This window comes from Luteimonas sp. Soil_C_5 (assembly GCF_057656615.1).
On sequence record NZ_JBDGKA010000005.1, the window covers coordinates 55,779 to 111,274 of the forward strand.

57 protein-coding genes (2 of these 57 cut by a window edge) are annotated in these 55,496 nt (G+C 67.0%); 38 read left to right on the forward strand and 19 right to left on the reverse strand.

Annotated features, from left to right (window positions below):
- From AC3A5K_RS14575 to AC3A5K_RS14640, 14 genes are all read left to right on the forward strand, one after another.
- A protein-coding gene (locus AC3A5K_RS14575; RefSeq protein WP_487618274.1) for a hypothetical protein crosses the window boundary here: on the forward strand, positions 1-127 show its 3' end. The gene continues 545 nt to the left of window position 1, outside the view; 127 of the gene's 672 nt are visible here — the last part of the coding sequence; its start codon lies beyond the left edge, outside the window; the stop codon is at positions 125-127.
- A gap of 116 nt (positions 128-243) precedes the next feature.
- Positions 244-531, forward strand: coding sequence for a hypothetical protein (locus AC3A5K_RS14580; protein WP_487618275.1), 288 nt, complete (start codon positions 244-246; stop codon positions 529-531).
- Positions 532-633: 102 nt separating this feature from the next.
- Positions 634-936 carry a YciI family protein gene (locus AC3A5K_RS14585; protein ID WP_487618276.1) on the forward strand — a complete coding sequence of 101 codons (303 nt, stop codon included), beginning with the start codon at positions 634-636 and terminating at the stop codon, positions 934-936.
- An 88-nt stretch (positions 937-1,024) separates the two neighbouring features.
- Positions 1,025-1,312 (forward strand): hypothetical protein, encoded by a 288-nt coding sequence (locus AC3A5K_RS14590; protein WP_487618277.1) that lies wholly within the window; start codon positions 1,025-1,027, stop codon positions 1,310-1,312.
- Between the two features lie 207 nt (positions 1,313-1,519).
- Entirely contained in the window at positions 1,520-1,795 is a 276-nt protein-coding gene (locus AC3A5K_RS14595; protein WP_487618278.1) for a hypothetical protein, read from the forward strand.
- A 133-nt stretch (positions 1,796-1,928) separates the two neighbouring features.
- Positions 1,929-2,462, forward strand: coding sequence for a DUF3833 family protein (locus AC3A5K_RS14600; protein ID WP_487618279.1), 534 nt, complete (start codon positions 1,929-1,931; stop codon positions 2,460-2,462).
- A 344-nt stretch (positions 2,463-2,806) separates the two neighbouring features.
- Positions 2,807-3,094 (forward strand): hypothetical protein, encoded by a 288-nt coding sequence (locus AC3A5K_RS14605; protein WP_487618280.1) that lies wholly within the window; start codon positions 2,807-2,809, stop codon positions 3,092-3,094.
- A 194-nt stretch (positions 3,095-3,288) separates the two neighbouring features.
- Positions 3,289-3,567, forward strand: coding sequence for a hypothetical protein (locus AC3A5K_RS14610; protein WP_487618281.1), 279 nt, complete (start codon positions 3,289-3,291; stop codon positions 3,565-3,567).
- A gap of 176 nt (positions 3,568-3,743) precedes the next feature.
- On the forward strand, positions 3,744-4,130 hold the full coding sequence (locus AC3A5K_RS14615) for a hypothetical protein (RefSeq protein ID WP_394002681.1): 387 nt from the start codon (positions 3,744-3,746) through the stop codon (positions 4,128-4,130).
- A gap of 102 nt (positions 4,131-4,232) precedes the next feature.
- On the forward strand, positions 4,233-4,982 hold the full coding sequence (locus AC3A5K_RS14620; protein ID WP_487618282.1) for a hypothetical protein: 750 nt from the start codon (positions 4,233-4,235) through the stop codon (positions 4,980-4,982).
- A gap of 120 nt (positions 4,983-5,102) precedes the next feature.
- Positions 5,103-5,456: a hypothetical protein gene (locus AC3A5K_RS14625; RefSeq protein ID WP_487618283.1), complete on the forward strand. Its 354-nt coding sequence runs from the start codon at positions 5,103-5,105 to the stop codon at positions 5,454-5,456.
- Positions 5,449-6,054, forward strand: coding sequence for a hypothetical protein (locus AC3A5K_RS14630; protein ID WP_487618284.1), 606 nt, complete (start codon positions 5,449-5,451; stop codon positions 6,052-6,054). The genes AC3A5K_RS14625 and AC3A5K_RS14630 overlap by 8 nt, the downstream gene beginning before the upstream one ends.
- Positions 6,055-6,553: 499 nt before the next feature.
- Entirely contained in the window at positions 6,554-6,802 is a 249-nt protein-coding gene (locus tag AC3A5K_RS14635; protein ID WP_487618285.1) for a hypothetical protein, read from the forward strand.
- A 93-nt stretch (positions 6,803-6,895) separates the two neighbouring features.
- Positions 6,896-7,186 carry a hypothetical protein gene (locus AC3A5K_RS14640; RefSeq protein WP_487618286.1) on the forward strand — a complete coding sequence of 97 codons (291 nt, stop codon included), beginning with the start codon at positions 6,896-6,898 and terminating at the stop codon, positions 7,184-7,186.
- 264 nt (positions 7,187-7,450) lie between these two features.
- On the opposite strand, the gene AC3A5K_RS14645 is transcribed toward AC3A5K_RS14640, so the two are convergent.
- Entirely contained in the window at positions 7,451-8,536 is a 1,086-nt protein-coding gene (locus tag AC3A5K_RS14645; RefSeq protein WP_487618287.1) for a tetratricopeptide repeat protein, read from the reverse strand.
- A gap of 606 nt (positions 8,537-9,142) precedes the next feature.
- Between AC3A5K_RS14645 and AC3A5K_RS14650 the strand changes: the two genes are divergently transcribed.
- The 10 genes from AC3A5K_RS14650 (at position 9,143) to AC3A5K_RS14695 (ending at position 14,566) form a co-directional block, all read left to right on the forward strand.
- A complete protein-coding gene (locus AC3A5K_RS14650; protein WP_487618288.1) occupies positions 9,143-9,562 on the forward strand; it encodes a hypothetical protein in 420 nt (139 codons plus the stop codon).
- A 90-nt stretch (positions 9,563-9,652) separates the two neighbouring features.
- Positions 9,653-9,820 (forward strand): hypothetical protein, encoded by a 168-nt coding sequence (locus AC3A5K_RS14655; protein ID WP_487618289.1) that lies wholly within the window; start codon positions 9,653-9,655, stop codon positions 9,818-9,820.
- 147 nt (positions 9,821-9,967) lie between these two features.
- Positions 9,968-10,312 (forward strand): winged helix-turn-helix transcriptional regulator, encoded by a 345-nt coding sequence (locus AC3A5K_RS14660; RefSeq protein WP_487618290.1) that lies wholly within the window; start codon positions 9,968-9,970, stop codon positions 10,310-10,312.
- A 133-nt stretch (positions 10,313-10,445) separates the two neighbouring features.
- Positions 10,446-10,985 carry a DUF1697 domain-containing protein gene (locus tag AC3A5K_RS14665; RefSeq protein WP_487618291.1) on the forward strand — a complete coding sequence of 180 codons (540 nt, stop codon included), beginning with the start codon at positions 10,446-10,448 and terminating at the stop codon, positions 10,983-10,985.
- Positions 10,986-11,067: 82 nt separating this feature from the next.
- The gene (locus AC3A5K_RS14670; RefSeq protein ID WP_487618292.1) at positions 11,068-11,286 is read left to right on the forward strand and encodes a polyprenyl synthetase; all 219 of its coding nucleotides are present in this window, start codon (positions 11,068-11,070) and stop codon (positions 11,284-11,286) included.
- 29 nt (positions 11,287-11,315) lie between these two features.
- Entirely contained in the window at positions 11,316-11,696 is a 381-nt protein-coding gene (locus AC3A5K_RS14675) for a GFA family protein (RefSeq protein WP_487618293.1), read from the forward strand.
- Between the two features lie 165 nt (positions 11,697-11,861).
- Entirely contained in the window at positions 11,862-12,266 is a 405-nt protein-coding gene (locus tag AC3A5K_RS14680) for a hypothetical protein (RefSeq protein WP_487618294.1), read from the forward strand.
- Positions 12,267-12,346: 80 nt separating this feature from the next.
- Complete coding sequence (locus AC3A5K_RS14685) at positions 12,347-12,763, forward strand: DUF1801 domain-containing protein (RefSeq protein ID WP_487618295.1); 417 nt, start codon at positions 12,347-12,349, stop codon at positions 12,761-12,763.
- A gap of 97 nt (positions 12,764-12,860) precedes the next feature.
- Positions 12,861-13,973 carry a catalase family peroxidase gene (locus AC3A5K_RS14690; protein ID WP_487618296.1) on the forward strand — a complete coding sequence of 371 codons (1,113 nt, stop codon included), beginning with the start codon at positions 12,861-12,863 and terminating at the stop codon, positions 13,971-13,973.
- Complete coding sequence (locus AC3A5K_RS14695; protein ID WP_487618297.1) at positions 13,970-14,566, forward strand: cytochrome b; 597 nt, start codon at positions 13,970-13,972, stop codon at positions 14,564-14,566. The genes AC3A5K_RS14690 and AC3A5K_RS14695 overlap by 4 nt, the downstream gene beginning before the upstream one ends.
- A gap of 22 nt (positions 14,567-14,588) precedes the next feature.
- Here AC3A5K_RS14695 and AC3A5K_RS14700 read toward each other — a convergent pair whose 3' ends face one another.
- From AC3A5K_RS14700 to AC3A5K_RS14710, 3 genes are all read right to left on the reverse strand, one after another.
- Positions 14,589-15,098, reverse strand: coding sequence for a nuclear transport factor 2 family protein (locus AC3A5K_RS14700; RefSeq protein WP_487618298.1), 510 nt, complete (start codon positions 15,096-15,098; stop codon positions 14,589-14,591).
- 131 nt (positions 15,099-15,229) lie between these two features.
- A complete protein-coding gene (locus AC3A5K_RS14705; RefSeq protein WP_487618451.1) occupies positions 15,230-15,562 on the reverse strand; it encodes an Atu4866 domain-containing protein in 333 nt (110 codons plus the stop codon).
- Positions 15,563-15,633: 71 nt separating this feature from the next.
- Positions 15,634-16,368: an SDR family oxidoreductase gene (locus AC3A5K_RS14710; protein ID WP_487618299.1), complete on the reverse strand. Its 735-nt coding sequence runs from the start codon at positions 16,366-16,368 to the stop codon at positions 15,634-15,636.
- 159 nt (positions 16,369-16,527) lie between these two features.
- Between AC3A5K_RS14710 and AC3A5K_RS14715 the strand changes: the two genes are divergently transcribed.
- Entirely contained in the window at positions 16,528-17,430 is a 903-nt protein-coding gene (locus tag AC3A5K_RS14715) for an AraC family transcriptional regulator (protein WP_487618300.1), read from the forward strand.
- A 141-nt stretch (positions 17,431-17,571) separates the two neighbouring features.
- On the opposite strand, the gene AC3A5K_RS14720 is transcribed toward AC3A5K_RS14715, so the two are convergent.
- Positions 17,572-20,364: a TonB-dependent receptor gene (locus tag AC3A5K_RS14720; RefSeq protein ID WP_487618301.1), complete on the reverse strand. Its 2,793-nt coding sequence runs from the start codon at positions 20,362-20,364 to the stop codon at positions 17,572-17,574.
- Positions 20,365-20,901: 537 nt separating this feature from the next.
- On the opposite strand from AC3A5K_RS14720, the gene htpG reads away from it, so the two are divergent.
- From htpG to AC3A5K_RS14735, 3 genes are all read left to right on the forward strand, one after another.
- Positions 20,902-22,803 (forward strand): molecular chaperone HtpG, encoded by a 1,902-nt coding sequence (gene htpG, locus AC3A5K_RS14725; RefSeq protein ID WP_487618302.1) that lies wholly within the window; start codon positions 20,902-20,904, stop codon positions 22,801-22,803.
- 266 nt (positions 22,804-23,069) lie between these two features.
- The gene (locus AC3A5K_RS14730; protein WP_487618303.1) at positions 23,070-23,729 is read left to right on the forward strand and encodes a hypothetical protein; all 660 of its coding nucleotides are present in this window, start codon (positions 23,070-23,072) and stop codon (positions 23,727-23,729) included.
- Between the two features lie 24 nt (positions 23,730-23,753).
- Positions 23,754-25,136: a phospholipase effector Tle1 domain-containing protein gene (locus AC3A5K_RS14735; RefSeq protein ID WP_487618304.1), complete on the forward strand. Its 1,383-nt coding sequence runs from the start codon at positions 23,754-23,756 to the stop codon at positions 25,134-25,136.
- Positions 25,137-25,289: 153 nt separating this feature from the next.
- Here AC3A5K_RS14735 and AC3A5K_RS14740 read toward each other — a convergent pair whose 3' ends face one another.
- The 5 genes from AC3A5K_RS14740 to AC3A5K_RS14760 form a co-directional block, all read right to left on the reverse strand.
- Positions 25,290-26,747, reverse strand: coding sequence for an efflux transporter outer membrane subunit (locus AC3A5K_RS14740; RefSeq protein ID WP_487618305.1), 1,458 nt, complete (start codon positions 26,745-26,747; stop codon positions 25,290-25,292).
- Positions 26,747-27,496: an SDR family oxidoreductase gene (locus AC3A5K_RS14745; protein ID WP_487618306.1), complete on the reverse strand. Its 750-nt coding sequence runs from the start codon at positions 27,494-27,496 to the stop codon at positions 26,747-26,749. Before AC3A5K_RS14745 ends, AC3A5K_RS14740 begins: the two co-directional genes overlap by 1 nt.
- A gap of 94 nt (positions 27,497-27,590) precedes the next feature.
- Positions 27,591-30,770, reverse strand: coding sequence for an efflux RND transporter permease subunit (locus AC3A5K_RS14750; protein ID WP_487618307.1), 3,180 nt, complete (start codon positions 30,768-30,770; stop codon positions 27,591-27,593).
- 209 nt (positions 30,771-30,979) lie between these two features.
- Positions 30,980-32,164, reverse strand: a complete 1,185-nt coding sequence (locus AC3A5K_RS14755) for an efflux RND transporter periplasmic adaptor subunit (RefSeq protein ID WP_487618308.1) — start codon at positions 32,162-32,164, stop codon at positions 30,980-30,982.
- Positions 32,161-32,964, reverse strand: coding sequence for an SDR family oxidoreductase (locus AC3A5K_RS14760; RefSeq protein ID WP_487618309.1), 804 nt, complete (start codon positions 32,962-32,964; stop codon positions 32,161-32,163). The genes AC3A5K_RS14755 and AC3A5K_RS14760 overlap by 4 nt, the downstream gene beginning before the upstream one ends.
- Before the next feature lie 408 nt (positions 32,965-33,372).
- On the opposite strand from AC3A5K_RS14760, the gene AC3A5K_RS14765 reads away from it, so the two are divergent.
- Positions 33,373-34,428: a LysR family transcriptional regulator gene (locus tag AC3A5K_RS14765; RefSeq protein WP_487618310.1), complete on the forward strand. Its 1,056-nt coding sequence runs from the start codon at positions 33,373-33,375 to the stop codon at positions 34,426-34,428.
- Positions 34,429-35,086: 658 nt separating this feature from the next.
- Here the strand turns inward: AC3A5K_RS14765 and AC3A5K_RS14770 are convergent.
- Positions 35,087-36,055 (reverse strand): LysR family transcriptional regulator, encoded by a 969-nt coding sequence (locus tag AC3A5K_RS14770; RefSeq protein ID WP_487618311.1) that lies wholly within the window; start codon positions 36,053-36,055, stop codon positions 35,087-35,089.
- Positions 36,056-36,176: 121 nt separating this feature from the next.
- On the opposite strand from AC3A5K_RS14770, the gene aceB reads away from it, so the two are divergent.
- Positions 36,177-37,793 (forward strand): malate synthase A, encoded by a 1,617-nt coding sequence (aceB, locus tag AC3A5K_RS14775; protein ID WP_487618312.1) that lies wholly within the window; start codon positions 36,177-36,179, stop codon positions 37,791-37,793.
- A gap of 262 nt (positions 37,794-38,055) precedes the next feature.
- Positions 38,056-39,387: an isocitrate lyase gene (gene aceA / locus AC3A5K_RS14780; protein WP_487618313.1), complete on the forward strand. Its 1,332-nt coding sequence runs from the start codon at positions 38,056-38,058 to the stop codon at positions 39,385-39,387.
- Positions 39,388-39,663: 276 nt separating this feature from the next.
- Here the strand turns inward: aceA and AC3A5K_RS14785 are convergent, their stop codons facing one another.
- On the reverse strand, positions 39,664-41,757 hold the full coding sequence (locus tag AC3A5K_RS14785) for a S9 family peptidase (protein ID WP_487618314.1): 2,094 nt from the start codon (positions 41,755-41,757) through the stop codon (positions 39,664-39,666).
- A 703-nt stretch (positions 41,758-42,460) separates the two neighbouring features.
- Here AC3A5K_RS14785 and AC3A5K_RS14790 point away from each other — a divergent pair.
- The gene (locus AC3A5K_RS14790; protein WP_487618315.1) at positions 42,461-42,913 is read left to right on the forward strand and encodes a hypothetical protein; all 453 of its coding nucleotides are present in this window, start codon (positions 42,461-42,463) and stop codon (positions 42,911-42,913) included.
- A 96-nt stretch (positions 42,914-43,009) separates the two neighbouring features.
- Complete coding sequence (locus AC3A5K_RS14795) at positions 43,010-43,501, forward strand: hypothetical protein (protein WP_487618316.1); 492 nt, start codon at positions 43,010-43,012, stop codon at positions 43,499-43,501.
- 4 nt (positions 43,502-43,505) lie between these two features.
- Here AC3A5K_RS14795 and AC3A5K_RS14800 read toward each other — a convergent pair whose 3' ends face one another.
- Together AC3A5K_RS14800 and ubiK are read right to left on the reverse strand one after the other, a co-directional pair.
- Positions 43,506-45,020, reverse strand: coding sequence for a YifB family Mg chelatase-like AAA ATPase (locus tag AC3A5K_RS14800; RefSeq protein WP_487618317.1), 1,515 nt, complete (start codon positions 45,018-45,020; stop codon positions 43,506-43,508).
- A 10-nt stretch (positions 45,021-45,030) separates the two neighbouring features.
- On the reverse strand, positions 45,031-45,312 hold the full coding sequence (gene ubiK / locus AC3A5K_RS14805) for a ubiquinone biosynthesis accessory factor UbiK (RefSeq protein WP_487618318.1): 282 nt from the start codon (positions 45,310-45,312) through the stop codon (positions 45,031-45,033).
- A gap of 226 nt (positions 45,313-45,538) precedes the next feature.
- Here ubiK and AC3A5K_RS14810 point away from each other — a divergent pair, with 226 nt between their 5' ends.
- The gene (locus AC3A5K_RS14810; protein ID WP_394002549.1) at positions 45,539-45,877 is read left to right on the forward strand and encodes a P-II family nitrogen regulator; all 339 of its coding nucleotides are present in this window, start codon (positions 45,539-45,541) and stop codon (positions 45,875-45,877) included.
- The gene (locus tag AC3A5K_RS14815; protein WP_487618319.1) at positions 45,874-46,911 is read left to right on the forward strand and encodes a D-alanine--D-alanine ligase family protein; all 1,038 of its coding nucleotides are present in this window, start codon (positions 45,874-45,876) and stop codon (positions 46,909-46,911) included. Before AC3A5K_RS14810 ends, AC3A5K_RS14815 begins: the two co-directional genes overlap by 4 nt.
- Before the next feature lie 19 nt (positions 46,912-46,930).
- Here the strand turns inward: AC3A5K_RS14815 and speE are convergent, their stop codons facing one another.
- Positions 46,931-47,782: a polyamine aminopropyltransferase gene (gene speE / locus AC3A5K_RS14820; RefSeq protein WP_487618320.1), complete on the reverse strand. Its 852-nt coding sequence runs from the start codon at positions 47,780-47,782 to the stop codon at positions 46,931-46,933.
- Positions 47,783-47,939: 157 nt separating this feature from the next.
- On the opposite strand from speE, the gene AC3A5K_RS14825 reads away from it, so the two are divergent.
- Positions 47,940-49,817 carry a M48 family metallopeptidase gene (locus tag AC3A5K_RS14825; protein ID WP_487618321.1) on the forward strand — a complete coding sequence of 626 codons (1,878 nt, stop codon included), beginning with the start codon at positions 47,940-47,942 and terminating at the stop codon, positions 49,815-49,817.
- A gap of 82 nt (positions 49,818-49,899) precedes the next feature.
- Positions 49,900-51,789 (forward strand): arginine decarboxylase, encoded by a 1,890-nt coding sequence (speA, locus tag AC3A5K_RS14830; RefSeq protein WP_487618322.1) that lies wholly within the window; start codon positions 49,900-49,902, stop codon positions 51,787-51,789.
- Between the two features lie 12 nt (positions 51,790-51,801).
- Here speA and AC3A5K_RS14835 read toward each other — a convergent pair whose 3' ends face one another.
- A complete protein-coding gene (locus AC3A5K_RS14835) occupies positions 51,802-52,251 on the reverse strand; it encodes an EF-hand domain-containing protein (protein ID WP_487618323.1) in 450 nt (149 codons plus the stop codon).
- A 212-nt stretch (positions 52,252-52,463) separates the two neighbouring features.
- Here AC3A5K_RS14835 and AC3A5K_RS14840 point away from each other — a divergent pair, with 212 nt between their 5' ends.
- On the forward strand, positions 52,464-53,420 hold the full coding sequence (locus AC3A5K_RS14840; RefSeq protein ID WP_487618324.1) for an MBL fold metallo-hydrolase: 957 nt from the start codon (positions 52,464-52,466) through the stop codon (positions 53,418-53,420).
- A gap of 242 nt (positions 53,421-53,662) precedes the next feature.
- Here AC3A5K_RS14840 and AC3A5K_RS14845 read toward each other — a convergent pair whose 3' ends face one another.
- The 3 genes from AC3A5K_RS14845 to AC3A5K_RS14855 form a co-directional block, all read right to left on the reverse strand.
- On the reverse strand, positions 53,663-54,415 hold the full coding sequence (locus tag AC3A5K_RS14845; RefSeq protein ID WP_487618325.1) for an SDR family NAD(P)-dependent oxidoreductase: 753 nt from the start codon (positions 54,413-54,415) through the stop codon (positions 53,663-53,665).
- A 96-nt stretch (positions 54,416-54,511) separates the two neighbouring features.
- Positions 54,512-55,285: a UPF0149 family protein gene (locus tag AC3A5K_RS14850; protein ID WP_487618326.1), complete on the reverse strand. Its 774-nt coding sequence runs from the start codon at positions 55,283-55,285 to the stop codon at positions 54,512-54,514.
- 61 nt (positions 55,286-55,346) lie between these two features.
- Positions 55,347-55,496, reverse strand: partial view of a methyltransferase family protein gene (locus AC3A5K_RS14855; protein WP_487618327.1) — the final stretch only. It continues 414 nt past the right edge of the window; only the last 150 of its 564 coding nucleotides appear in the window; its start codon lies beyond the right edge, outside the window; the stop codon is at positions 55,347-55,349.

The following is a 55,496-nucleotide window of genomic DNA, read 5'->3' on the forward strand; positions in this document are numbered from 1 at the left end:
CGTCGCGCGAGGCCTTCTGGATGATGTTGGGCTTCAAGTGATGATGACCGGGCAGGGGCTAGCCGGGAAACGGACCACCGAGCTCGGAGACGCCTTCGTTGACTTCATCTCAGAGCCCCCCCTCTAACTATTCGTTCAAGCCGACGCAACAAATAACGGGGTCAGGTTCACTTAATTGTTATGGAAGCGTCGCGCTCTGCATCAATTGTGCAAGGCGCGGTGCTCGGTCATGTACAAGAACCAATGAAAGCAGGCGCCATACATCGATGTTTTGCAGTGCTGGCCGCGGTGACAATGGCAGGTGCGATTGCGTTCCTTGTCCCCTATTTCGCGGGCGCATCGACGTTCGAAGGGAGCGCCGGGTACCTGTCGGCACTGCTCTTTCTTCCTGCGCTGGTGGTGGTCGCGTTGGCAATGCGGGCTTGGGGTAAGCGACTTGTCCCGAACACGTCGACCTATCGCGCCACCCGGATTGCTTACGGTCTGCTGGCGATTCCGGCCGTGTTCTTCATCGGCACGCTGCTGTTCTGACGTAGCGCCTGAAACAGGTGTCCGAATGCTTGCGATCCGGGCAGGTGACGGCGCCAGGCTCATCTCCCGCAGCTACGCCGGTCTTCCGATAGGTGGATCCCGATGACCAAATACCTGATCTCCTTCCCTGCCGCCGCGATGGTGGTGCGCAACGACGCGCTGGAACGCGCCAGCCGCGATTCGCATGCCGTCATCGAAGCGGCGAAGGCGGCCGGCGTCTACGTGTTCGGCGGCGGCATCGATGCGGGCGCGCCGGTGGTGCGCGTGTCGGGCGATGGCACCGTTGCTGAAGGCGGCTATCCATCCGGTCCCGAACTCGATGGTGGCTTCGCGGTGCTCGAGCTTCCGTCACGCGAGGCAGCGGTGGCGTGGGCTGCGCGGCTTGCAACCGCCTGCCGGGAATAACGGGGTCAGGTTCACTTAGTTCCTGTGGAAGCGGCGCTCTGTGCGTCAACTGCAAAAGGCTCGGCCCTACGTTATCTACAAGTTTCCTATGAAAGCAGGCGTCATACATCGATGTTGTGCAGTGCTGGCCGCGGTGACAGTGGCAGGTGCGATCGCGTTCTTCGTTCCCTACATCGCGGGCGCATCGACGTTCGAAGGGAGCTCCGGCTACCTGTCGGCACTGCTGTTTCTCCCGGCGCTGGTGGTAGTGGCGCTGTCGATGCGGGCCTGGGGGAAGCGACTTGTCCCGAACACGTCGGCCTATCGCGCAACGCTGGTGACTTACGGTGTGCTGTCGATTCCGGCCGCCTTCGCCATCGGCACACTGCTCTTCTGACGCTGCCACTGCAGCAGTCGTCCGAACGCGCTCGATCCGTAGACGAGATTGACGTGCCGGAGAACGGAGCCGGATTCACTTCTTCTCGTCGTCGCGACGGAAGATGGACGCAGGCGCCAGTCGTCGACACCCGAATTGCAGCTCGTTGCGATTGCAGAAGACGCGTTCCCTTAGACTTGCGGTTCTGAAGCGAGTGGTCCGGATACCTTGAAACTGACGCCCACACCCATCACGGCGGCCCTTGCAGGCATCGTCGCAGGCACAGCGATGTCGGCGTTCTGGCTGCGACTGGCGGACGACACCATGCTGATGATCGTCGCCTTCCTGCTGGCCGTTGCCCTGCCGGCGCACGCGTTCGTTGTGGGCTTCGGGCCCAATCAGACGGTTGGCGGAGGCGCTGTCGACAAAGCCTTCATCACGCGCGGCGTGGTCTGGTTGCTCGCGGCGGCCCTAGCAATCGGGGTGATGCAGGCGATCCGATAACGGATCTCTTCGCCAGAAGCCTCGGTCAGTGCGGCGACTGATCAGTTGTACCCGGCTTCGATATGGATGCCGCCAGCCGCATCTGCCTGTGCGGGTCACGTCAGACGCAAGCAGTGTTCGCTTTGACTCCACAATGCGTGTCCGTTCCGAGCAGGCTTCAGGTGTGACGAGAACACTGAAATGGCTGTGCCTTGCGCTGTTCACTGCGGCGACCCTGGCGTGTCCGATGGCAGCAGCGCAGGCGCCCGTCGAGTTCACGCCAAGCGCTGGATTCGGTGGTGAAAGCGAAGGTCGCGGCACGCTGAAATTCGTCTTCCGCAAGCCGCGCGCATTTCATGTCACCAGCGACGGCGCCGAACAGAGCGACGGATCGTTTCGTCTGGATCAGACCATCACCTTCGCTGGCGAAGCGCCGCAGTCACGATTCTGGGTCATGACGCGCACCGCGGAAGACCACTACGCGGCAACGCTCAGCGACGCTGCAGGGCCGGTCAAGGCGACGGTCTCGGGACCCCGCTTGTCGCTGCGCTATAGGGTCAAAGGACCGGTGTTCATGCACCAGGAACTGGTGCTGTCTGCGGACGGGCGCACGATCGACAACATGGGCGTGGTCAGACTGTTCGGCATTCCGATCGGTCGTCTGCGGGAGACGATTACGCGCAGGTAACGGGGTCAGTCTGACCTGGGCCGCTTCTCGTGCGGGCCAGGAATCGAAGCGGCGCGAGGATGACGGTTCCACTGTCCTGTCATGCAACCGGACGGCGGTTTCTGTGCATTGAGCGCTTCGTTCGATCCGGGCAGAATTCTCAAACAGGCTTCACGAGGCAGACATCATGGAACGACATCAGCGCTCGAAAGAGATTACCCGCATATCCATTCGTAGCGTGCTTCCGGTGGCCGCGGCCCTGTGCTTCTTGCGAATAACGGGGTCAGGTTCACTTAGTTCCTGTGGAAGCGGCGCTCTGTGCGTCAACTGCAAAAGGCTCGGCTCTACGTCATCTACGAGTTCCTATGAAAGCAGGCGTCATACATCGATGTTGTGCAGTGCTGGCCGCGGTGACAGTGGCAGGTGCGATCGCGTTTTTCGTCCCCTACAGCGCGGGCGCATCGACCTTCGAGGGGAACGCCGGATACCTGTCGGCACTGCTCTTTCTCCCGGCGCTGGTGGTGGTCGCGTTGGCGATGCGGACCTGGCGTAAGCGACTTGTTCCGAACACGTCGGCCTATCGCGCAACCCTGGTGGCTTACGGCTTGCTCTCCATTCCAGCCGTCTTCGTCATCGGCACACTGCTTTTCTGACGCGGCCGCTACAGCACTCGACCCGTAGATGAGATTCGCGTGCCGGGACAGCAGTGCCGGATTCACTACTTCTCATCGTCGCGACGGAAGATGGACGCAGGCGCCAGACGTCGAGACCCGAATCGCACGCGATTGCGGATGCAGAAGATGCGTTCCCTTAGACTTGCGGTTCTGAAGCGAGTGGTCCGGATACCTTGAAACTGACGCCCACCCCCATCACGGCCGCCCTGGCGGGTATCGTCGCAGGCACCGCGATGTCGGCGTTCTGGCTGCGGCTGGCGGACGACACCATGCTGATGATCGTCGCCTTCCTCTTGGCCGTGGCGCTGCCGGCGCACGCGTTCGTTGTGGGCTTCGGCCCCAATCAGATGGCCACTGCAGGCACCCTCAATGCGGCGCTGCTCAAGCGCGGCGCGATCTGGCTGCTCTCTGCCGGTCTTGCGATCGGAGTGACGCAGGCGCTCCACACATAGGGGTATCGTGCCGTCTGCGCGCTCATGCGTTGGCGAATCACGCAACGGGACGACGCCGCGAGAGACATCTGATCCAGGTCGTCTCGCGGACTACAGCTGCGTGTGTTGGCGTCGCTGCGTTTCGCATGTCAGGTCGTAGCGCTGTCGATTCGAATACCGGTTGCCCGGGAGGCACCTTGTCGATCTCCATCTACTCCACCGCGAAACGCAGATCAGCCGTCGATGCGACAGAGCAAGCCGCTGTCTCCGCGATCGTCAGCCGGTATTCCGTCGACGACAAGATCGAGCGCCTCCTCGCCACCGGCCAAGGACTCAACTGGGAGTCCTTCCATTTCACTTTGAACGCCGAGTCTGCAGGGCTTTTCAGGAAAGCCACGGTGTTCTCCGGATCGACGAAGCTCCCCGACAACGAGGAAGACGCACTCTGGATCGGGCTGCAGCACTGGTGCGCGTGTCTGTCGGAAATTCGCGCCGCGCTGCGCGGCTGTGACTGGAATGTCGCTGTCGAGGACCATGCGCTGCACTGGGATGCGAGCAGGCAGGCCTACGATCCTTCGAGGTAACCACAGTTGACCGTTGCGTCGAATCGATCCTGCTACCGGGGGTGCGTACCCGGCTCACCTGACCGCCCCGACTGATTCTGTAGACACGAGAGGTCCCCTGGAATGACGGAAGAGATGTTCGACGCAACCTGCGCCGCCCGAGACGCGTTCTACGCGTCTGTAGGCCACGTGGAGCCCGATGTCATCGCGCATGCAATCAACCCCGCCTTCATGGGAGGACCGATGTGGCCTGCGCTGCGACAGGCGTTCAGCGTCATTCGCCGGGGTTCGAACACGATCGTCGCCTCCAATGGACTCTCGGATCCGTTCGATGACATCGACGAACCGAATACCGGCTTCGGCATCGAGATCTATGCGGAGACACAAGACCTGATCGGCGGCGAAGTCTCACAGACCGATCTGTTCCAGCTTGTCTACGCCACCGCGCAGCAGGCGGCGTGCTCCGGTCGGATGGCCGAATTCGTGAGGATGCATGGGGTCATCACAATAGGGTTGTACGCGGACGACTGCGGTCTGCACGCGTATCAGAACGAAGCTGGCGAGGTCGGCATCATGATCGGCGTTGAGCATCCGCAGATCTCGAAGACTGTCGAGTTTCCCGGCGGAGAGATCATCTTCGCAGCGGTCCAGATTCTGACGCCGGACGAGCTGGCCTATGTCGTCGAGGCACGCGCCGAGGGCAGGCAGATCCTGCACGGCAAGCTGAAAGCGGCCGGCATCCACCACATGCTGACGCCGGGTCGCGCTTCGCTGTTAGCGTCGCCCATGCCCCGACCTGATACCACGCCCGAATCAACTCGACGGGACAGCAAGAAGCCTTGGTGGAAAGTCTGGTCGACAGGCAGACGATAGCGTCGGGCGAGCTTGATTGAGAGGCTGAGGGAGACAGATCCGCTTCTCGCCTAGATCTTCGCCCGGGCTGATCAAGCAGTTGCGCACTCGATATGAGCGCTTAGCCGCGCGAACGCACTCGTGAAGACGCTCGCGGCCGTCTTCTTGAATCGTGTACGCCACATGCGCAACAGTGTCCGGCGACATCTGCAGACGGAGCATGCAATGCCGCAGAAGGAATGGCGCACCCGCGTGAACGGACATGACGTCCGCGTGGTCAACTCGTGGACCGGGGGCACGCGCCTGTACATCGACGGCGATTGCCGCGACCGCAATGCGGGTCTGTTCGCACCTGCCTGGACGCCCTGGCTGTCTGCACGATTGGTGCATGGCGATCCGTCCAGTGATCTGATCGAGGTGCGGATCGTCGCGCGGCTGCGCGTCAAGGCGCAGATTCTGGTAAACGGGCAGTACATGGCCGGCGACCGTGACTGAGTTCGCCGCGCCGCGTCGGCAGCGCCTCGCGCGTCAAGCCGCCATGCTGGTCATGCTGTCGTTGGTACTGGCCGGCTGCATGCACGCGGTCGAGCCTGCGCAGACCGTGGCACCCGAACCGTATCCCTACCGCATCGTCGACGCCGCCGAAATCGTCGGCCACATGCGTCACGCCGATGTGGTTGCCGATGCTCGGCTCGACGCGTTCCGCTTCGAAAGCGGCGCCGACGGCATGGACGGCACGATGGTCTGGACGGCCATGCATTGCCACGCGGGCGATTGCGTGACGGGTCAGACGTTCCGCACGCGGTTTGCTGCGGGGTTTTACACCGCGGGTCCGTTCTGCAATGCGCGTCAGGGCTGCGTGGTATCCGGCGGACTCGACGCACAAATCGGCAAACGGTTCTTCGCGACATTCACGCGTATGCCGTACGAGGCCCAGACCGAGGGCCGGGGTGTCCCGCAGCCCGGGATGACCAGCCTCAATCGCGGTCACTACCTCATCCACGACGGCGAGCTGCTGCACAACGACAGTCACTACAGGATCGACGCGCGGCACGATGATGTGGTGTCGCGAGTGCGTAGTGATAGCAGGTGAACGACGCAGCGCATTGCCCGACCAGATCCTTAGGCGAAACACTTGCGCTTTTAAGAGGCAGTGGCCATCGGGCAGTATTCTGGGCTTCCTCCATTCAGCGAAGTGTCGGATCGCAGTGCGACCCGCACTAATCGTCTAGAAATTCCGCGGTCGGGGCATCACGCGTGAGCGACCGACAGCTGCAGCCCAGTTGTACCGGCGGCGCATTTCCGCCATCGCGAATCGCCCGGCAGGAAATCAAAAGCATTGCAATGTTCGGCTGGGTGCGATTGGACGTGGTTTGCGCAGAGTGTTAGATATACCCAGGCAGATCGCGCGTGCCTATCGTCGTTCGCTGTTGTTTTGAGATGAGGACCGGTTGATCGATGCGCCAGCGCTGCGACTTGCCGCCTCTAGTGTGAGACGGACAAGTTGCTTGAATCTATGTGGAGTCGTTGCCGGACTTCCACGTTGATCACCAGCGATACTGAAGTCATAAAATCTTTTGTTGGAGGGAATCATGAAGAAGATTGTGTTGTGCGCAGCCGCGTTGATTGGCACGCAATTCGCGTTCGCTAGCGATGTTGAGCAAAAAGCGGAACCGGAGGAGCGGAAGCAGGTCTGCACACGAGAGAAGCCTGTAGGCACCAACCGGCCGGTTCGCGTTTGCAGGGACGCAGAGGCAGCCCAAGAGATGGGCGACCGGACGCGTGATGCCTATGAAACGATGCTGAGACAACGTTACATGCCGCCGGAGGCTCGGCCCTGACCGGAGTCGCCTTGAAAGCGTCTAGTGGCAAGAAATGGCGGTGCTAATCCGCATTTCGCAGGGCGAACCTTTGGTGTGGATCTTGAGGTTGGTATGGCAGGTTTGAAGCGTTTTGTTCTTGGATCAATTGCGACGCTCCCTCCGACCGCCGCAGCGAGTACATCGGGGCACACTGCCCCGATTTCAGTTGGAACCGGTGTTTCCGCGATCTGGATTCTTGCGAACATCAGTTACGCCGGAATGCGGGCGCAAGGCAGCCAAAGCTATGGCTGGCGGACCGTGGCTTTCATATTCGGCTTTCCCGGCACGCTTGTCAGTCTGCTGGTGGTGCCGGCAGGCGGAGAGCGGGCCTATGGCATCGATCTTCCTCGGCGCAAATTTTGAAGTGGATATAGACGTACCGATCTCCGCGGCGATCTAGCAATACCGATGTCTGGACAGAAACCAGTTTCGTTTCATGCCGGGATGCGGAAAGATGATCAGGCCTCAGCGACTGCGAAGGTTGCATCCTCATCGAAGCAGGGCGGAGTGACGCAGCGGCAGAAGATCCACACATGTGTTCGCAACGCGGCCGTTGCTGCGCGCCGAGCAACGCCGTCCGTCGACGCGGCCGGAATCACGCAGTGCACTCGATCTGCCGCGCCGATGCTATCGGCGTGCTACGGATAGCAGCAGATCGAGCTTCGCCTGGTAGAACGCGCCGCTGCCTGCGTCTGCGCGCTTGCGCGCCTGTGTCAGCGCCCGGATCGCCTGGCGCGTATCGCCCTGTTGCAACAGGACGCGGGCGAGCGCGAAGTGGAAGCGATGTTCGGCCGGAAGGAGTCGCACCGCGCGACGGTAGTGGTCGACGGCAGTCCGATAGTCGCCCGCCCCTTCGGCCTGATGACCGGCCATGAAGTGATGGAACGGATCGCGCGCGAGCACACGCGCGCTGCGCGCGCGCAGCTGCTGTGCACGGTCTGCGTGACCCTGGCGTTCGTACAGCTGCGCCAGGTTGGCCAGCGCGCCGAGGTGATCGGACTCAAGGGCGAGCGCGGCGCGGTAATGGCGCTCCGCGCCCGGCATGTCACCGCTGTGCAGGGCCACGACGCCCGCGTTGTTCAACCCACCCGGTGATCCCGGATCCAGTTCAAGCGAGATCGCCATGTACGGTGCGGCGTCGAGGTAGTTGCCGGCGATGGCGAAGTCCATGGCGCGGTTGCTGTAGTACATGGCCAGCAACACGTCGTCGCTGATCGGATCGGGCGATGTGCGCGTCAGGATGTCGTTCGACGCGACATCGATCGTGTAGCGCCGCTGCTGCACACGCACGCCCGTGTTGACGTGGTTGGAGCGCACGAGATGCAGGTTCTCCTGCCGCCACGACAACACCTCGTCGATGTGGTGGGCCTGCGCTTCGAGCCCGACTTCGCGGGCGAGCGCCAGCGTGAGCATCGTGAAGGTCAGGCAGTTCGCCTTGCGCGTGCGATAGGCCTGCTCGACGGTCAGCGTCGCCGTGTGGTCGTACGCCATCCCGAGGCCGCTTTCTGGATCGAACAGGAAGGTCATCAACAGATCGAGCCGCGCCTGTGGCGACGTGCTGCGATCGGACACCGCATGCCGCAGGGCATCCTGCAGCTCCGGCGGAATCGCCATGACCTGCGATGGCGGCGGCGGCGTGTCGTCCGAGGCCATCGCCGACATCGGCGCCAGGCCGAGAATCAACAGAACTGCCGTGAGATACCAGACGCGCATATGCGTACCTCTCTTCACTGCGTGCCGCAGGCCGCGATGTCGAGTCTAGACCTGCTGGTTCCGTCGCTGCCGCAGTCCGGTGGCGATCCGACGGACGGTCTGCCACGCCGTGTCAGCGACGCCTGCATCCGCTACCGGCCCGAAGCCCCGTACGCGTTGACCGGATTTTTGCACCGATGCGCGTCTGGCAGGCGGTGCGGACGATAGCGGGTCTAGGCACTGTGTCGGGCGCTGGACGCGTCGGTCCAGCCGTGCTGAACTTTCGCTCCGCGGATCTATACCGAGAAGGACGCTTCATGCGTTGCATCCCTGCGATCCTGCTCGAAGCGCCGTCGACCCGAGGCGCACTTGCCTCAAGCGCCAGCGGCGTGCGGCAATTGCCGCCCCCTGGCGCTCCGTGGAATGAAGCAGCAGCAGGCGCCAGGCTTCCGGACGTGTTCGGCGCTGGCGCGTGTTCGCGCGCCTCGCGCGCACGCGCTCGCCGCAGGCCCAGTGTGTGCAACGCGTTTCGAGCAGGACGCACCGTAAGTATGCGGACACCGGAAGCGGACGGCGGCCCGCCCGGAGCATTTGCAAACTCACTCAGCCCTGCGGGCGGCGCCGAAGATGACCATCGATGACAGAAGCGGTGACGACAAGTTCGCAGAACTTTTCGATCACTTCCGGGAGTCCTTCTTGTCGGGATTGGAAGCTGCGTGCGCTGCGCTGCAGACCTGTGAGTTCCGAGCCTGTGATATCGAAGGGCGACCGCTGGCCTGGGTATGGAGCGACGCGGACTTCGGGCACTCCGGCCGAATCGGCACACTGAGCGATGCGAAAGCGTTCGCAAACGCAATGATCAACCAGGGGATGTTCTTCGCATACGCAAAATGTGCGCAGGACGGCGCCGGCACGATCTGGTTGACGACCTGGGAGGCGCCTGACGAAGGACCGGTCTGGCCGGAGCACGTCCCCATGAGTGAAGCTGAATCCTGGGACGGCATTCCGCATGAAGCGCTCGCGTTGGTCCGGCGCGATGTCAGCTAGACGCAGCACAGCCTGGAGTCGGGTGTCACGAACTGGCGCCTCGCGGACGATCCACAACTGGTCCGCTATTTCGAACGCGAGAACGTGTGGGTGAAGAACTGGGTGCGGGTGATTGATGCGCGAGCAATCGTCACCGACGACCACGGCTGCGAACTCGCATTGTCGGTGTGGGAGGCGAAATTTGGCGGTCAGAACAAGCAGTTTTCCGCTGACGAAATATCGAACGGCGTGTGGGAGTTCGCGCTGCCGAAGCAGTAGTCGCCAAGCTGAGCAAGATCACTCGCGGGCCCCACCAGCTTCCATCACGCGCCTCGCGCCTCATGCGCTGCGCTTGCGCACAAGCTAGACAGTCGGCGAAGCGATTTGCCGTCGCACACACGGAATGGAACAGGAAGTCGCTTCCCCATGACGCAGTCCTACACACCCGAGACCGCCGCGGCCGATGTCGAAGCGGTCTTCAAGCGTCTTGGCGGCCGCTGGAAGCTGCTGATCCTGTTTCACCTGTTCGGTGGCCAGGTGCAGCGCTACTCCGATCTCGAACGGCGGATGCCCGGCATCTCGCAGAAGATGCTGGCCCAGCAGCTGCGACAGCTGGAACGCGACGGCATCGTGCGGCGGCAGGTATATCCGGAGGTGCCGCCGAAGGTGGAGTACCGCCTCACCGACTGGTGCCAGGCGCTGTGTCCCGCGCTCGATGCGCTGTTGCGGTGGGATGCGTTACAGACGACGTCATCCACCGAAGGCGAGTAGGACGCCGCAGCTTCTTCCGCGGGCCCGGCCGGCGCGTTGGGGGGCATCGGCACGGTCGCCTGCGGGTCTCGACGCAGTCGCGCATCCGGTGCACGCTGGCGCGTCGTCATTCGCAAGCCGCAGGCTCGATGCCATGCCCCGTTTCGTCGTCCTCCTGCGTGGCGTCAATGTCGGCAAGGGCAATCGCGTGCCCATGGCAGCGTTCAAGCAGCTGCTCGAAGACCTGGGCTGCACGCAGATCCGCACCCTGCTCAACAGCGGCAATGCGGTGGTCACCGCGCCGGTGCGCGCGACGGCGACATTCGCGCAGACCGTCTCCGACGGACTGTCCGTGCAGCTGGGTGTCTCGACCCCGGTCATCGTCCTCTCGGCGGCGGCGCTGGATCGCATCGTCAGCCAGGCGCCGATGGTGCCGGCCGAATCGGACCACGCGCGGTGCCTCGTGGTGTTCGCGCAGGATCCCGCGACGTTGCGCTTGCTGGAGGATCTGCAGCCGTTGGCGCTCCCGCCGGAACGGCTCTTCGTCACGGCCGACGCCGGCTACCTGAGCTGTCCGGCCGGCCTGCTCGAAAGCCGGGTCGCGCCCGCACTGCTGGGCAAGGCCGGCCGCGCGTTCACGACGCGCAACTGGGGCACGGTACTCAAGCTTCGGGCAGCGCTGGCGCCGACCTGATGCAGGCGCGTCACACGCGCCGATGTCTGCGCGAGGACCCGGTGGCGCACACTACCGCGCCCCAACCCGATCTGGATGTGTCATGGACCTTGAAGCCCTTCTCATCGCGGCGCTGCGCGAAGCCGGCTACGGCCCGGATGCCATCGGCTCGGCGATGCCGCGGATCATCCGCATCCTGCAGGCGGAAGACGTGCGCATCGAAATGGGCCGCAGCCTGTCGCGCAAGGAACGCGAGTACGTGCGCCTGCAGCTGGAGCTGGGCCTCAACGTGTCGGAAGTCGTGGCGGGTCTGAAGAAGTGAGCGATCCCCAGAAAGACGACCACCCTGCGATGCACACCGTCACCGGCACCTGCCACTGCAAGGCCGTCGCGTTCGAAGTCGATCTGATCGACGGCTTCGAGAACATCCGCCGCTGCAACTGCTCGCTGTGCAGCCGCAAGGGCGCGGTAATGGCCGGTGTGACCCTCGACCGCCTGCGCGTGACCCGCGGCGCGGACGTGCTGCGCCTCTACCAGTGGAATACGAAGATCGCGAAGCACTGGTTCTGCAGCGTCTGCGGCATTTACACGCACCACCAGCGCCGCAGCGCGCCGAACGAATACGGCTTCAACCTCGCGTGCATCGAGGGCGTGGATGTCACGACCGTCGGCGAGATCGGGCGCAGCAACGGGGCGGCGCAGAGTCTGGTGGACCCGCAGGCACCCGGGTAAGCGATGCGCCTCGGAGTCGAACGCATGGACTGCGCGCGCCGCGCTGCCTGCCGGCTGCAGCTGCCCGTGGCCTGGGCGCGATCGCGTGCGACTTCGGAAGGCCGGTGCCGCCTGCTAGCATCCGCCCCGCCGCCGCCATTCCGGCGGCGCATGCAGGGGATTGCAATGAAGAACTGGGGACTCGGCGCCGCACTGGCGCTGGCATTGGGGGCGGCTGGCACGACGGCCGCGAACGACGGACAGACGCGCGAAGTCCAGTCGCAGGACGGCTCCTTCACCGGCGAGATCGTCGGCACGGCGGCCGAGGGCAGCAAGTTCGCGCAGCTCGAGATCGGCATGTCGATGCAGGACGTGCAGGAACTGATGGACCGCGCGCCGGACCGCTTCCACACCTACGAATCGGGCAAGCGCTGGATTCCGTTCTACTTCGGCAACGACGCGACGCGCCTGCAGGCGCTGTTCCGCGGCGAGGGCTGCCTGATCTTCACCGGCGGCAACGTCTGGGGCGGCGGCGCGGGCGATCTGATCCAGATCGAGATCGATCCCTCGGGCGCCTGCTACCAGCCCTGACCGGATCAGCGGCCGTGCGTTGAAGCGACGCGCACGGCCGTTCTCATAGGCTGTGGACTCTCCGCACCGGGAGCCACTGCATGACGAAAACCGCTGCCCGCCACGTCACGCCGGCCGACACATCGGCCGCGGTCGACGCGTTCATGGCGACGCTCGACCATCCGCACCGCGACACGATCCAGCGCCTGCGTGTCCTGATCCTGGGCACCGATCGGGCCATCGCCGAAGGCGTGAAGTGGAACGCGCCCAGCTTCCGCACCCAGGACTACTTCGCGACGGTGCATCTGCGCGCGAAGCGCGGCATCGATCTGATCCTGCATCTCGGCGCGAAGGCGCGCGCACTGCCGCTGGGTGGCGTGGCGATCGACGATCCCGATGGCCTGCTGGTCTGGCTGGGCCCGGAGCGCGCCGCGCTGACGCTCGCCGACGGCGATGCGCTGACCGCCCGCGCGGACGCACTGCAGGCCGTGCTGCGGCAGTGGATCGCCTACGTCTGAGCCGTTGTCCGGGGCACGGCACCGCGCGTGACGGACGCGACGCGCGCCACGACACGGCGGGCGTATGCTCGGCCGCAGCCACCTCCGGGACGCCACGATGCCCTCCGTCGATCCGCCGCCGCGCACGCCGGCTGTCCGCCCGTTGGGGGCCTATCTCGCCATCGCCGCGATCATCGCCGCGCTGGCCTTGCTGTTCGCCTGGACCGCGGGCTGGCTGACGCCCGACCGGCTGACGCCCGCGCGCATGACCGATGCGATCGAAGCCACGTCGCCGCAGCCGTATCCGGGCTTCCGCCGCGCGCACGCCAAGGGCGTCTGCGTGGCCGGGCATTTCGAGGGCAGTGCCGCCGCGGCCGCGCTGTCGAAGGCGCGCGTGCTGGCGCCGGAGCGTACGCCGCTCATCGGGCGGATGTCGATCGGGGGCGGCTCGCCCTACGGACTGGATGCCCAGGCACGCGTGCGCAGCATGGCGCTGGTGCTGAAGGGCGACGACGGCCAGGAATGGCGCATGGCGATGAACAGTTTTCCGTTCTTCGGTGTCGGCTCGATCGAGGCCTTCCATGCGCAGACGGTCGCATCCGCGCCCGATCCCGCGACCGGCAAGCCGGATCCGGCGCGCATGGCCGCCTTTGCGGCCGCGCATCCCGAGAGCGCGAAGTTCGCTGCCTGGGCCAAGTCCGCACCGTGGTCGGACAGCTTCGCCAACACGCAGTACAACGGCATCCACGCGTTCCGCTTCGCGGACGCCGATGGCGGCAGCCGCATGGTGCGCTGGGCGATGCGCCCGCAGGCGCCGTTCGTCGAGCTGCCGCAGGCCCAGCGCGAGGCCGCCGCTGACGACTACCTCCAGCAGGAGTTGCAGACGCGTCTGGCCGCCGGGCCGCTGCGCTGGGACATGGTGGCGACCGTCGCCGGCGCCGGTGACGACAGCGCCGATCCCTCGACGCCCTGGCCGGAGGATCGCGAACAGGTGGTGATCGGCACGGTCGTCATCGAACGCGCCGAGCCGCAGGCCACGGGCCCCTGCCGTGATCTGAACTTCGATCCGACCGTGCTGCCGCCCGGTGTCGCCGTGTCCGACGACCCGATCCTCGCCGCACGCGCGGCGGTGTATGCGAGTTCGTTCGACCGCCGCGAGCGTGAGATCGCCAGCGGCCGCGGCGCGCCAGCGACCACCGGCGAACGACCGGCCACGGAGGACGCGCCATGACCGCACCCCGGCATTTCAACGGACTCGCCCGGCTGCTGCACTGGAGCATGTCGGCGATGGTGCTGGCCATGCTGTTCGTCGGCGTTGCCATGGTGGCGTCGATGACCCTGCGCCCCGCGCTGCTCGACCTGCATCGCCCGCTCGGCATCGCGATCCTGCTGCTGGCGGTCGTGCGCCTGGTCAATCGTCTGCGGCACCGGCCGCCGCCGCTGCCGGCGGACCTGCCGCGCTGGCAGGTGCTGGCCGCGCATGCCTCGCACTGGCTGCTGTACGCACTGCTGTTCGCGATGCCGCTGATCGGCTGGGCGATGGTCTCGGCCGCCGGCAATCCGGTGGTGCTGTGGTCCGGCTTCGCGCTGCCGGCGATCGCGCCACACGACCCGGGCGTCTACACGGTGTTGCGCAGTGCGCATGCGTGGCTGGCGCGGCTGCTGTTCGCGACCGTGCTGATGCATCTCGCCGCTGCGCTGTTCCATGCCTGGGTGCGGCGCGATGGCGTGTTCGAATCGATGGCGCGCGGTCCGTCGCGGCCGGAACGCGGCGTCACGTCGCCGCCACGCGCGACGCCGCATCCCGACACGCGCGGCACCTGAGCGCCGCGCGGTCCGTGCGGACTCAGTTCCGGGCAGTCGCGCGCTGCAGCACCGCGTCGTAGGCGGGCAGGTCGAGGAAGGCGATGACTTCGGCGACCTCGCCATCGCGCATCGTGAAGATCCACAGATAGCTGTTGCGGTACGGCGTGCCGTCGCGCAGCGCCGTCGCGCCGTCCCAGTAGATCAGCACGTCGTCACCGTCGCTCCAGATCCGCTGCACGGTCGGCACCAGCGGTGCGGCGAGTGCGGCGGCGAACGGCGCCACCGCATCGTCGAGAAACGCCAGGCGTCCGCGATGCGTCTGCGCCGAGGGGCCGGAGCCCTTGATCGTCCACACCACGTCCGCTGCCAGCAGGTCGAACACCTGGCCGTCGCCGCGTGACCAGGCGTCGAACGCCTCGGTCACCAGGGCGTGGTTGCGGGTTTCGGTCGCGCTGCGCGTCTGTGCGGAGGCGATGAGGGGGCAGGCGAGCAGGAGTGCGAGCAGAAGGGACGACAGGCGGCGGATGGAGCGTCGGTGGGCATGATGCATGGGGCACCTCGAGGGCATGAGAAGAAGGGCGCGCGCAGCGGCGCGGGACTCAATGCGCGTGTGCAGCGGCGTTGCAGATGCGCTGCGGCGACTCGCGGTTGGCGGCCGATGTCGCCCCGCGCTGGACGACGTCACGGCGCGCGCCGGAACAGCACCATGCCGGCGTGATGCAGTTCGTCGACATTGACGAACACGCCGTCGGCGGTGAATCCGGTGTCGTCCACGTAATCGATCCGGTTGCCCTCGACGACGTAGCGGCCGCGGTAGGCGCTTTCGCGGGTGCCGCGGGCCTCGTCGTAGCGACCGTTCGCCAGCAACTGGTGACGGATCACGCCGTCGGCGGTGACCCACATGCCGACATAGGGATGCCCGGCAGCCTCGCGGTCCGATGCCTGCGCCGGCATCTGCGCCTGGGGGACATGCGCCGCGGCGCTGCCCGTGTGCAGCAGCAGGGCACCGGTCATGCCGAGGGCGCCGACCAGCTGCGCCGACAACGCCGGCGCCGGCGCGCCCGTATCGCGACGTCCGCCGCCGCTCACCACGCCACCGCCGTCGGCCGGATGAGGATCTCGCTGGTGTCGACGTCCTCGGGCTGCTCGATCGCGAACCGGATCGCGCGGGCCACCGCATCGGGGGAGATGGTGACGCGTCGATAGTCCGCCATGCCTGCGCGCGCGGTGGGATCGGAAATGCTGTCGGCCAGTTCGGACTCGGTCACGCCGGGCGAGATGATCGTCACCCGCACGCGGTCCTCTTCCTGGCGCAGGCCTTCGGAGATCGCGCGCACCGCGTACTTGGTCGCGCAGTAGACCGCGGCCGTCGGCGACACCGTGTGGCCGCCGGTCGAGGCGACGTTGATGATGTGACCGCTGCCGCGGCTGCGCATGCCGGGCAGCGCGGCGGCGATGCCGTACAGCACGCCCTTGATGTTGACGTCGACCATGCGGTCCCATTCGTCGACCTTGCCGGCCGACAGCGCCGACAAGGGCATGACGCCCGCGTTGTTGACGATCACGTCGACCCGGCCGAACTCGGCGACCGCAGCGTCGACGAACTGCTGCACGGCCTCGCGCCGGGTGACGTCCAGCGTGTGCGCCCGGGCGGTACCGCCATTGCCTTCGATGTCGGCGACCAGTGCGTCGAGGCGGTCGCGACGGCGTGCGCCCAGCACGACCTTGGCGCCGGTTTCGGCCAGCAGTCGCGCGGCGGCGGCGCCGATGCCGCTGCTGGCGCCGGTGATGAGGATGACCTTGTCTGCGAGCGAAGTCATGCGTGTCTCCTGGGGTGGCGGGCCGGACATCCGGCCTGGTGTCACGGTCCCATCGGGGCCCGGTCCGGGGGTAGCACGGACCGCCGGATTGCTTGCACGATCCTCCGGGTCGGCCTCTTGGCGCTTGCAGCTCCGGCCGCACCATGGGACAACGCCTGCATGCTCGACACCTCGGAAATTGCCGCGCTGATCGCGCGCCACGCACCTGGCGAAGGCTTGCGGCCCTGCCGCCTGCCGCGGGTCATGCTGATACGATCCAGCGCCACCACCGAACCCGTGCATGCGGTCTACGAAGCCTCGCTGTGCCTGGTCGCGCAGGGCCGCAAGCAGGTCACGGTCGGCGAGCGCACCCTGGTCTACGAGCCGGCGACCTGCCTGGTGTGCGCGGTGGAGCTGCCGGTCGTGGGCACGGTGGTCACCGCCAGCCCCGAGGCGCCCTATCTGAGCGTGCAGCTGGTGTTCGATCCCGAAGTGCTGGGCGAACTGGCGCTGCGGATGCCGGCACCGGCGACCGGCGCGTCCCGTCCGGAGCCCGGCGCGGGTCTCGTGCTGGGACGCGTCACCCGGGAACTGCTGGATGCGACCACCCGCCTGCTGCGCCTGCTGGACACGCCCGACGACATCGACACGCTGGCCCCACTGATTGAACGAGAACTCCTGTACCGGCTGCTGTGCGGTGACCAGGGCGACACGATGCGACGCATCGCCAGCGCCGACAGCCGCCTGTCGCGCATCGGCCATGCGATCGCCTGGCTCAAGACCCACTACGCCGCGCCGTGCAGCGTGCAGGCGCTGGCCGACGCCGCGCGGATGAGCCCGTCGACGTTCCACCAGCATTTCCGCGAAGCCACCGCGATGTCGCCCTTGCAGTACCGCAACCAGCTGCGGCTGCAGGCCGCGCGCAATCTGATGCTGGGTGAAGGCCTGGATGCGGCGACCGCGGGCTTCCGCGTCGGCTATGAAAGTCCCTCGCAGTTCAGCCGCGAATACGCGCGCTGTTTCGGCGCGCCACCTTCGCGCGATGTGCGCCAGCTGCGCGGCGACGTGGCGATCGCGTCCTGAGCGCAGCGTGCGTGGCACATCGGGCCGCGTGCTCGCGGCGACGATGCATCTCTTGAACGTCGAAGGCGCCACGCACACGCGCGGGCCCCGGACACGACAACGCCGCGGCAGGACCGGGGCGTGTCGGGTACCGCGTGCCGCTCAGTCGAACTTGAACTTCGCGCCGACCGTGAAGTAGCGGCCGATCGCACCGCTGAAATCCATCGGGTTGTAGTTGATCGCGCCATAGGTCAGCGGATCGAGCGGCGCGATGCGGTCGGTGACGTTGTTGACCGAGCCGAACAGCTCCAGGTGCTCGGTCGGCATCCAGCGCGCCGACAGATCGATGGTGTAGAACGACGCGAGTTCGCAGCCGCGCGGGGCATCGTCGCCGTTGGCGAATCCGTTCGCGCAGTCGGTCTCGCTGGCCTCGGTGATGTTGCGCATGCTGTCGCGCCAGTTCACCACGCTGCTGACCGCGAATGCATCCATTTCCCAGGTCGCGCCGAAGTTCGCCTTGTTCTTCGGCGTGCCGATGCAGTTGGTCACGTCGCAGTTGCCGTGCGTGCCGGCGAACTCGTAGGTCGAACCGTCGAGGTCCTGGCGCTCGAAGGTGCTGATGTGGGTGAACTGCAGATCCAGCCGCAGGCTGCCGGCTTCGCCCAGATCGACGCGCTGTTCCATGTCGACGTCGAAGCCTTCGACCGTCGTCGACGAGGCGTTCTCGTAGCCCACCAGCACCGCGAGGATCGAACCGCTGCCCGGCGTGCCGGGGATCTCGTTGGTGCCGCGCACGACGTTGTCGCCGCCCGCCGCGATCGCCGCATCGGCGCTGCCGCCGAAGATCTCGTCGGTGCGCTTGATGCGGAAGGCATCGAACGCCAGCGAGCCACCGGTCCACGGCGACAGCACGATGCCGACCGTGGTGCTCTTCGACTCCTCGGGCTGCAGGTCGGGATTGGGCGAGGTGATCAGCGCGATCGGACCCGCATCGCAATCCTGCGGCTCGTTGCCGGGCGCCGCGCAGCGCACCGGATCGACCGCCGTGCTGAAGGCCGCTAGGCCACCGGTGCCGGCTTCGGCGGGGTTCGGTGCGCGGAAGCCTTCGGCATAGGTGCCGCGCAGCGCGATCCAGTCGGTGGGTGACCACTTCACGCCGACCTTGGGTGTGGTGGCGGTATCGCCGCCGTCGTACTTGTCCACGCGCAAGGCGCCGGTCAGTTCCAGGCTTTCGAGCACCGGCGCCTGCAGTTCGACGTAGGCGCTGGCGACCTTCTCCACACCGCCGTAGGCCGAATAGCCGAGGCCGATGATGTCGCCCTGGTCGGTGAAGGTCTGCGGGGTCAGCAGCACGGACTGGCGCCGGTACTCGGCGCCGATCGCGAGTCCCAGCGCACCGCCCGACAGGTCCATCAGCGACCGGTTCACCTTGGCATCGAAGATGTCGAGGCGTGTACGGCCGGCAGCGCTGATCCGCGGCGAGATGAAGTCGTACAGCGCCTGCGAGTTCTGGCCGCCGTTGTCGCCGATGCGCCAGTAGCCGACCGGGCTGTCCGGATCCTCGAGCGCGGTCTTGACCCGGCTGTACTGCAGAAAGCCGGTGCGTTCGTTGGTGAGATCGGTGCCCGAGTGCAGATAGCCCACGTCGTAGTCCCACTCGCCGTAGGTACCCTTGAAGCCGAGCAGCAGGCGCACGAAGCGGCTGTCGTTGTAGGTCACGCGCGGGCCGACGTCGAACGCGGTGTAGCGCAGGCGGTTCGCGGTGCCGGGATACGGATTGTCCGGATGGCCGGGGCCGAGCACGGTGGCGCCCGGGCCGGGATCGCTGGCGTTGACCGGCCCGCCGGGGAAGCCCCAGGCACCGGATACGCCCGACGGCGTGTTCTGGAACGTCGTCTGCTTGCTGGCGATGCCCAGCTCCATGTACAGCTCGGAGGTGTCGCCGACCGCGAACGCGGCGCGCGAGAAGAAGTTGATGTACTCCTCCTGGGGCGAGAGGTCGCGGAACTGCGCGACATCCCACAGGCAGCCGCCCGCCGGATCCTGCGGGGTCACGTCGGACAGCGCCGCGCAGCCCGGCAGCGATTCGAACAGGCCCGTATTCGGGTTTTCGATCGCGCCGCTGGGACCGCCGCCGGCGCCGGTGCCGCCACCGGTGATGCGCCCGGGCAGATTGGTGCCGATCGCGTAGCCGTATGGACGAAGGTCGCCCGTGCCGATCCATTTGCGGTTGCGGCGGTCGCGGACGCGGATCGCATCGGTCTTCGCCGCTTCGATGCTGACGAACACGTTGTAGCCGTCCTCGGCGAGGCTGCCGGTGCCGGCAGTGAGCGAGACCTTGGGCTGGTCGCCACCGCCGTCCCCGGACCAGCCGTAGGACGCCGTTGCGATCGCGCCGGTGAAATCGCGGCGCAGGATGACGTTGACCACGCCGGCGATCGCGTCGGAGCCGTAGATCGAGGAGGCGCCGTCCTTCAGCACCTCGATCCGCTCGACCGCATCCAGCGGAATGGTGCTCAGGTCGGTGAACACCTTCTGGCCGTCGTCGGCCAGGCCGAACGGCGCCATGCGGCGGCCGTTGAGCAGCACCAGCGTGGAGCCGGCGCCAAGGCCGCGCAGCGAGATCGCCGAGCCGCCGCCCGCGAAGCCGTTGCCGAAACTCTTGGGCACCGAGCCGGCGCCATCGACCGACAGGCTCTGCAGGTACTCGCCGACCGTGGTCTTGCCGGTGCGGTCGATCTGGTCGCGGGAGATCACCTGGACCGGTGAGGCGGTCTCGGTATCGGTCCGCGGGATATTGGACCCGGTCACGGTGATGCGATCCAGGTTGGTGGGCTGCTCGCTGCTCTGCGCCAGCGCCGCCATCGGCAGGGCCATGGCACACAGCGCGGCGGGGACGGCGAGGCTGAGACGGGTGCGATGCACCCGGCAGCGGGAGGCGGTGAAAGCGGTCATGACGGTGTCACCTCGTGACGATGGACCAGCGCGAAAGGGCAACTGCGGAATCGATCCACGTCCGATGTCGAGCGACTGCGCGCAGTTAAAGTTTGGTTAACGTCACGAGTGCGTGACGACGTGCTATTAAGAAATCGCGCTAAACAACTGATTCAACTGGAGTTAATCGCGACCGCAATTCAGCAATCTGAGTGCGGTTCAGACGTCGCCCCTCGTTCTGGCGGCGGCATGGATCGGGATGGAATGCCTCTCCGCCCTTGAACGCCTGACCGGCAGGGGTGAAAGCCCCGACCCGGCGCGTACGGAGATGCCGGCAGGGCGACGGGACAGACGCCGCAGCCGGAGGTGCCTGGCAACCGATGCGGATCGCTCATCACGAATCATCTGCCACGCCTCGACGTGGTCTCGCGGTAGCTCGACCGCCGGCCCGGGGGGCGCGCCTCCGAATGGCCATACGGAATCGGCCGCCGGCTTGATTCCGCGCCATCGACACCTATATCGACGGCTCGCATCACCGCCACATGGACGCCGTACGCAATGACCGCACCCGCCGAAACCCGCAAGTTCGAAGCCGAAGTCGCCCAGGTCCTGCATCTGGTCACGCACTCGCTCTATTCGCACAAGGAGATCTTCCTGCGCGAACTGATCTCCAATGCCTCCGATGCCTGCGACAAGCTGCGCTTCGAATCGATCGCCAATCCCGACCTGCTGGCCGGCGACAGCGAACTGCACATCGACGTCAGCTGGGACAAGGCCGCGCGCACGGTGACCATCCGCGACACCGGCATCGGCATGCACCGCGACGACGTCATCGCCAACATCGGCACCATCGCCAGCTCCGGTACGCGCCGTTTCCTCGAAGCGATGAGCGGCGAGCAGAAAGCCGACGCGCGCCTGATCGGCCAGTTCGGCGTGGGCTTCTATTCGGCCTTCGTCGTCGCCGACCGCGTGACCGTGCTCACCCGCCACGCGGACGCCGCGCCCGAGGCCGGCGTGAAGTGGGAGAGCGACGGTCGCGGCGAGTATTCGCTGGACACCGTCACCCTGCCCGAGCGCGGCACCACCGTCGTGCTGCACCTCAAGGCTGACGAGGACGAATTCCTCGACGGCTGGAAGCTGCGCTCGCTGGTGCGCAAGTATTCCGACCACGTCGCGTTTCCGATCCGCATGCCCAAGGACGCGCCGTCGCCCGAAGACGGCGAGGACGCCCCCAAGGCCGACGCCGCGCCCGAGTGGGAAACCGCGAACGACGCATCCGCGCTGTGGACCAAGCCGAAGTCCGAGATCAGCGACGCGGAGTACCAGAACTTCTACAAAGCGCTTGGTCACGACTTCAACGACGCGGCTGCGTGGACGCACAACCGCGTCGAAGGCAGCCAGAGCTTCACCACGCTGCTGTACCTGCCGTCGCAGCCGCCGTTCGACCTGATGATGGGCGGGCGCGACGAGCGCAAGGGTCTGAAGCTCTACATCAAGCGCGTGTTCGTCATGGACGCGGCCGAAGAACTGCTGCCGAACTATCTGCGTTTCGTGCGCGGTGTCGTCGATGCCGACGACCTGCCGCTCAACGTGAGCCGCGAACTGCTGCAGCACAACCGCCAGCTCGAGCGCATCAAGGGCGCCTGCGTGAAGCGTGTGCTCGACATGATCGAGAAGCTGGCGCGCGACGACGCCGACGCATTCGCCGCGTTCCACAAGGCCTTCGGCAACACGCTCAAAGAAGGCATCGTCGAAGACGCGACCAACCGCGAACGCATCGCGAAGATCCTGCGCTTCGCATCGACCAAGGGTGATGGCGCCGCGCAGACCGTCTCGCTGGACGACTACGTTGGCCGCATGGCCGTCGGCCAGGACACGATCTGGTACATCACCGCCGACGGCTACAAGGCCGCCGCCGGCAGCCCGCAGCTCGAAGCCTTCCGCGCGAAGGACATCGAAGTGCTGCTGATGTTCGACCGCATCGACGAATGGATGCTCGGCAACCTGCACGAGTACGCCGGCAAGTCGATGAAGAACGTCGCCAAGGGCGAGCTGCCGCTCGACGCCGCCGACAAGGCCAAGCAGGAGGCGGCCTCGAAAGAAGCCGCACCGCTGGTCGAGCGCATCAAGGGCCTGCTCGGCGATCGCGTCGGCGAGGTCCGCGTGTCCGCGCGCCTGACCGATTCGCCGTCCTGCCTCGCGCTGGCCGACTACGAGATGGCCCCGCACCTCGCCCGTCTGCTGCGCGAAGCCGGCCAGGCCGTGCCCGACAATGCGCCAACGCTGGAGATCAATCCGCAGCACGCGCTGCTGACGCGCATCGCCGGCGAGACCGACGACGCGAAGGCCACCGATCTGGCGACCCTGCTGCTGGAACAGGCCGAGATCACCGCCGGCGCACCGCTGGCCGATCCGGCCGCGTTCGTGCAGCGCATGAACCGGGTGCTGCTGGGCAGCTGATCAAACCGCGCTTGGTCCATCACGATCCGGCTGCAGGCGCCCGATAGCGCCTGCAGCCTTGTGCGGATCGACGCCTGCGCACTGCGGACGGTGCGACGACACAGACGCGCGCGTGGGCGCCACGCGCAGCGCGTTGCGCGATCACGATCGGCAAGCAATCAGACATCAGCGCGCGTCGCCGTGCGTCGCGTCGCGTCGCGCGACGCCATCATCTCCTCACCCCACAGCCGGACATCCCCTGATTCCCCGGCGCGCGTGCGTCAGGCATGCTGGCCGACATCGATATCGGCGGCAGGATGCACACGATGGCCCAGGGAATCGGACGGCCGGATCGTTCCATACGCCAGGTTGCGACGATGCTCGTCGCGACTGCACTCACTGCGACGGGGTGTCAGACTATGGCGACAACACGCGGTTCCGATGCAGCGCCATCGACAGAGGCGCCCGACCGCATCAAGGCCGACTGGCCGCTCAGATTCATGCGCCACAACTTCGGGATCGCGACCTACGCGGTGCAGGAGTGCCTGGTGGTCTATGCGGACCGACCTCACACGAGTGGACCGCGTCCCGCCCTCGAGGACGTACATCCCAACTCGCTCAAGATCAAAACCGCGAACCACCTCATGATCCGGAATTTTCCGCCGCCTGCCGTGGTGAAGTGGAAGAGCCGCGACGGCACGCCGCTGGAGGCTGAAGTCGACATCGGTGAGATCTTCAAGGATGAACTGGTCGTCCACGAAACCTCACGCGAGGAGATGTCCGAGTACACCCCGATGGTGAATCCGGACGTCATCATGGAAATCAACGACCGCACGATCAACGTTTACATGAACGCATACATCTCGTTGAAAGCGCCCCGTATACCCGGCAATCAGTACAGCAATTTCCGGAGCGATCTCGTGTTGGCATGGAGCCGGACGTACTGATCCAAATCCACACGGAGGTGGAGCATGGGCGGCAATCGACATCCCGATGGGGTGCGCGCGGATGCAGCGACAGCTGCCCACCTCGCGAGCTTCGAGCAGGCCGAACGCGCACTCGAGCGTTTCGCTGCACCAGTGTTGCTGGATGAGGACAAGCCTGATCAACGCCTGTTCGTTGCGTCCTTCGATGGCACCGGGAACAGCAAGCGCGATCCCGCCAAGTTCACCAATATCGCGCTCGTAGATGAGCAGGTCCGTAGTTATGCACGCGCAGCGGAAGACCGTCTCGGATATGTCCCGATCCATGCCGGCTATGTCGCGGGACCAGGTACGCAGGGTGGCGTCAGCGGCATGATCGATGCCGCGTACGGCGGCAGCTACCAAGCGCGCATCGAAGACATGTATCTCCAGTTCGCCATTCAGGCCCATAAATGGCTGATCGAGAATCCCGGCTCGGACATTCGCATCCTGGCCACCGGCTTCAGCCGAGGTGCGGAACAGGCGGCCGGGTTTACCCGACTCGTGGAAGAACGCGGTGTCCAGGATCCGACAGACGCTGTCGTCAAACGCAATGCGGATGGCCTGATCATTGGCCAGGTGTCGTATCCCAATCCGCCCCTACGCGCGCCCGGAACCGTGGTGCAGGCCGCAGCATTGTTCGACCCGGTCGGCACCGGCGCACCGCGACAGAACGATCGACGCCTCGCCGAGTCCGTCGTCTCCGCATTCCAGATCACGGCCACCCTCGATCGACGCAATCTGTTCCAGGGCACTTGGATCACGGACCCGGGAATGACCCTCGATGGCCGTTTTCTCAATGTCGGCGTGGCCGGTGCGCATAGCGACATCGGTGGCGGCTATCGACGTGACGGGCTCGGCATCCTCTCAGGCAATCTGGGCATCGACTTCATCAACGCGATGATCCGGCCGCCGCCGCTGGAGAAGCGTGCGCTTCCCGAGGATCCGGATCGCTACGTGGTCCATCGATCCGAAGAACACTCCTACATCTACGGCACGTCGATCTTCGACGAGACAGGCAAACGTGGCATGCGGGATCTGCTCGCGCCGCCGGCGCTTTGCCAGATCGACTGCCGCGACGCGATGCCCCGCAACGAAGCAATGGCCGCGGCACTGGACTGGCAACGTGTGACGATCGGTCCCGTGCAGGGCACGGTCCCCGTGCGCGAGACGGCGCAGGGGACGGACGCGTTCACGCACGATCTGCTGTCGGCGGCCGCACGCGACGACGGCTTCGCGATCTCGGAGCGCCTGCGTGCGGAACTCGCGAACGACACAGGCCAGGCCTGGCTGCAGCGCGGATTCGACGCGCTGGAGCGGCAGACACGCGAGGTGTCGAATCACGTACCCGCGCATGCGCCGGTGCACGAGACGGCCTCGCCTGCCCTCTGAGCGGACGCCGCCGTACGCCCGCACGGGCGCTGCGTGCGGGTACGGCCTGAAGCGAGCGCCTGTGCACGCGATCAAGCGCGGCCGGATGCGCGGCCGGTCAGCGAGCGTCGCGGCTCGCCTGGACTGGCCTGACGACGCACGTCACGGACGCACTCAAAGCCCCGACACGTACCCCTCCAGCAGTTCCTGCTGCGGCAGCGTCTGCGGCCAACCGCCCGACAGGGCGCGATACAGCGACACGGCGCCGGTCACGGTGCGGGTGCGGCTGGCGGCGAACGCGTCCTCGCTCTGCAGCTGGGTGCGCTCGGCATCGAGCACGTCGAGCAGTCCGGTCGCCCCCGCGTCGAAACGCAGGCGTGCCAGCGACGCCGCGCGTGCGCTGTCGCGGGCGGCACGCTCCAGTTCCACGTCCTCGTCGTGCGCACGGTCGAAACGCGCCAGTGCATTGGCGGTGTCCTCCAGCGCGCGCAGTACGGTCTGCTGGTAGCGCGCCAGCTCCAGTTCGGCATCGGCGTCCGCCGCGGCAATGCGTGCGCGCACGCGGCCGATGTCGAGGAACGACCAGTCGATGCCCAGTGCCACCAGCCGTGTCTCGCTGCTGCGTTCCAACAATCCGCCGATGTCGCCGGCCTGGCTGCCGATCAGCCCGCCTAGCGTGAACCTCGGAAACAGATCCGCCGTCGCGACGCCGATGCGCGCGATCGCGGCGTGCAGGCGGTGTTCGGCCGCGGCGACATCGGGGCGCAGCCGCAGCACGTCGCCGGGCGTGCCCGGATCGATGGTGCGCGGCACCCGGGGCAGGGCGACCGCCGGCGACAGTGCGGCCTGCAGGGCATCCGGCGTACGTCCGCTCAGCACCGCGATGCGATGGATCGCGACCTGGATTTCGGCCGTGAGCGCGGGAATACGCGCCGAGGTCGCCGCTGCCTGCGCCGAGGCGCGGGCGGTGTCGAAGTCGCTGTCCTGGCCGGCCTCGCGCCGGGCCTGCACCAGTGCCAGCGTCTGCTGCTGGTTGCCGGCGTTCTCGGTCGCCACGCGCAGCCGCTCCTGCAGGCCGCGCAGGTCGAGATACGCCGTCGCCACTTCGCCGACGATCGCGACCTGCAGCGCGCGCAGATCGTCCGCGCTGGCGGCCACTTCGGCGCGGCCGGCCTCCACGCCGCGTCGCACGCGGCCGAACAGGTCGAGTTCCCAGCTCGCGCCGATACCGGCGTCGAAGCTGTCGGTATCCCGCGCCTCACGCGGGACGCCCGGCGCCTGATCGGCACTCGCGCGATTGCTGGTCGCGTTCGCACCGGCATCGATCGTCGGGAACTGGTCGAAGCGCGTACCGCGCAACAGCGCATTCGCGCGGTCGTAGCGGGCCAGCGCGATACGCAGGTCGTGGTTCGCGGCCAGCGTGTCAGTGACCAGGGCATTCAACTGCGGATCGCCGAAGGCCTGCCAGAACGCGGTGTCCACGACGGTCGGGGTCGTCGCTGCGGCGACGGCTGTCGGCGCGCGGGTGGTGTCGAAGGTCTCCGGCACGGCCATCGACGGCCGCACATGGTCGGGGCCGACGGCGCAGGCGGCCAGCAGTGCAGCCGCCAGCACCGTGATCAGTGGACGCATCACCACGGCAGCACCTCATCGAGATAGAAGTAGCCGCCGGTCGGGCCGGCATCGTCGATCAGCGCCAGACGCACGCTGGTGCGCGCGCCATCGGCGACTTCGAGTTCGCCGTTCTGTTCGTCGCCCGACTTGTTCATGTCGGTGCGCACGTAGCCCGGATGGATCGTGTTGACCTTGATGCCGGCGTCCTTGAGCACGTGCGCCAGATGCACCGTCCACGCGTTCACCGCGCTCTTGGACACGTTGTAGGCGGGAACGCCCTTGAAGTCGTAGATGAAGGATGCCGGATTCTGATGCTCGCTGATCGAGCCGAGCAGGCTGGACACGTTGACGATACGGCCGGCTCCCGACTTGTGCAGCAGCGGCAGCAGCGCCTGGGTGGTGGCGATCAGACCGAACACGTTGGTCTCGAACGTGGCGCGCCAGGTGTCGATCGACTGGCCTGCCGTGCCGAGTTGCGCGTCGTCGAGCCCGATACCGGCGTTGTTGACCAGGATGTCGAGGCGGCCGTGGCGGTCCTCGATGGTCTTCGCGGCCGCGGCGATGCTCGCGGCATCGGTGACATCGAGCGCGATGGCCTCGACCGGCAGACCTTCGGCCTGCAGCTTCAATGCGGCTTCGACAGCCCGGTCACGGTTGCGACCGGCCAGCAGCGTGTGGACACCGGCTTCGGCGAGCTGCCGCACGGTCTCCAGACCGATGCCGCGGGTGGCGCCGGTGACGAGGGCGATGCGGGACGAGGTGTTCATGGGTGACTCCTGGCGTGGGGATCCGGGGTGCGGCCGCGCGCATCGGCGCGGCCTGGATCGGAAAGAGAGACGTGCGTGATGTGGACGGCGTGGGTCATGCGTGCGTGCTGCCAACGGGTGCGTCATGCGGCACCGGCTTGTGCGAGACCACCGGGGTATTGGCGAGCTTGCGCAGTGCGACGTAGAACACCGGCGTCAGGAACAGGCCGAAGAGGGTCACGCCCAACATGCCGGCGAACACGGTGACGCCGGTGATCGAGCGGACCTCCGCGCCTGCACCCGTCGACAGCACCAGCGGCACGGTGCCGGCGATGAAGGCGACCGAGGTCATGACGATCGGGCGCAGACGCAGACGGCTGGCTTCCAGCGCGGACTCGACGATGCCCTTGCCCTGCATTTCCAGTTCGCGTGCGAACTCGACGATCAGGATCGCGTTCTTGCATGCCAGGCCCATCAGCACGACCAGCCCCACCTGCACGAACACGTTGTTGTCGCCGCCTGCCAGCCACACGCCGAACAGGGCGGACAGCAGCGTCATCGGCACGATCAGGATCACCGCCAGCGGCAGCGACCAGCTTTCGTACAGCGCCGCGAGCACGAGGAACGCCAGCAACACCGCGAGCGGGAACACCACCATCGCCGCACCGCTCTGGTTCGACTGCTGATAGCTCAGGTCGCTCCAGCCGATGCCCATGCCGGCCGGCAGCACCTGTCCGGCAAGCTCGGTGACCTTGGCCATGGCCTCGCCCGAGGACAGCACGCGCGGGTCGGCATCGCCCAGCAGGTCGGCCGCGGGATAGCCGTTGAAGCGGATCACCGGATCGGGGCCGTAGGTCTGGCGCACGTTGACCATCGAACCCACCGGCACCATCTCGCCCGCGTCATTGCGCGTGCGCAGGTTGGCGATGTCGGTCACCTCGTCGCGGAACTGGCCGTCGGCCTGGGCGATGACCTGCCAGGTGCGGCCGAACATGTTGAAGTCGTTGACGTAGGACGACCCCAGATACGTCTGCAGCGTGTCGAACAGTTCGGTCAACGGCACGCCCTGCGCCTTCGCCTTGACGCGATCCACGTCCGCGTCGAGCTGCGGCACGTTGGCCTGGTAGCTGCTGATCGGATAGCCGAGGCCCGGCGTCTGCATCGCCGCGCCCTGAAACGCCTGCACCGCGGCCTGCAGTTCGCCGTAGCCCAGACGCGTGCGGTCTTGGACGAACAGCGACCAGCCCGAGCCGTTGCCCAGGCCCTGGATCGGCGGGGGCATGAAAGCGAAGGTGAAGCCTTCCTGGATCGTCGAAAACTTCTGGTTGAGCTCTGCGGTGATCTCTTCGGCGGTGCGCGAGCGCTCGCTGAAGGGATCGAGGGTGAAGAAGATCACGCCGTTGTTGGGCGTATTGGTGAACTGCAGCGGGTTGAGGCCCGGGAACGCGATCTCGCTGGCGACACCGTCGACTTCACTGGCGAGCGCGGCCATCTTCTTGAGGACAACATCGGTACGCTCGATCGATGCGCCCTCGGGCATTTTCACGCCGGCGATCACGTACAGCTTGTCCTGCACCGGAATGAAGCCGGCCGGCACCACCTTGAACATCACGCCCGCGCCGAGCAGCAGCACCGCGTACACCAGGAACACCGCGCCGCGGCGGCCCAGCGAACGCGACACTGCGCCTTCGTAGCGTTCCGAACTGCGGTTGAAGAAGCGGTTGAACGGACGAAACAGCCAGCCGAACAGGCGATCGATGATGCGCGTCAGGCGATCCTTCGGGGCGCCGTGCGCGCGCAGCAGCTTCGCGGCGAGCGCCGGCGACAGGGTCAGCGAGTTGATCGCCGAGATCACCGTCGAGATCGCGATGGTCACCGCGAACTGCTTGTAGAACTGGCCGGTCACACCGGTCAGGAACGCCATCGGCACGAACACTGCGCACAGCACCAGCGCGATCGCGATGATCGGGCCGGAGACTTCCTGCATCGCCAGATGCGCGGCCTCCAATGGCGTGGCGCCGAGTTCGATGTGCCGCTCGACGTTCTCCACCACCACGATCGCGTCGTCGACCACGATGCCGATCGCCAGCACCAGTCCGAACAGGGTCAGCGTGTTGATCGAATAGCCGAGCAGGTACAGCACCGCGAACGTGCCGACGATCGACACCGGCACCGCCAGCAGCGGAATGATCGATGCGCGCCAGGTCTGCAGGAACAGGATCACCACCAGCACCACCAGCAGCGTCGCTTCAATCAGCGTGATGACGACCGACTTGATCGAATCGCGCACGAAGATCGTGGTGTCGTAGATCGACTGGATCTCGACGCCCGGCGGCAGCGAAGGCCGCAACTGCTCCATGGTCGCGACCACGCCGTCGCGGATCTCGAGCGCGTTCGCACCTGGCGCCTGGAAGACGCCGATCGCCGCCGCGTTCTTGCCGTCGAGACGTGCGCGCAGCGTGTAGTCGCCGGCGGCGAGTTCGATGCGGGCGACGTCGGCCAGACGTACCAGCTCACCGTCGGCGCCGGACTTCAGCACGATGTCGCCGAACTCCTCGACGGTTTCCAGACGGCCTTTGGCATTGATCGGCAGCAGGAAGTCGCTGCCGTTGGGCATCGGTTCGGCGCCGAGCTGGCCGGCCGAGACCTGCACGTTCTGCTCGCGCACCGCGCGCACCACGTCGCTGGCGGTCATGCCGCGCGCGGCGATCTTGTCGGGATCCAGCCACAGACGCATCGCATAGTCGCCACCGCCGAACACCTGCGCATCGCCGACGCCGGAGATCTTCGCGATCTCGTCCTTGACGTGCAGGCGCATGTAGTTGCGCAGGTACAGCGAATCGTAGCGGCCGTCGCTCGAGGTCAGATGCACCACCATCAGGAAGACTGGCGACTGCTTCTGCGTGGTCACGCCCTGCCGGCGCACATCCTCGGGCAGGCGCGCGAGCGCCTGGGCCACGCGGTTCTGCACGCGCACCGCCGCCTCGTCGGCATCGGTGCCGGGCTTGAAGGTGGCGGTGAGCTGCAGCACGCCGTCGGAGCCGGCGACGGACTTGATGTACATCATGTCCTCGACGCCGTTGATGGCCTCCTCGAGCGGCGTCGCCACGGTTTCGGCGATCACCTTCGGATTGGCGCCCGGGTACACGGTGCGCACGACCACCGACGGCGGCACGACCTCCGGGTATTCGCCGATCGGCAGCAGCGGGATGGCGATCAGGCCACCGGCGAAGATCAGGATCGACAGCACCGCGGCGAAGATCGGCCGGTCGATGAAGAAGCGGGAGAAGTCCACGGGGAAATCCTTGTGGGCGGCGCGAAGGCCGCAGAGAAAAGAACGCGGGAACGGCAAGCCCTTCTCCCTCTGGGACTACGTGCCCTCGGGATAGAAGGTGCCCCGGAGGGGCGGATGAGGGAGGGGTTTCAACGGTGACGCCTCGCCCTCACCCGACGCGCTGCGCGCGTCGACCTCTCCCGAAGGGAGAGGTGTGGGTCAAACGCGGGTCAGCGCTTCGCGACGGCCTCGACCGGCGCACCGCCGCGCATCGCGACCGCCTTCGGCGCGACCGGCATGCCCGGCATGAAGACCTTCTGCACGCCGTTGACGATCACGCGGTCGCCGGCAGCAAGACCGGACTCGACGACGCGCAGACCCTCGACGATGCGGCCCGGCACGATGTCGCGACGCTGCGCGGTGTTGTCCTCGCCGACGACGTAGACGAACTTGCGGTCCTGATCGGTGATCACGGCCTTGTCGTCGATCAGGATCGCCGGCCGCGCGGCCGCGCCTTCCAGCTGCACGCGCGCGAACAGGCCCGGGGTGAAGCGACGGTCCGGATTCGGCAGCACGGCGCGGGCGCGCACGGTGCCCGTCGTGGGATCGATCTGGTTGTCGAGGAAATCGACGGTGCCGGCGTGCGGATAACCGGTCTCGTCGGCCAGACCCACGCGCACCGCGTTGTCGGCGCCGGTGCGCTCACCGGCGCGCGTCATCGCCTGGTGGCGCAGATAGGTGCGCTCATCAGTCTCGAAGTAGACGTGTACCGGATCCTGCGAGACCACTGTCGTCAGCATCGACGCATCGGCCTGGGCGAGATTGCCGGTGGTCAGCATCGCGCGACCGGCGCGGCCGGCGACCGGCGCACGCACCTCGGTGAAGGCCAGATCCAGTCGTGCGGTGTCGACCGCGGCCTGGGCACCGCGTACGGCGGCTTCGGCTTCGGCGCGTCCGGCGCTGCGCGCTTCGAAATCGTCGCGCGAGATCGCGCTGGCATCGATCAGTTGCTGCGCGCGGGTGTGGCGCGTGGTCGCCAGCTGGGCATCGGCGCGGGCACGGGCGAGTTCGGCTTCCGCGCGCTGCAGCGCGGCGCGATACGGACGCGGGTCGATGACGAACAGCAGGTCGCCCTGCTTCACTTCATCGCCCTCGGCGTAGGCGACGCGCTGCACGTACCCGCTGACGCGCGGGCGCAGCTCGACGCTTTCGATCGCGGCGATGCGGCCGGTGGCGTCGTTCCAGTCCTGCACCTGTTCCGACAGCACGGCGGCAACGCCGACATCCGGCGGTGGCGGCTGGGTCTGTTCCTGGGCCTGGGTGTCGCAACCGGCGACGACGAGTGCGACGGCGACGGCGAGACCGGTCGCGGTGAGTGCGCGCCACGCGCGCGGGCTGATGTGGGAGCGGATCATGAGCGTGATTCCTGGGGGGAGGCGGCAGTGGCGAGGCGACGCAGCAGGGCGCTGGCATCGGTCTGATGGGAATCGGTGGGCGCGCAGGGCCCGACATCGAGGTCGTCGGACAGGCCTGGCGGGCGCACGGCGGCGCCGATCGGGAAGCGCACAAGGGCGACGTCTGCATTCGCGGCGCCATCGACCAGACGCAGCGCGTGGTCGGCGATCGCATCGACATCCGGCCACTGCGCACGCGCATGGGCGGCGTTGGCATCGCAGCGCACCGGCGAATCGACGGCGAGCATCTGCACGCGCACCGGCAGCGTGCGAGCTTCCTCGTGCAGCACCCGCGCGAGCATCCGCAGTGCGGACGCGCCGATCGAGTGGTGGCCGTAACCCGACCACGGATGGTCCGCGCCGGGGCCGCCGACCAGCACATAGCCGGCGCGCGGCTGCGTGGCGAGCAGCGGCAGCAGATGGCGCGCGATCGACAGATGCGGCAGCAGATCCTCATCAAGACGGCGACGCAGGAAGTCTGCGGGCGCATCGAGCACACGCTGGCTGCCGGCCGCGCCACGGATCGCCGCGATCACCGCACCCGGCGCAGGACCCGGCAGTGCACGCAGGCGGGCAGCGAGATCGGCCGCGCCGCCGTCGCTGCGGATGTCGGCGAACAGCGTGGTCAGCGCCGCGCCGTACTGGACCTTCAGTTGATCGAGCGCTTCGGCGTCATTGGCGACCGCGATCGTGCGGCGCCCGGCGGCCAATGCCTGCGCAACCACGCGCGTTCCGACCATCCCGGTGGCGCCCACAATCACCAGAGGCGCTCTGATTGTCCCTTTCATGGGATTTTGTCTCCCGAAAACCGGTCTTCGATCGATGCCGGGGCACTGCGGCGGCGGGCATTGCCGGGCAACCAGGACCACAGCCAGCCCCAGCCGGCATTGCCGGCCTGGAGCCGCTTGGGGGTGGCGATACGAGCGCTAGACGATTGATTCGGCGGGATTTCCATGCGCAGCCCGCGGCGACGCGCGGGGGCGGTCGCGGGGCGTGGCGCAGGGGTCGCGGCGGGACGGGGGGCGGACATGGGCGGCGTCGACTCGGGGGATGCCGCAGATCATCCGCCTCGAAAGGGGACTTGATTAGTCCCTATTCGAGGGAATAATTATCCCCGTCACGGTCCAATCCTCCGCGCACCGTGCGCGCGCCCGCTCCAGGAGTTCCACATGGCACACGATCTCAACGAGACCCTGATCTTCGTCAAGGTGGTCGAGCAGGGCAGCTTCATCGCTGCCGCCAATGCGCTCGGTCTGCCCAAGACCACGGTCAGCCGCAAGGTGCAGGAACTCGAACAGCGACTCGGCGCGCGCCTGCTCAACCGCACCACGCGCCGGCTCGGCCTCACCGAGGCCGGCAGCATCTATCACGAGCATTGCCAGCGCATCGCACGTGGGCTCGAAGAAGCGGAGAGCGCCGTCGCGCAGTTGCAGTCCGGCCCGCGCGGCTGGTTGCGCTTCACCGTGCCGTATTCGATCGGCATCACCTGGATCGCGCCGCTGCTCGGCGACTTCCAGGCGCAGTACCCCGAGATCCAGCTCGACATGCACATGGGCAACGAGAAGCTCGACCTGATCGCGGGCGAAGCCGACCTCGCCCTGCGCATCGGCACGCTGCCCGATTCCAACCTCGTCGCGCGCAAGCTCGGCAGCCTGCGCACGCAGGTCTTCGCCAGCCAGTCCTACATCGAACAGCACGGCGAACCCCTGCACCCCGACGACCTGCAGCACCACCGCACCCTGGTGATGCGCAAAAGCCACAACGCCAACAACCGTTTCATCTGGTCGCTCACCGACGGCCGTGCGTTGCGCGACTTCCCGGTCAACCCGCAACTCGTCGCCAACGATCCCGCCGCGCTCAACTGGGCGCTGATCAAGGGCGAAGGCCTGATGCTGACTGGCGACGTGATGGCCAAGGCCTTCGTCGAAGCCGGCATGGCGCAACGCGTGCTCGCCGGCTGGACCGGCCCGGAAGTCGACTTCAATGCCGTCTTCCCCGGCGGCCGCCTCGTGTCGCCGAAGGTGCGCGCGTTCGTCGATTTCCTGATCGAACGCCTGAACTTCGATGCCGACCACATGCAGACGCTGTGCAAGGTGCAGCAGCAGGCGATGGAAGCGAAGGTGGCTGGCCAGGTCGCGTTGGCACAGCTGGAGAAGGCGACGCGGCGGGTCGTGGCGCCGGTGGGCGACGAGCAGGAAGAAGCGACTGTGCAAGCGGGTCGGTAATGGTCTGCACGCGCCATCGTCGGCGCGTCAGCTTCTCGCGTGCCGAGCTTCGCTTCGAGCTGTTCGCACACGCATCAAACCCGGAGGGACCGCCCATGGATGGGCGGCGTTTTCCGACCTCGGCTGGTTGCCGAGTGGGGAGTTCCCGGTGACATGACGCCGCGGGCTTCGGACGTGTCGGGGAGACGTTTCTCTTTGGTTCCGTTTCTTTGACTCGCGTCTTCGATGCTCGCCCCTTCGGGGCCGGCTGCGCCGTTCGCGCTACGCGCGTGGGCGTCAACCAGAAGAAACGAACTCGGCCGCGTCAGCGGACGAAAGCGGTTGACGTTGCTACTTCGCTTCTTCGACTGTGGCGACGCACAGGATCAAATGCTTCCACTCGCCCTGCGGCGAGCGAGTTCGTTTCTGTTGCTGGCCCTGCGCACGCAGTGCAACGGCGAAGCCGGTCCCGAAGATGCGAGTCGAAGAAACGCAGACAAAGGGCCATTCCCCACGAAGCGCATCGGCGTGTCATTTGTTCCGGGATTTTTCGACTCGCCATTCTGGCCCGTTCGAAAACGACTGGCATCCATGGCCGTTGTCCTCCGGGTCTGCGGTGACGGCGTGCGCGTTCTGACGATCAAGATCAGCCAAAACGCAAACGCAACGCCGGGCGGCGCTACCGCTCCGAATGCCCCGCATCCTCATGATCCCGCCGCACGAACAGATCAGGCTTGATCAACTCGATGAACGCCCGCGCCTGCGGTGACAGGATCTTGCCCTTGCGCACCACCACGCCGTAGCTGCGCGCCGGAAACCATTCCGACACCGGGCGCGTCGCCAGGCGTTCGCCATCGTCCGCCCCGAGGCAGATCGCACTGACGATCGAAATGCCCATCCCCATCGCGACGTACTGCTTGATGACCTCCCAGCCGCCGACCTCCAGCGCCACGGTGTAGGGCACGCGCGCCTGCTGGAACACCTGGTCGACGAGGCGGTAGGTGACCTGGCGCTTCGGCGGCAGGATCAGGCCGTAACGGGCGATGTCCTCGAGCGTCAGCCGCTTCGCGCGTGCGAGCGCATGGCCCGGCGGGGTCAGCAGGATCGGTTCGAACCGGTAGACCGGCGCGTAGTCTAGGTCGGCCGGCACGTCGACCATCGAGCCGACTACCAGATCGACGGCATCGGCGCGCAGCAGGTCGGTGCCGTCGGCGGTGATCGCGTCCTGCAGGGTCAGGCGCACATCGGGATGCTGCCGGCGGAACAGGTCCACGATCCTGGGCAGCAGATAGAGGATCGTCGAACTGTTCGCCGCGATCGTCAGCTCGCCCGCATCCAGGCCGCCGACGCCGCGCCGGAACGCGGCCGGCAGGGCGTCCAGCGCTTCGACCAGCGGCAGGGCCAGCTCGTACAGCACCTGACCCTCGCGGGTCGGCACGAGGCGCCGCCCGCTACGCTCCAGCAGGGGGACGCCCAGCTCACGTTCCAGCGCCTGCAACTGCAGCGAGATCGCGGGCTGGCTCACGTAGAGCGCCTCGGCAGCCCGTGAGACGGACCCCAGACGCGCTGTCTGGCAGAACGCCCGCAGTGGCTTAAGCCGATCCGACTTGTAGGGAAACCGCAGCGTGGGCGGGGACTTGGCTGGCATTACGCACTCCGTATCAGCCCAGCTTATATATCCGATTGGCAAAACTCAGTTGTCAAATACGCGCTGCGGGCAGACGGTCTGGTGCAACGCAGCAGCGCTGTTACCGACCGAGGTCCCCCGAATGAATGCCGTCATCAAGCCTGTCGATCTCCCCGTCCCGGACCGGGTTGCCCTGCCGCCGGGCCCGCACGACGACCTGCTGACACCCGATGCCCTGACCTTCCTGACCGGCCTGCACGACGCGTTCGAAGACACGCGCCAGGCCTGTCTCGTGACCCGCCGTGAACGTCAGGCCGCCTTCGACGCCGGTGCGCTGCCGGACTTCCGCCCCGGGACCCGCAGCATTCGCGAGTCCGAATGGCGGGTCGCGCCACTGCCGGCCGCGCTGCGCGACCGCCGGGTCGAGATCACCGGGCCGGTCGATCCGAAGATGGTCATCAACGCGCTGAACTCCGGCGCCAGCTGCTACATGGCCGACTTCGAGGACTCGACCTCGCCGACCTGGGACAACCTGCTGACCGGCCAGCGGGCGTTGCGCGATGCGATCGTCGGCACCCTGGAATTCACGTCGGACGCCGGCAAGCGCTATGCGCTGAAGCCCGAGGATCAGCGCGCGGTGCTGATCGTGCGGCCGCGTGGTTGGCACCTCGACGAGAAGCACGTGCGCATCGACGGCACGCCGATGTCGGGCGCGCTGTTCGATGCCGGTCTGTTCGCGTTCCACAACGCGCACGCGCTGGCGGCGAAGGACCGCGGCCCGTACTTCTACATTCCCAAGCTGCAGTCGATGGAAGAGGCGCAGCTGTGGGACGACGTGCTGGCCCACGTCGAACGCGCGCTGGGACTGCCGGCCGGGCAGATCCGCGTGACCGTGCTGATCGAAACCCTGCCGGCGGTGTTCGAGATGGACGAGATCCTGCACGCGCTGAAGGACCGCATCGCCGGCCTCAACTGCGGGCGCTGGGACTACATCTTTTCCTACCTCAAGACCTTCCGCCGCCATCGCGACCGCGTGCTGCCCGAGCGCGCGCAGGTCACGATGACGCAGCCGTTCCTGAAGGCGTATTCGGAGCTGCTGGTGCAGACCTGCCACCGCCGCGGCGCGCATGCGATGGGCGGCATGGCGGCGCAGATTCCGATCGCCGGCGACGACGCGGCGAACGATGCCGCGATGGCGCGCGTGCGCGCCGACAAGCTGCGCGAAGTCACGGCCGGGCACGACGGCACCTGGGTCGCGCATCCCGCATTGATTCCGCTGGCGAAGCAGATCTTCGACGAGCGCATGCGCGGCCCGCACCAGCACGCGATGACGCGCGACGACGTGCTGGTCGACCGCGACGATCTGATCGCACCCTCGATCGGCACGATCAGCCGCGCGGGATTCGACGGCAACGTCGAGGTCTGCGTGCGCTACATCGCCGCCTGGCTCGACGGCAACGGCTGCGTGCCGATCCACCACATGATGGAAGACGCCGCGACGGCCGAGATCGCGCGTGCGCAACTCTGGCAGTGGGTCCACTACGCCGACGACGGTCACGCGCCGCTGCATCTCGACGACGGCACCGCGATCGACGAAGCCCTGCTCGACCGCGTGCTGCTGTCGCTGCCGTCGAAGCTCGCCGGTCAGGACATCCCGGGCGCGGCGCGCGTGCCCGAAGCCATCGCGCTGCTGGAGGACCTCACGCATAGCGACACGCTAGAGGACTTCCTGACGCTGCCGGCGTACGCGCGACTGTGAGTCGCCGTGACTGGTGGATCTGTGATGACCGGACATTCGGCCGTCAACAACCGTGATTGGAAACAGCCAACGCACGCGCTGTACGCCTGTCCGGTCCTCGATCGAATCACACATCACCAATCACCCAGCTCCTCGTCGATTGCCGCCGTTCTGCGCCGCGATTCGTGATTGGAAACATCCAAGGCACGTTCCGGACGCGATCAGCCGCTTTTCCGAATCACAAATCACGCATCACGAATCACCACTCCGAAGGAAATCCCTCATGACCACCCGCCAGCAACAGATCGACGCCCTGCAGCAGGACTGGAGCACCAACCCGCGCTGGAGCGGCATCCAGCGGCCGTACTCCGCCGCCGATGTCGTGCGCCTGCGCGGCAGCGTGCAGCCCGAGCACACGCTGGCCAAGCGCGGCGCCGAGAAGCTGTGGGACCTCGTCAACGGCGACGCGAAGAAGGGCTACGTCAACGCCTTCGGCGCGATCAGCGCGGGCCAGGCGATGCAGCAGGCCAAGGCCGGCCTGGAAGCGGTGTATCTGTCCGGCTGGCAGGTCGCCGCCGACGGCAACAGCTCCGAGACCATGTACCCGGACCAGTCGCTGTACGCCTACGACTCGGTGCCGACGATGGTCCGCCGGATCAACAACACCTTCCAGCGCGCCGACGAGATCCAATGGAAGAACATCGCCGACGGCAAGCTCGACGAACGCGACGCGATCGATTTCTTCCTGCCGATCGTCGCCGACGGCGAGGCCGGTTTCGGCGGCGTGCTCAACGCCTACGAACTGATGAAGAACATGCTCGTCGCCGGCGCGTCGGGCGTGCATTTCGAGGACCAGCTGGCCGCGGTCAAGAAGTGCGGCCACATGGGCGGCAAGGTGTTGGTGCCCACGCAGGAGGCCGTGCAGAAACTGGTCGCCGCGCGCCTGGCCGCGGACGTGCTCGGCGTGCCCGCGATCGTGCTGGCGCGTACCGATGCCGAAGCCGCGAACCTGCTGACCTCCGACTTCGATGCCAACGATGCGCCGTTCGTCACCGGTGAGCGCACGTCCGAGGGCTTCTACAAGGTGCGCAACGGCCTGGAGCAGGCGATCAGCCGCGGCGTGGCCTACGCGCCGTACGCGGATCTGGTGTGGTGCGAAACCGGCACGCCCGACATCGGCTTCGCCCGCGAATTCGCCCAGGCCGTGCACGCCAAGCATCCCGGCAAGCTGCTGAGCTACAACTGCTCGCCAAGCTTCAACTGGAAGAAGAACCTCGACGACCGCCAGATCGCGAGCTTCCAGGAAGATCTGGCCGCGCTGGGCTACAAATTCCAGTTCATCACCCTGGCCGGCATCCACATCAACTGGTTCAACAGCTTCCAGTTTGCCCACGACTACGCCCGCGGCGAAGGCATGAAGCACTACGTCGAGCAGGTGCAGGAACGCGAATTCGCCGCGCGCGACAAGGGCTACACCTTCGTCTCGCACCAGCAGGAAGTCGGTGCCGGCTACTTCGACGACGTGACCACGGTGATCCAGGGCGGCGCGTCGAGCGTGACCGCGTTGACGGGATCGACGGAGGAAGCGCAGTTCTACGCGACGAAAGCGGCCTGATCCGGAGATAGGTTGGTCAGGGGCGGGAGCGATGTGCCCGCAACAGCGGGCGACGACGCTCCCACCAGCGTCTTCGGTCAGTCGGAGCGTGCGTGCAGATCGAAGACGCATCTGCGGGCGGCCGCACTCGCGGGAGCGGTTCGAACAGCGGCATCCTGTGCAGCTTGAGCCGGGACTTCGGTCTCAAGCGCGGACCGGTCGTGCTGTCTCGCATCCATCGAAACGAAGAGGCCGGGCATAGACCCGGCCTCTTGCGTCTACGGGTAACGGCGGCCGTTACTTCCGCACTTCCTGCGTATGCGACTTCAGCGCATCGGCCAGCCCCGGCACGCCATCGGCGCCCGTCGGCACGGTGATGCTCGAACCCGTGAACTCCTCCCCGATCGGCTGCGAACGTCCGCCGAGGCAGGTTTCGAGGAAGCCTTCAGCCACTGCGTTGAAGGCCTTGTTGTTCTCCGGCCGGGCGAAGCCGTGGCCTTCGTCGGGGAACAGCACATAGGTGACGGGGATGTTCTTCGCGGTCATGGCCTCGACGATCTGGTCGCTTTCGGCCTGCTTCACGCGCGGGTCGTTGGCGCCCTGGCCGATCAGCAGCGGTCTGGTGATCGCGTCGGCGCGGCTCAGCGGCGAACGTTCGGTCAGCCAGGCCTTGCCTTCTTCTGTGCGCGGGTCACCCATGCGCCGGGTCAGCTGCTCGAAGAAGCTCGCCCAGTACGGCGGTACCGTCGACAGCAGGGTATTGAGATTGGCCGGGCCGACGATGTCGACGCCGCAGGCGAAGGTCTCCGGCGTAAACGTCAGGCCGACCAGGGTGGCGTAACCACCGTAACTGCCGCCCATGATCGCGACCTTGTCCGACGTGGTGACCCCACTGTCGACCGCCCACTGCACGGCATCGATCAGATCGTCGTGCATCTTCGCCGCCCACTCGCCGTTGCCGGCGTTGGTGAAGTCCTTGCCGAAACCGGTCGAGCCGCGGAAGTTGACGCTCAGCACCGCGTAGCCGCGATTCGCCAGCCACTGGTCCATCGAGCTGTAGCCGTAACCGTCGCGCGCCCACGGGCCGCCGTGCACCAGCAGCACCATCGGCACCGGCGCATCGGCCGTGCCGTCGTTGTTGGCGTCGGCATGCTTGGGCAGGGTGAGATAGCTGACGAGGGTCAGGCCGTCGCGTGACTTCAGTTCCAGCGGCCACATCGGCACCAGCGGCTTGCCGTCGAGCGCCGGACGGCCGGAGAACAGTTCTGTCAGCGTGCCTTCGGCGCCGGCCTCGCCACGGTCGTAACGGTAGTACTTCACCGGCGATTCCGCGGCAGAGTACGCGACCAGCCAATGGCGATCGTCGAGCGTGCGGCTGTTGATCGAGACCTCGCCCGGACCGATCGCCTCGAGTTTGGCGAGATCGGCCTTGATCGAATCGTCGAGCGTAGTCCACTCCTCGCGCAGATAGTTCACCGACACCGCCTGCAGCACGCCGGTGCGCGGATCGGTCAGGCTGCCGCCGACATCGGCGCGCGGATCCTGGTGCACGAGCGTCTTCTCGCCGCTGGTCGTGTCGATCGCGTACAGCGCGGCGGTGTTCCGCTCGCGCGAGTCGGACATGTACAGCGTCCTGCCATCCTCGGTGAGACCTGCCGGTGCCGTGGTCAGTACGTCCTCGAACGGGATGTCGTCCTGCACCTCCCAGGCATCGCCGTTGCGCCGCAGGACGTCCATGCCGCCATCGGGCCGGCTGCGCGATGCGAAGCGCAGCGCGTAATCGGCATCGGCGATGTAACCGGCGATCTGGTCCGTGTTCTGCTCGACCAGCGTGCGCTCACCGCTGGCGAGATCGACCTTGTAGAGATCGTGCCACTGCGCGTCGCGATCGTTCATGCCGACCAGCAGCGTGCCGGGCTGGCGATGGCTCACGCCGACGACCTGCGCGGTGGTTTTCGGGAACGGCGTCAGGTCACGCGCCTGCGCGGTTTCGACATCGACCGCGAACAGATGGAAATCCTCGTCGCCGCCGGTGTCGCGCAGATACAGCAGCGTGCCCGGCTTGTAGGTCCAGAAATAGCTGCGGATGCCACGCGCAGTGTCCTGGGTGACCGCCTTCGCCGCGCCCGGATCATTGGCGGGCGCGACCCAGACATTCATCGTGCCGTCGACGGGTGCGATCCAGCTCAGGTACTGCCCGTCGGGGCTCAGCTGCACGCCGGCGCGTTCGGGATTGCCGAACAACGCGTCGCGCGGAATGAGTTCGACATCGGCCAGCGTCGTCGGCGCGGCAGCGGCGGGCGCTTGCGCGGCAGGATCGGCAGGTTCGTTGCGACCGCCACAGGCGGCCAGCGCGACGGCAATGCCGGTCGCGAGGAGCATTCGCTTCATACGGAAGTCCTTGGGTCAGTCCGGCGCGATCGGCCGGTGCGGTAGGAATCTACCGCGCTTTGTCCGCACCGCGCACTGGGAGGCGTTTCGGGCGTCGAGGCGCACGGCTGGACGCGGTCGGATTGTCCCGATAGATTCGGAAAGATCCGGGACGGATACTGCCGGGGGTGAGGAAGCGCGAGGGGTGCTGGCCATCATTGGGATCTGTATGGCACTCGTTGTTGGCGTTTGAAGGCACTGCCGATCGATCAGTTTTCATGCAAAACAGATTGTCGAGCAGGAGGAGCCCGGCTGGAGCCTGCCCATGATCGTCGCACACGCAAAAAAGTCAGACAGTCGCGAAAACAGGATCAGTGACGTAGTGATGCGGAGTCAGGCTCTCAGCATTGCTGCATCAGTCTTACGTCCACTGCAGTCTGCAAAGCAATCCAGTGCAATGACGTACAAGAAAGATTATCTGCAGCTGGCCAGCCCGCTGGGATCCAGTTCTCCGGCACGCGCATTAAGCGATGATCGGCCAACGGTCCTTCCGGAATCGGGTCGCACGCTCGATTAGATTGATAAGGATCGTGCCCGGCGCTAAAGCTGGTCACGGTGCGAACGGTGCACAACTCATGCGGCGTCGGAGCTGTTGAACGCAACGCGTCCGTCCAGGGCGAACGCCTGCTCAAGCTATAAATTTCACCACTCTGGAGAAAACGGTATGCACAGATTCTGTTTGCTTCTCGTAATAATCGGCTTTGCGTCGATGGCGCACGTACGGGCGGCAGACGGCGTGCCTGCGAATCTGGATGCGCAGGCGATCCGTGCGCAACAAGCGGTCATTCGGAGTGAGGTGCTGGCAGGTGCTGGCCGTTATGCCAAGCTCGATGTACAGGACAGGGACGATCTGTTGCGCCATCAGGACCGCTTGGCTGTCCTGCTGCGCAAGGTGGACAACACGTCTGCCCTGCCGGAACGGCGGCAGATCGATGTGTTCAATACGCTGGAGGCCATCTCTGCGATCGTGAACTTCGACCCAGATGGCCGCACGATCTGCAGGCGTGAACGTCCGATCGGAAGCAATCGTCCTTTGACATCCTGCATGACAGTCGCGCAGATGCGCGAAGAGCGGGACGTCTCGCAGTCCGAGATGCAAAGGCGCGGTCTGCTCTGACGCACGGCTTGCGCGTCGAACGCAAACCGGCAGATCGCGTGCAGAATCGCGGGCTGTCGTTTCCAAATGTCTGTTATGAGAATGGGAAAGTCTGAGATGCGAATCAAGATCCAGAAATTGATGCTTGCCAGTGTGTTCGCCATATCCGTATGGACGGCCGGCGCAAGTGCGCAGGACGGCCTTCGGGCGGAGACCATCCGCGCCGAACAGGCAGCGCTGCGTAGTGAAGTGCTCTCTGGGCAGGGTGCTTACAAGGAGTTGGCGCCGGATCGGAAGACGCGGCTGCTGGCAGAGCAGGATCGCGTCGAGGCACTCCTAGGCGGCGTCGACAGCACGCTGCAGCTCGGCGATTCGGAGCAGGCGGAACTTCTGAACACGCTTGCATCCATCCAGGCGATTGTGAATCAGGCCGAAGACGAGCGGATGGTCTGTCAGCGCTCGAAGCCGATCGGCAGCAATCGCCCGCGGACCGAATGCAAAACCGTGGCCCAACGTCGCATGGAGCGCGAAGCGGCGCAGCAGGATATGGGACGACGCAACCTGACGTGCTCCGAATCGACGATGGGTGCAGGCGGGTGTGGCAACTGATCGATCAGGCGCGGCCTGCCGGTTTTGAGGCGCTGATACCCCGGTAGCCCAACGCCTCGGTGAGATGCGAGGACGCGATCGACTCGCTGCCATCGAGGTCGGCAATGGTCCGGGCGACGCGCAGGATACGGTGCATGGCGCGGGCCGAGAGGTGGAGCGCGTCGATCGCCCGTTCCAGCAAGGCCTGGTCGCGCGGGGCGAGGCGACAGTCGCGGGCCGTGCCGGCCTGGTCGAGAGCGGCATTGGGTACACCGGCCCGCGCGAACTGGCGATCGCGCGCTGCGATTACCCGCAGGCGGATCGCCGCGCTCGATTCGCCCTCCGGGGCGTCTGGCCGCAGCGCGGCGGGCGGAAGGCGTGGGACGTCGACGTGCAGGTCGATACGATCGAGCAGGGGACCCGAGATCCGGGCGCGATAGCGCGCGATCGCATCGCTGCTGCACCGGCAGCGACCGGAGATGTCGCCGGCCCAGCCGCAGGGGCAGGGATTCATGGCCGCGACCAGCTGGAAGCGGGCCGGGAATTCGCTTTGCCGCGCCGCGCGCGAGATGGTCACCACGCCCGACTCCAGCGGTTCGCGCAGCACTTCCAGCGCGCGGCGGTCCCACTCGGGCAACTCGTCCAGGAACAGCACGCCGTTGTGGGCCAGCGAGATCTCGCCGGGACGTGGCTCGCTGCCACCGCCGACCAGCGCGATGGCGCTGGCGGTGTGGTGCGGATTCCGGAACGGGCGGGTGCGCCAGCACGAGGGGTCGAGGCCCTTGCCGCTGATCGAACGCACGGCGGCGGTCTCCAGCGCCTCGGCCTCGCTCGCGTCGGGCAGCAGCCCGGAGAGACGCGACGCCAGCAATGTCTTGCCGCAGCCCGGCGGGCCCACCAGCAGCAAGTGGTGATTGCCGGCGGCGGCGATCTCCAGTGCACGCCGCGCCTGCGCCTGGCCGCGGACCGCGCGCATGTCCGCGGCCGGCAGCGCGCGTTGCTCGGGCGCGACCGCAAGCGGCAGCGCCTTCTGCCCCGTCAGCAGTGCACAGACTTCGAGCAGCGTACGCGCGGTGCGGACTTCGACACTGGACGCCAATGCGGCTTCGGGGCCATTGGCGGCGGGGACCAGCAGCCGGCGTCCGGTCGTGGCGATCGCGAGGGCGGCCGGCAGCACGCCATCGGTCGCGCGCAGCTCACCGGTCAGGCCGAGTTCGCCGATGAATTCCCAGTCGCGCAATGCGTCCGATGGGATCTGCCCGCTTGCGGCGAGGATGCCCAGCGCGATCGGCAGGTCGAAGCGGCCGCCGCCCTTGGGCAGGTCGGCCGGTGCGAGATTGACGGTGATGCGGCGCGCGGGAAATTCGTATTGCGCGCACTGGATCGCAGCGCGTACACGGTCCTTCGCTTCGCGCACCGCGGCTTCGGGCAGGCCGACGATCGACATCGACGGCAGACCACCCGCCAGATGCACTTCGATCTTGACCTCCGGCGACCGGATGCCTGCGCGCGCACGTCCGTGCACGAGCGCAAGTCCCATGGCGGCGGCGTCAGTGCGTGATGTCGGCGCCGGCGGCGTCCGACGGCGCGGCTGCAGGCCGTTCGAGCTGGCCCACCAGTTCTTCGAGCGCCTCCAGCTTCTCGCGCGTGCGCAGCAGCACCGCGCGCTGTACGTCGAACTCTTCCCGCGTGACCAGGTCGAGCTTCGACAGCCCGGACTGCAGCACCGCCTTGAAATTTTCCTGCAGCTCTTCGCGGCTTTCGCGCAGACCCGACGGCACCAGGCCGCTGAGGCGACGGGCAAGTTCGTCGATGTTGTTGAGATCGATCATGGGCGGTGTCCTCATGTGTACAGCCAGCCTCGCCCGCGTGCAGTCGGCTGGCAGTCGGTTGCGCCCGCGGTGGGACGTAGGGGGTTTCCAATCGCGCCGCCCGGCTCCGGCGCGGCGCACTACAGCATGCAGGGAAGCGTCTCACAACACGCGACCCGGGCCGGATCGTGTGGGGACGTGCGTGAGGGTGGCGTATCCTTGCTCCACACCCAGCGGAGACTGCGCGATGAAGATGGTCATGGCGATCATCAAGCCATTCAAGCTTGACGACGTGCGCGAAGCGCTCGCCGATGTCGGCGTCACCGGCATCACCGTGACCGAGGTCAAAGGCTTCGGACGTCAGAAGGGACACACGGAGCTGTACCGCGGCGCCGAATACGTCGTCGATTTTCTGCCGAAGGTGAAGCTGGAGATCGCGGTGACCGACGACCTCGTCGAGACCGTCGTCGAAGCGATCCTCAAGTCCGCGGGCATGGGCAAGATCGGCGACGGCAAGATCTTCGTCTACGACCTCGGTCGCGCGGTGCGGATCCGTACCGGCGAACTGGATGGTGACGCTTTGTGACGCAAGGCGAATCATCGACGACGCTGCGCGTCGCGGTGTTGTGCGGCGGCACCAGCAGCGAGCGCGACGTTTCGATTGCAAGCGGTGCGCAGGTCGTCTCGGCCTTGAGGCACCGAGGTCATCATGTGGTCGTAGTGGATACCGCCCACGGCGTTCTCGCAGCGGAAGAAGAGCAGCGATTGCTGGTCCCGGGCGTCGGCACGACCCCGCCTGCCGAACGTGCACTGGCCTTGATGCGCGCCTCGGCAGGCGGTCTCACGCAGCCGGTACCGCGGGACTGCGACGTCGTGTTCCTCGCATTGCATGGCGGGACCGGCGAGGACGGTACGATCCAGGGCCTGCTCGATCTGGCGGACCTCGCGTACACCGGCACCGGCCACATGGGCAGTGCCGTCGCCATGGACAAGGACCTGTCGAAACGACTGATGCGCGCCGCGGGCGTTCCGACGCCCGACTGGTTGATGTGCCCGGTCGATGCGGCGGAAGTCGAGGCGCGACTCGGATTTCCCGTCGTGGTGAAGCCGAACCGGCAAGGCTCGACGGTCGGTTTGTCGGTCGTGCGATCGGCGGATGGACTGGCCTCGGCGATCGCACGCGCCGAGGCGCACGATGACGAGGTCATGGTCGAAGCGTTTGTTGCAGGACGCGAGATCACGGTCGGCGTGCTCGACGGACAGGCGCTGGCGGTGGGCGAGATCCTGTTGCCCGCCGACGGCGTGTTCGATTACGAGGACAAGTATCAGGGGATCGTCCGCGAGGTCTTTCCAGCGGACCTGCCGCAGGCGCTGGCGGACGAGGCGCGGGCCCTGGCGTTGCACGCGCATCAGGCGCTGAAACTGGGCGACTACAGCCGGGCGGATTTCCGGCTCGATGCCGACGGGCAGGTGTGGTGTCTCGAACTCAATACGCTGCCGGGCATGACCGCCAACAGCCTGATGCCGCAATCGGCAGCCGCGTCGGGGATTGCATTCCCCGAGTTGTGCGAGCGCCTGTGCAGGTTGGCACTCGGCAGGAAAGCGCGCCGGCAGCGCTGAAGCTGCCGGCGCGGATCGCTCAGCCCTCGCCCAGCGCCTTCGCCACGAACGGTGGCAGCGACTGCGCGCCCTTGTGGATGTCGGCGGTGTAGTACAGCGTCTCGAACGGCTTGGCGCGTGCGTCGGCTTCACGGAAATCGAAGCCTTGGCCCTTGCGCGCCAGCGTGCAGCTCCACCAGCCGGTCGGGTAGCAGGGCTGCGGGAACGGCAGGGTCTGGAAGGTGGTGAAGCCGGCCTTGCCCATCTCGGCGCGCATGGCCTGGATAAGTTCCAGCAGCACCAGCGGCGATTCGGACTGCTGGACGAGGATGCCGTCGTCCTTCAGCGCGCGGTGGCAGCTTTCGAAGAAAGCCTTGTTGAACAGGCCTTCGGCCGGTCCGACCGGATCGGTCGAATCGACGATCACGATATCGACGCTGCCGGGCGCGCAGTTCGCCATGTAGGCGATGCCGTCGTCGAACAGGATCTCGGCGCGCGGGTCGCCGTTGGATTCGCACAGCTCGGGGAAATACTTCTCCGCCATGCGCGTGACCTGCTCGTCGATGTCGCACTGCACGGCCTTCTCGACACCCGGGTGACGCAGCACTTCGCGCAGCGTGCCGCAGTCGCCGCCGCCGATGATGACGACGGTCTTCGGCGCGGCGTGGGTGAACAGCGCCGGGTGCGACATCATCTCGTGGTAGAGGAAGTTGTCGCGCGTGGTGACCATCATCGCGCCGTCGATGAGCATGACGTTGCCCCAGTCGGTGCTCTCGTAGATCTCGATCTTCTGGAACGGCGACTGCACCTCGTCGAGCTTCGCGTTGACGCGGAAGCCGATGGCCGAGCCGGCCGTTTCGAAGTTTTCGTAGAGCCAGTTGGGCGCGGTCATGGGGTGTCCTGCAAAGCGGATAAGGGGAAATCGGGCGACGGCCGGGGACAGCGGGGCCGTGCGCGAAGGGCGAAATTGTAGCGAAGTCCAGGTGTCGGCTTCGTGTCCGGGCCGATGCGATACTGCGACGCACCCGCTGCCGACACCGCCCGAGCCCATGGAAGATCGCCGCGCGGCGCAGGCCGCCACCGACCGCCACCGCGCGCGGATCCAGCGCCTCGAAACCCTCGCCGCCGCGGCGCCACGCGCGTATCTCGTCCGCGTGCTGCTGCTGGCGCTGGCCGGCTACGGTTTCCTGATCGGCCTGTTGCTGCTGCTCCTGGCCGCGCCGCTCGCGATCGCATGGCGGGTGCTCGTGCAGGGCGTCCGTTTCGAGCCGCAACTGGCGATCGTGCTGCTGATCGCCGGTGCCGGCATCGCCGCGCTGGTGCGCGCGCTGTGGGTGCGTTTCGAGGTGCCGCCCGGGCGATTGCTGGCACCGGACGAGGCGCCGGCGCTGCAGGCCGAGGTCGAGCGCCTGGGCAAGGCGACCGGGGCGCCGCCGCTTGCAGGCATCGTCATCGACACCCAGCTCAATGCCGCCGCGGCCAGCCTGCCGCGTCTGCTCGGCCTCGCCGGTCACCGGCATTACCTCGTGCTGGGTCTGCCGCTGCTGCAGCTGCTCGATCGCGACGAGGCCGCGGCGGTGATCGCGCACGAGTTCGGGCATTTCGGCGAGCAGCACGGGCGCCTGTCCGGCTGGCTCTACCGCGTGCGCTTCACCTGGTATCGCGCCGTCGACGGCCTGGCGCGCAGCGGCTTCCTGCTGTCGCTGCCGATCGCGCGTTTCTATGCCTGGTACGCGCCGCTGTTCGACGCGTGGAGCTTCGTGCTCGCGCGGGCGCACGAGTTCCGGGCCGACGCGACCGCCGCGCGAGTCGTCGACAGGGATGCGATGGCCAGCGCCCTGCTGCGCATCGAACACGGCAGTGGGCGCCTGCAGTCGACGCTGTGGCCGCGCGTGCTGGCCCGCGCCCGCGTGCAATCGCATCCGCCGACGCAGTTGCTGGCGCCGTTGATCGACGGGCTGCGCGCTGGGCCGCAGCCGGATCCGGAACGCCTGCTCGCGATTGCCGATCGCGATCCCGATCCCTACGACACGCATCCGGTGCTGGCGCGGCGTCTCGACGCGTTGGATGTGTCTGCCGTCCTGCGCACGCCCGGTGCATCTGCATCGGTGTGGCTCGGCGATGCGCTGGACGCCATCGAACGCGACCTGGACCAGCACTGGCGCACGCAACTGAAGACGGAATGGCAGGCGTTGCACGCGGCCGGCGCGAATGACCGCGCGCGCTTCCACGCACTCGATGCGCTGCTGCACCGTTCCGCGGACGAGGCCGTCGAACATGCGCGGCTGTTCGAGACGGTCGAGATCGATCGCGATCCGCTGCCGGTCCTGGCCCGTGCGCATGCCGCCCATCCGGACAGCGCACTGGTCGCGTTCCGTCTCGGGCTACGTCAGCTGCAGGCGGGCGATATTGGCGGCATCAGCCATCTGCGTCAGGCGGTCGCGCGCGATGCCGGCGCGGTCGGACCGATCAGCGAGGCGCTGGCGGCACTGCTGCGCGATCCCGACGTGGACGCCGACACAGCCCGCCAGATCACCGCTCTGCGTGACGAACTCGCCCCGCGCGCCGACGATCTGCGTGATCGCGGTGCCGTTGCCGATGGCGATGCCCTGCAGCCGCACGATCTCGACACCGCCGCGATGGGGCGCCTGACCGCCACGCTCGCCAGCCACGACCGGATCGTCAGCGCATGGGTGGTGCGCAAGCAGGTGGCGATGGTCGAACAGTCCGCGCATTACGTGCTGCTGCTGGACTGGCGTGGCTCGATCGCCAGCGAAGCCGCCGGCCTGCGCGCGGTGTCGGAGGCGCTGCGGTTGCCGGGCAGCCACACGGTGTTCACCGGCAGCGACGCCGCGGCGCTGGCGAAGCAGGTGCGGCGCCTGTGCGGCGCGCCGGTCTACCAGAAAGGGAAGGGCCGGGCGTTCTGAGCGCCGCGGCGGCCGTGTCACCACAGGTTCGGCTGCCAGACCCTAGACTATGCGGCCTTCATGCTCGACCGGAATGCCGCCGATGACCGCCTGGTCCACCGACCTCGCCCGCAAGACCTACTCGATCCCGCACTGGAGCGAGGGGTATTTCGACGTCGATGACGCCGGCCGCATCGTGGTGTCGCCGCGCGGCAAGCACGGCCCGTCGATCGCGCTGCCCGAGGCGGTCGACGCCGCGCGCGCGAACGGCGCGCAGCTTCCGATGCTGGTGCGCTTTCCCGACATCCTCGGCGATCGCCTCGCGCGATTGCAGGAGGCCTTCGCGCAGGCCCAGGCAGAGTGGGAGTATCCGGGCGGCTATACGGCCGTCTATCCGATCAAGGTCAACCAGCACCAGGGCGTCGCCGGCACGCTGGCCTCGCACCACGGCGACGGCTTCGGTCTGGAAGCGGGCAGCAAGCCGGAACTGATGGCGGTGCTGGCGCTGTCGCGTCCGGGCGGCCTCGTGGTCTGCAACGGCTACAAGGACCGCGAATACATCCGGCTCGCGCTGATCGGCCGCAAGCTGGGCCTCGAGACGTTCATCGTCGTCGAGAAGCCGTCCGAGCTCGCGCTGGTGATGGAGGAAGCCGCCGCGCTCGGCGTGAAGCCGGGCCTCGGCGTGCGCATGCGTCTTGCGTCTCTGGGCGCCGGCAAGTGGCAGAACAGCGGCGGGGACAAGGCCAAGTTCGGTCTCAACCCGCGCCAGCTGCTCGACCTGTGGAAGAAGCTGCGCGACGCCGGCATGGCGGACTGCCTGCAGCTGCTGCATTTCCACATGGGTTCGCAGATCTCCAACGTCCGCGACATCTCCAGCGGCATGCGCGAGGCGGTGCGGTATTTCGTCGAACTGACCAAGCTCGGCGCGACGATCAGCCACGTCGATGTCGGCGGCGGTCTCGGCGTCGATTACGAAGGCACGCGTTCGCGCAGCTACAACTCGGTGAACTACGGCATCCGCCAGTACGCCGGTTCGATCGTGCAGCCACTGGCGCAGGCCTGCGCCGAGCACGGTCTCACACCGCCGCGCATCGTCACCGAATGCGGCCGCGCGATGACCGCGCACCACGCGGTGCTGGTCGCCAACGTGTCCGAAGTCGAACGTGCGCCCGAGGGTCGCGTGCCGGATGTGCACGACGACGAGCCGGCCGTGGTCGCGAACCTGCGCGAGCTCCATACCGAGCTGACCTCGCGTCCGGCGGTCGAGCTGTTCCACGAAGCGCAGCACCATCACGCCGAAGGGCTGGCGCTCTACGCCCTGGGCCAGCTGGACCTGACGCATCGCGCGCGCATCGACGATCTGTTCTATGCGATCGCGCATGCCGTGCGCGCGCGGCTGACCTTCGACGAGAAGAGCCACCGCCCGCTGCTCGACGAACTCAACGAGCGCCTGGTCGACAAGTACTTCGTCAACTTCAGCGTGTTCGAGTCGATGCCGGATGTGTGGGCGATCGACCAGGTGTTCCCGATCGTGCCGATCGAACGCCTCGACGAACTGCCCGAGCGTCGCGGCGTGATCGCGGATCTGACCTGCGATTCCGACGGCAAGATCGACATCTACGTCGAGAACGAGGATCTCGACACCTCGCTGCCGCTGCATCCGCTGCGCAAGGGCGAGCAGTACCGGCTCGGCTTCTTCATGGTCGGCGCCTACCAGGAAATCCTCGGCGACATCCACAACCTGTTCGGCGACACCGACGCGGTCGAAGTGAAGATCGAGGGCGACGGCATCACGGTCGTGCAGCAGCGTCGCGGCGACACCACCGACGTGATGCTCGACTACGTGGGCTATCGCCTCGAAGACCTGCGCGCGCGCTACACCGCGCTGGTCGACGATGCCGCGCTGGCCGCCGACGAATCGCAGCGGCTCAAGGATGCGCTGGAAGCCGGACTCACCGGCTACACGTATCTGGACGACACGCCGCTGGAGTGACGCGCCGGGCGGTCAGAAGGGCTCCAGCCCATGCAGCTGGCGAACTTCCCGCAGCGTCACCTGGCCGTCCTTGTCGAAGTCGGCCTGCAGCAGCATGATCACCTGCGACTGCTGGTAGTTCTCCAGCGTGATGCGTCCATCGCCGTCGACGTCGTAGATCGCGAAGGCGTTGTTGGTCACGAGGGTCCGCAGTGCGGGATCCATCTGGTCGGCGCCATGGCGCAGCTGCTGCTGCCGCACTTCCGCGCGGCTGAGCAGGCCGTCGCTGTCGAGGTCGTATTCGCGGAATTCGCGCGCCGACGAGGCCCGGACCTCGGCCTGCGTGATCACGCCGTCGCGGTTCGCATCGCTGACGCGGAACATGTTCTCGACATGGGCGGCGGCGCGCGGGCTGGCCTCGGCCAGGGTCGTGCCGATCAGCAACAGCGACGCGAGTGTCGCGACGAATCCTTTCGTGTACATGGCGTCCTGCCGTAAATGCGTGGCGACACGTTAGCAATGTGGACGCGCGCGCAGCGCCGCGTCGTCGTATCGGAGTTTTCCGCATGCATCGTCATCCCATTGCGTCCGGGTGACATGCAGCAGGCCACCCGTACGGGCAGTCGGAAGCGGCGTTGGGTCTATGCTGCGGCGCTATCGCGGCTTGCCGCGTCCACGTCGTCAGGAGATCCGTCATGCGTCGCTTCGCTCCCACCCGTGCCGTTCTGACCCTCGCGCTTGCCACCGTGCTGGCCGCCTGCGCCGAGCCTGCGCCGCCGCCGGCCACTGTCGACGCACCGCCGCCGCCGATGACGACGGCCGATACCGCGGACGCGGTCGAGGATGCCGACGTGCATCCGTTCAAGATCGGCACGCTCGATGCGGCGGTCCTGCGCGATGGCGACATCCGCTTTCCCAACGATGGCAAGACGCTCGGCATCGGCGCGCCCAAGGCCGAGCTCGATGCGCTGCTGACGACGGCCGGCGAGCCCACCGACATCGTGCACCTGAGCGTGCAGGCGCTGCTGGTGCGCAGCGGCGATCGCGTACTGCTGTTCGACACCGGCGCCGGCAATGCCGACTTCGCCGATGCCGGCCGCCTCCCAGCGTCGTTACGCGCGGCGGGCGTCGAGCCGGCGCAGGTCACCGACATCTTCATCAGCCACGCGCATCCGGACCACGTCGGCGGACTCGTCGACGATGCCGGCCAGGCGGTGTTCGCGAACGCGACCGTGCATCTGTCGGCGCCGGAATGGCAGGCGTTGCAGGGCGAAGCTTCGAATGCTGCGCTGGCCGCAGCCATCGCACCGCGCGTCGACGCGTTCGCACCCGGCGCCGAAGTCGTACCGAGCGTCACGGCGGTCGCGATCGAAGGCCATACGGCGGGCCACAGCGCCTACGAGATCGTCGACGGCGACGCGCGCTTGCTCTACATCGGTGACGGCGCGCATCACTTCGCGGTGTCGGTGCAGCGGCCGCAGTGGACGATCGGGTTCGACGGCGATGCACCCACGGCCAAAGCCAGCCGCGAAGCCCTGCTGGCGCGCGCGGCGGACAGCGGCGTCACCGTGGCCTCGCCGCATTTCCCGTACCCGGGACTGGGCCACGTCGTGCGTCGCGATGGCGGGTTCGTCTGGGCGCCGTTGCTGTAGGCGGACGGGTTGGCGGCGACACCGGCATCCGGTGTCGCGCGTCATCGCGCCCTGGATCTACTCCCGCGCATCGGAACCCACGCCCGTCATCCCGGCGTTCGCCGGGATGACGTTGAAGCGTGCTGCAGAACGACGCCCGCGTTGTCGTCGCACACGCTTGAATCGACAGTGCCCGCGAGATGGCGGCGCATACGCGCGCACCGACGCTGCTCCGTCGAGATCTGCGGGTCGCGACGTCCGGATCACGCCTCGCGATGGATCTGGAACCCCGCGAAGGACTGGCTGACCGGCATCACTTCGAGCCGGTTGATGTTGAGGTGCGGCGGCAGGTTCGCGACCCACCACAGGGTCTCGGCGATGTCGTCGGCGACGATCGGCTGCGCACCGGTGTACAGCGTGTCGGATGCGCCCTGGTCGCCGCTGGTGCGCACGAGGGTGAATTCGGTTTCGGCCAGGCCCGGTTCGATCGAGGTCACGCGCACGCCGGTGCCGTGCAGATCCGCGCGCAGGCCCAGCGAGAACTGGGTGACGAAGGCCTTGGTGCCGCCGTAGGTGTTGCCGCCGGGATACGGATAGCTGCCGGCGATCGAGCTGACGTTGAGGATCGCGCCGCGGCGTTCGATCAGTCTCGGCAGCAGCGCGTGCGTCAGCGTGACCAGCGCGGTGACGTTGGTGTCGATCATCTGTCGCCACTGCGCGAGGTCCGCGCGCTGCGCCGGCGCGGTGCCGAGCGCGAGCCCGGCGTTGTTGACCAGGGCATCGATGTCGCGGAAGTCCGCCGGCAGCGCATCGAGCGCGGCGTGCATCGCGGCTTCGTCGCGGATGTCGAACGCGGCCGTGTGCAGGCGTTCGCTGCCGTGCGCATCGACCAGCGCCTGCAGCCGTTCGGCGCGACGCCCGGTCGCGATCACGCGCCAGCCACCGGCGAGAAAACGCGCGACGGCAGCGGCGCCGAAACCGGAGGTGCCGCCGGTGATCAGAATGGTGCGGGTCATGACGAGGCTCCTTGAAACGCGGCGCGCCGGCGGGCGACGCGCGATCGATGCGGACTCAGACGATGTCGGCGCGTGTCGTCCGCGCCGGACTGCGGATTACTCGGACGCCTGGTCCACGCAGCACTTCTTGTACTTCTTGCCGCTGCCGCAGCTGCAGGGATCGTTGCGGCCGGGCACGTCGGCGCGCTTGGCCGGTGCCGGGCGACGGTCGTGCAGACGCTGCAGGTACATGTCGTACAGCATGTCGGGCAGGTCGTAGCTCAGGTCGAAGCGCTCGTCGAGGGTGAGCATCTCCTCGGCCGTCATCTCCGCGTCCGCCAGCTGCGAGGGATCCACGATCGCCAGGCGGGTGATCACGCCCAGATCGTTGTCGATCGCATCGTGGTCGTCCATCCACTTCGCCCACGCGTCTTCGAACTGCGCGGCGCCGCGCAGGAAGCCCGCGGCCCAGGCGGCGGCGAACGGGAAATCGGCAGGAATGCCGTCCAGCGCATCGGCGCCAGCGGCCTTGTCCTCGTCGCCCTCGGACTCCGGCGGCAGGCCCAGCAACGGCATCAGCGATTCGCGATCGCTCGCCTCCGAAGGATCGTGGCGGATGCGCTGTTCGACCTCGGCCGCCAGTCGCGTGATCAGCGCCTCGGCTTCGCGGGTCTGGCGTTCGTCGCGGCGCGGCACTTCGCCGCTGCCCCAGATCGCCGGGAATACCGTCGGCAGTTCGACGTCGACCGGTCCGACCGCGAGCGCGGACAGGAAACCGTCGAGCATTTCCAGATTGCCGAGGCCAGTTTCGGGATCGGTGCAGCGGTCGAGCAGCACATCCAGCCGGTCGAGTTCGGTGTCGCTGAGGGCGGTCGCGGGCGAAATGGTCATGCGAGGGGCAGCGGTGCGGGCGGCACAGCTTACCCGCTGGCTCACGGTCCGGCTGGCGGCTTCACCAGATGCCGGGCAGCAGGCGCCGCGTGCTGCGGGCGTAGTCGGCATAGTCGACCGGGAACGCTGCCGACAGCGCGGCCTCCTCCACCCGGATGCGACGGCGCAGGGCGATCCAGAGCGGCGCCGCGACCACCAGGGGCGCGAGCCA

Excerpts from the sequence above, each read along its gene's own strand:
- AC3A5K_RS14790 (WP_487618315.1), top strand. The coding sequence starts at position 42,461 with ATGCACAGATTCTGTTTGCTTCTCGTAATAATCGGCTTTGCGTCGATG.
- AC3A5K_RS14585 (WP_487618276.1), top strand. The coding sequence starts at position 634 with ATGACCAAATACCTGATCTCCTTCCCTGCCGCCGCGATGGTGGTGCGC.
- AC3A5K_RS14605 (WP_487618280.1), top strand. The coding sequence starts at position 2,807 with ATGAAAGCAGGCGTCATACATCGATGTTGTGCAGTGCTGGCCGCGGTG.
- AC3A5K_RS14770 (WP_487618311.1), bottom strand. The coding sequence starts at position 36,055 with ATGCCAGCCAAGTCCCCGCCCACGCTGCGGTTTCCCTACAAGTCGGAT.
- AC3A5K_RS14785 (WP_487618314.1), bottom strand. The coding sequence starts at position 41,757 with ATGAAGCGAATGCTCCTCGCGACCGGCATTGCCGTCGCGCTGGCCGCC.
- AC3A5K_RS14745 (WP_487618306.1), bottom strand. The coding sequence starts at position 27,496 with ATGAACACCTCGTCCCGCATCGCCCTCGTCACCGGCGCCACCCGCGGC.
- AC3A5K_RS14600 (WP_487618279.1), top strand. The coding sequence starts at position 1,929 with ATGCGTGTCCGTTCCGAGCAGGCTTCAGGTGTGACGAGAACACTGAAA.
- AC3A5K_RS14670 (WP_487618292.1), top strand. The coding sequence starts at position 11,068 with ATGGACCTTGAAGCCCTTCTCATCGCGGCGCTGCGCGAAGCCGGCTAC.
- AC3A5K_RS14705 (WP_487618451.1), bottom strand. The coding sequence starts at position 15,562 with ATGACCGGTGCCCTGCTGCTGCACACGGGCAGCGCCGCGGCGCATGTC.
- AC3A5K_RS14740 (WP_487618305.1), bottom strand. The coding sequence starts at position 26,747 with ATGCGTCCACTGATCACGGTGCTGGCGGCTGCACTGCTGGCCGCCTGC.
- AC3A5K_RS14825 (WP_487618321.1), top strand. The coding sequence starts at position 47,940 with ATGGAAGATCGCCGCGCGGCGCAGGCCGCCACCGACCGCCACCGCGCG.
- AC3A5K_RS14810 (WP_394002549.1), top strand. The coding sequence starts at position 45,539 with ATGAAGATGGTCATGGCGATCATCAAGCCATTCAAGCTTGACGACGTG.
- AC3A5K_RS14640 (WP_487618286.1), top strand. The coding sequence starts at position 6,896 with ATGGCAGGTTTGAAGCGTTTTGTTCTTGGATCAATTGCGACGCTCCCT.
- AC3A5K_RS14690 (WP_487618296.1), top strand. The coding sequence starts at position 12,861 with ATGCCCTCCGTCGATCCGCCGCCGCGCACGCCGGCTGTCCGCCCGTTG.
- AC3A5K_RS14590 (WP_487618277.1), top strand. The coding sequence starts at position 1,025 with ATGAAAGCAGGCGTCATACATCGATGTTGTGCAGTGCTGGCCGCGGTG.
- AC3A5K_RS14795 (WP_487618316.1), top strand. The coding sequence starts at position 43,010 with ATGCGAATCAAGATCCAGAAATTGATGCTTGCCAGTGTGTTCGCCATA.
- ubiK (WP_487618318.1), bottom strand. The coding sequence starts at position 45,312 with ATGATCGATCTCAACAACATCGACGAACTTGCCCGTCGCCTCAGCGGC.
- speE (WP_487618320.1), bottom strand. The coding sequence starts at position 47,782 with ATGACCGCGCCCAACTGGCTCTACGAAAACTTCGAAACGGCCGGCTCG.
- speA (WP_487618322.1), top strand. The coding sequence starts at position 49,900 with ATGACCGCCTGGTCCACCGACCTCGCCCGCAAGACCTACTCGATCCCG.
- AC3A5K_RS14840 (WP_487618324.1), top strand. The coding sequence starts at position 52,464 with ATGCGTCGCTTCGCTCCCACCCGTGCCGTTCTGACCCTCGCGCTTGCC.
- AC3A5K_RS14680 (WP_487618294.1), top strand. The coding sequence starts at position 11,862 with ATGAAGAACTGGGGACTCGGCGCCGCACTGGCGCTGGCATTGGGGGCG.
- AC3A5K_RS14685 (WP_487618295.1), top strand. The coding sequence starts at position 12,347 with ATGACGAAAACCGCTGCCCGCCACGTCACGCCGGCCGACACATCGGCC.
- AC3A5K_RS14835 (WP_487618323.1), bottom strand. The coding sequence starts at position 52,251 with ATGTACACGAAAGGATTCGTCGCGACACTCGCGTCGCTGTTGCTGATC.
- AC3A5K_RS14850 (WP_487618326.1), bottom strand. The coding sequence starts at position 55,285 with ATGACCATTTCGCCCGCGACCGCCCTCAGCGACACCGAACTCGACCGG.
- AC3A5K_RS14715 (WP_487618300.1), top strand. The coding sequence starts at position 16,528 with ATGCTCGACACCTCGGAAATTGCCGCGCTGATCGCGCGCCACGCACCT.
- AC3A5K_RS14735 (WP_487618304.1), top strand. The coding sequence starts at position 23,754 with ATGGGCGGCAATCGACATCCCGATGGGGTGCGCGCGGATGCAGCGACA.
- AC3A5K_RS14650 (WP_487618288.1), top strand. The coding sequence starts at position 9,143 with ATGACCATCGATGACAGAAGCGGTGACGACAAGTTCGCAGAACTTTTC.
- AC3A5K_RS14620 (WP_487618282.1), top strand. The coding sequence starts at position 4,233 with ATGACGGAAGAGATGTTCGACGCAACCTGCGCCGCCCGAGACGCGTTC.
- AC3A5K_RS14800 (WP_487618317.1), bottom strand. The coding sequence starts at position 45,020 with ATGGGACTTGCGCTCGTGCACGGACGTGCGCGCGCAGGCATCCGGTCG.
- aceA (WP_487618313.1), top strand. The coding sequence starts at position 38,056 with ATGACCACCCGCCAGCAACAGATCGACGCCCTGCAGCAGGACTGGAGC.
- AC3A5K_RS14755 (WP_487618308.1), bottom strand. The coding sequence starts at position 32,164 with ATGATCCGCTCCCACATCAGCCCGCGCGCGTGGCGCGCACTCACCGCG.
- AC3A5K_RS14675 (WP_487618293.1), top strand. The coding sequence starts at position 11,316 with ATGCACACCGTCACCGGCACCTGCCACTGCAAGGCCGTCGCGTTCGAA.
- AC3A5K_RS14730 (WP_487618303.1), top strand. The coding sequence starts at position 23,070 with ATGCTGGCCGACATCGATATCGGCGGCAGGATGCACACGATGGCCCAG.
- AC3A5K_RS14710 (WP_487618299.1), bottom strand. The coding sequence starts at position 16,368 with ATGACTTCGCTCGCAGACAAGGTCATCCTCATCACCGGCGCCAGCAGC.
- AC3A5K_RS14845 (WP_487618325.1), bottom strand. The coding sequence starts at position 54,415 with ATGACCCGCACCATTCTGATCACCGGCGGCACCTCCGGTTTCGGCGCC.
- htpG (WP_487618302.1), top strand. The coding sequence starts at position 20,902 with ATGACCGCACCCGCCGAAACCCGCAAGTTCGAAGCCGAAGTCGCCCAG.
- AC3A5K_RS14665 (WP_487618291.1), top strand. The coding sequence starts at position 10,446 with ATGCCCCGTTTCGTCGTCCTCCTGCGTGGCGTCAATGTCGGCAAGGGC.
- AC3A5K_RS14660 (WP_487618290.1), top strand. The coding sequence starts at position 9,968 with ATGACGCAGTCCTACACACCCGAGACCGCCGCGGCCGATGTCGAAGCG.
- AC3A5K_RS14765 (WP_487618310.1), top strand. The coding sequence starts at position 33,373 with ATGGCACACGATCTCAACGAGACCCTGATCTTCGTCAAGGTGGTCGAG.
- AC3A5K_RS14580 (WP_487618275.1), top strand. The coding sequence starts at position 244 with ATGAAAGCAGGCGCCATACATCGATGTTTTGCAGTGCTGGCCGCGGTG.
- AC3A5K_RS14695 (WP_487618297.1), top strand. The coding sequence starts at position 13,970 with ATGACCGCACCCCGGCATTTCAACGGACTCGCCCGGCTGCTGCACTGG.
- AC3A5K_RS14700 (WP_487618298.1), bottom strand. The coding sequence starts at position 15,098 with ATGCATCATGCCCACCGACGCTCCATCCGCCGCCTGTCGTCCCTTCTG.
- aceB (WP_487618312.1), top strand. The coding sequence starts at position 36,177 with ATGAATGCCGTCATCAAGCCTGTCGATCTCCCCGTCCCGGACCGGGTT.
- AC3A5K_RS14645 (WP_487618287.1), bottom strand. The coding sequence starts at position 8,536 with ATGCGCGTCTGGTATCTCACGGCAGTTCTGTTGATTCTCGGCCTGGCG.
- AC3A5K_RS14635 (WP_487618285.1), top strand. The coding sequence starts at position 6,554 with ATGAAGAAGATTGTGTTGTGCGCAGCCGCGTTGATTGGCACGCAATTC.
- AC3A5K_RS14720 (WP_487618301.1), bottom strand. The coding sequence starts at position 20,364 with ATGACCGCTTTCACCGCCTCCCGCTGCCGGGTGCATCGCACCCGTCTC.